The organism is Fructilactobacillus carniphilus (assembly GCF_024029675.1).
Lineage (GTDB): Bacteria > Bacillota > Bacilli > Lactobacillales > Lactobacillaceae > Fructilactobacillus > Fructilactobacillus carniphilus.
This window is the reverse complement of sequence record NZ_CP097121.1, coordinates 287,099-344,769: the sequence shown is the minus strand read 5'-3', so window position 1 is coordinate 344,769 and position 57,671 is coordinate 287,099. Positions and strand designations below refer to the sequence as shown.

Below are 57,671 nucleotides of genomic sequence, written 5' to 3'. Positions count from 1 at the left end.
GCTCCACTAGCGGCCACTTCCTTTAACAACTGAGATAATACGCCTGGTCGATCATTCAACATTAACGAAATGACCGCCTTGCGGTTCCAACTAGAATCGTCAGTCGAATACACCATGTCTTTATACTTATAGTAACTGCCCCGACTGATTCCGACTGCTTTAACCGCTTCACTAATGTTTGCAGCTTTACCCTCTTCTAGCAACTGACGGGCAGCGATTACCTTACCAAACATTTCTGGTAGTAACGACTGATCCACAATGTAATACTGTTTGATTGTTCTCAACTCCTCCGCGATTCCCTCGTATCTAATCAAACAAAAAGTTAAATTCGTCCTATGATTGTTTTCATCATATCAATTAACCACATAGAAGTGAAGCGCTTTCCATTCACACCCCATTTGATTATTAATCAATTTCTTACTAGTCAATTTTAGTAAATCCAAAATATGCTATAATTTTTAGTTGAAGCACTAAATTTCAATTGGAGGTTGGTACTGTGAAAAAATCACGAGTCGAAGCCCTAACGGATGCCATTGTCGCTATTATCATCACCATCATGGTGTTGGAATTCAAAATCCCGAATACCCCCAGATTTGAAGAAATCTTCGATGGGATTCCTGAATTGTTTGCCTACATCGTTAGTTTTGTCTTCATCGGAGTGGCCTGGTACAACCAGCATTACATGTTTTATCTGGTTCACCGGATTACAAAACGAATCTATTGGGCCAATAACCTGTGGCTCTTTACGATGTCCCTAATTCCCGTCGTGTCGGCCTGGGTGGGAAAGTTCATGGATAACGTTGCTCCACAACTGTTCTACCTGCTTTTCTTCACTGCTTGGAACATTGCCTATTTGATTCTCAGCAAGGTTATTTTAAACGAAATGGAACGAGAAAACGATCAAACGGGCATTAAAAAAATCAAAAATATGTGTAGCTATCAATTTTTAATTAGTTGGAAGTTTCCGGCTTTAATTATTGTAACTGCCATTGCCATTTGGATTTTCCCACCTAGTGGTTTAGTCTTTAGTTTAATTGAAATTATCATCAACGGAATTTACACCTCTCCGGACAGTGACAAACTCGAGGGTCCCACACCCAAATAAAAAACAGCGCTGCTCGCGCTGTTTTTTTTGTTATCAATTTTAACTAATGTGCAAGATGGTTCGCAGTCGTGCCACCCGAGCTCCTAAGACTTCGTCGGCAATCCGACTCTTCAAAGTACAGTACAGGTAAACACTTGCTCCGATTAGAGCGGCTAAAGCCGTCACGACTAAACTCATCAATGAACTAAACGGATTAGCGAACAATCCAACTAAGAAGTTAAGCGCATAAACGGCGATTAAAGTAATGACATACATAGCCAACGAATATGCAATTAATCGGGCCGAATCATTAAGCATCTTTTTACCCTCAAAACCAAAGTCGCGGTTTAAAGAATAAATAATTAACCCATTGGCAACTGTAAATCCGACTACAGTTGACATCAGTGTTCCAAAAGCTCCAAACCAGTAGACCAACGGAAATTGCGTCAAGACCTTTGCAATTGTTCCGATTACAAAGTACTTCACGGCCCGCCGGTTTTGGGAGACCCCCTGCATGACGGCAGAAGTTACCACGAACAATCCGATTGGAATAGCCGCGATGGCCGCAAAGGTCAACACGTTACTTCCAAAGTCCATGTTTGCTGTTCCATAAAAGGTCCGATTCAAAGGACCCGCCACGGCTGCCATCCCCAAGGAAGCCGGTAACATCACAAATTCAAAGAGAATCATGGTATTAGACAGTTGATCTCGCATCATTTGCATGTTGCGCTTGGTAAAGGCCGTTGATAGTAACGGTACGACCGTGATTGCTAACGATGAAGCCAGAGAAATCACGATCATCGTCAATTTATTGGCATTCCCCGCAAAGACCGCGTAATCAACTTGCAAAGTCCGTTCAGAAAAGTTGGTTGCCAGCCGCATAATGTCAAAGAAGGTAAATTGATCAATCAGCGAGAAGATGGTCACTCCGGCTCCCAAGATGACGAAAGGAACTGCCTGACTGATGATTTCACGATACAACTGGTTCGTGGGTACCTGCAACTGATGGTTACTATGAGCCACCAACGATCGGTAGTAATTACGCCCGCGCCAGTAGTACCAGCCCAGGATCAAAAATCCAAAGATGGCGCCGATAAAGGCTGCAAACGTTGATTGCGACACCGCTGTCACCCAGTTACCGTGTAAAACCCGTAAGATAATGAAGGCGGAAACCAGCATATAAATAACCCGGGCCAATTGTTCAATAAACTGGGAAATCGCGGACGGGGCCATGTCACCATAACCCTGGAAATATCCCCGGGTTAAACTCATCGTAGGAATGATCAAAACCGCCCACGATAACGAGTGAATGACCGGAATTACGTTGGAATCCCCGTTCGTTAAGAACGGCGCTGCAAACCAGAGAATTAGGGCGCTAATCACTCCCATTAAAATGGAAAGAATAACCCCTTTTTTATACAACTCAACACCTACCCCATACTCGTTTAACGCGTTATAGTGCGCTACCTGCTTCGCAATCGCAGATGGAATCCCAGCAATTGCCACAATCAGCACAAAGCTGTAGATGTTGTACCCCTGAGTATAAAGCGAGTTAGCAATCGGGAATAGGGTGGCTCCAAAAATTAGCCGCCACGGAATGATATACAAAGCCCCGAGAATCCGTGAAAGAATACTTCCAATTGTCATCCAGGCGGATCCCTTTAACATTTGACCCTTGGCCTGTTCTGATTCTGCGAACTGTTGTTGTTCTTCTAATTGATTGTTTTCAACATCGTTATCCACTAAAATAACCCACTTTCAAACCAAATCTCAAAGCACCAATTTAGCACAAAATAGATTAATTGGCTACAATATTGACAATCTTTTTCGGAACCACAATCACCTTCCGGACCGTTTTATCAGTCAGGTTGGCTTGCACATCTGGCTGTTCCAAAGCCATTTTTTCAATCGTGTCCTGATCGGCGTCAGCAGGAATGGCAAGCCGCGCCCGGACCTTACCGTTAATTTGGATGGCGATTTGGACTTCATCCGCCTGCAATTGGCTTTCATCATAAGTCGGCCAAGCAGCGTAGGCAATCGTTTCGTCATGACCCAACCGGTGCCAAATTTCTTCTGCAATGTGTGGTGTAATTGGGGACAGCAACTTAATTAGCCCTTCGGCGTATTCCTTGGGCAGTTGTTGGCGTTTATAAACGTCGTTCACAAAGACCATCATTTGGGAAATAGCCGTGTTAAAGCGCATTTTTTCGATGTCGTCGGTAACCTTTTTCACGGTCTGGTTATAACTCTTGGCCAATCCTCCGTCGTTTTCGTTAACCACCATGCCCGTTGCTTGTTCCGCGTCACCTTCATACATCCGCCAAACCCGTTTGATCCACCGGTTAGCTCCGGTAATTCCATCCGTACTCCATGGTTTCGATTCCGTCAACGGGCCCATGAACATTTCGTAGAGACGGAGGGTATCTGCCCCGTATTCGTTCACGATGTCATCCGGGTTCACCACGTTCCCCTTTGATTTCGACATCTTTTCGTGATTGGTTCCGAGAATCATTCCCTGGTTCACCAACCGTTGGAATGGTTCATTGGTTGGAACAACACCTAAGTCATACAAGAACTTGTGCCAGAACCGAGCGTACAACAAGTGCAAGACGGCGTGTTCGGCTCCACCGACGTACAGGTCAACCGATAACCAGTACTTCAACTTTTCGGGATCAGCAATCATCTGATCATTGTTCGGATCCACGTAACGGAGGTAGTACCACGAACTCCCAGCCCACTGCGGCATTGTGTTTGTTTCCCGCCGACCGTGCCGACCGTTTTTATCCGTTACATTAACCCAATCACTAAGGTTAGCCAATGGACTTTCCCCGGTTCCAGACGGTTTAATGTTATCGGTCTTTGGCAACCGCAACGGGAGTTCGTCTTCTGGCACCAGTGAAGTCGTGCCATCGTCCCAATGAATCACCGGAATGGGTTCACCCCAGTACCGTTGCCGGGAGAAAATCCAGTCCCGGAGCTTGTAGTTAACCTTCTTTGCTCCCGCATCGTGATCTTCCAGCCAGGTAATGATGGTGTGAAGCGCTTCATCTTTGTCCATGCCGTCCAAAAAGCCTGAATTAATGTGAACGCCATCGCCAGTGTAAGCTTCCTTTTCAATGTCACCACCCGCAATTACGGGAATGATTGGTAAATCAAATTTCTTGGCAAACTCGTAATCTCGTTGGTCATGAGCGGGAACCGCCATGATGGCTCCCGTTCCGTACGATGGTAGCACGTAATCCCCAATCCAGACGGGCAGTAATTTCCCGTTTACGGGGTTTTTCGCGTAAGCTCCGGTAAAGACTCCGGATTTATCCTTGTTAAGGTCGGTCCGTTCCAAATCGGATTTAGAAGCAACGTATTTTTGATATTCAGCCACCGTATCAGCTTGTTCAGCAGTCGTAATGTCTTCTACCAGTGGGTTTTCCGGAGACAAGACTAGGTACGTTGCCCCAAAGAGCGTGTCCGCCCGCGTGGAGAAGACTTCAATTTGGTCGTCTGGATGTTGGTCCACGTCAAACTTAATGCTGGCCCCGACTGATTTTCCAATCCAGTTCCGTTGCATCTGTTTAATGCTTTCCGGCCAGTCCAAATCATCCAAGTCATCTAACAACCGTTCGGCGTACGCCGTAATCCGCAAAACCCATTGCTTCATTGGCTTCCGGTACACGGGGTAACCACCCCGTTCGGTCTTACCGTTAACCACCTCTTCGTTGGCAACTACCGTACCGCCCATCAAATCAGGGGCCCAGTTGACCTCGATTTCATCTTCATAGGCGAGGCCCTTTTTGTATAGTTGTTCAAAAATCCACTGGGTCCACTTGTAGTACTTCGGATCGGTCGTGTTAACTTCCCGACTCCAATCGTACGAAAAGCCGAGTGATTTAATCTGGCGTTTGAAGTTTTGAATGTTTTGGTTCGTAAATTCGGCTGGATTATTCCCAGTCTTAATGGCATACTGTTCAGCTGGTAGCCCAAAGGCATCCCATCCCATCGGGTGCAAAACGTTCTTGTTCTGCATCCGGTTAAAACGGGCCATAATGTCAGTTGCCGTGTACCCTTCGGGATGCCCCACGTGCAGTCCCTGACCAGATGGATACGGGAACATGTCTAAAACATAGTACTTCTCTTTGTTTGGATCCTCGCCCGTTTTAAACGTCTGGTGCTCATCCCAATAGTTTTGCCATTTGGTTTCAATCTCTTTGTGATCATAAACAGCCATGTCCAACACTCCTTTGTAATTTTTGCCATAAAAAAAGCCTATAGAAAACTAATTCTATAGGACGAAATTCCGCGGTACCACCTAACTTCTCTTCAATTATTGAAGAACGCTCGTGTCCATAACGCGGAAAACGGTTAATCATTTGATTAACAAAACCTCCACAACAAGTTCGAACCACTGAAATCTAAGCTCACACCTACCGCTTAGTCGCTGCTAAATCGTCTGGTTCTACTACTCTGCTTCATTGGTTACTCTGTAGTTACTCCTCACAATAGCAAAGTCCCGGCAAAAAAACAAGGATTTTATTGCTATAATGAGGGAGAAAGCGAGGTTTACCATGAAATTACAATCTGCATTACACTTTAGCCACACCCTCTTAGACCAGGTGGTAAAACCGGGTGATACCGTTATCGATGCTACGGCGGGAATGGGAAATGATACCCTCAAATTGGCCCAATTAGTGGGTTCGACCGGCCACGTCTACAGTTTTGATATCCAAAAAGCGGCCGTAACGGCCACGAAAGCAAAACTAGCTGCTACTGGCTACCAGAACGCAACGGTCGTGCAACTGGGACACGAACAACTGGACCAGGTCGTCAGGGTTCCAGTTAAAAGTGCCATCTTTAACCTTGGTTATCTTCCGAATGGTGACCACCACGTGATTACCCATCCGGAGACCACCATTACGGCATTAGAAAAATGTCTGGCGCTCCTGGAACCCCTTGGACTAGTAATTGTGGTTTGCTATTACGGTCATCCTGGTGGAGAAGCGGAAAAGGACCAGGTCCTCAACTGGGCTCCCCACCTTCCCCAATGGGAATTCAACGTTTTACAGTATCAATTCTTGAATCAGGTTCACCAACCACCGTTTCTGTTGGCAATTCAAAAACGCTAAGTACGAGCTTTTCGGTCAAACCAGTTTACCACGAGCGTTGCCACTACCAGCAAGCCGGCGACTAGAAAGACGTTGTGTAACGCTGCATACAAAATTTCGCGGAGCTGAGGAATTAAATGAGCTGGTAATAACTTAGCCGTCTGTGGATTAATTAATTCATTCATCAGTTTCATGTTGGTCTGGGGATGACTGTGCACCCCATGCAGCATCGTGGTATTCATCACAATCCCAAATATGGAAATCATCAAGGTCTGACCTAACGTTCGACTGAGGGTATTAAACGAGGAAGCCACTCCAATTTGATCTTGAGCGACCTCATTTTGCACCGTTACCGAGGCGTTTGTGATGCACAATCCGAATCCGACTCCCATGACGCCCGAAATGATGAAGAAGGCCCAAAATGGCGTACTAATCGGAATTAACACGGAGGCCAAGCTCCCACACCCAATGAAAATTAAACTCAGGTAGGTAATCAACTGGGGCCGAAACTTCGCCAGCAACTTCCCGGTCCAAAAGGAACCAATGATCCACATAATCGAACTCGGAGTAATCGCAAAACCAGCCATGGTTGCGGGTAAACCCAGAATCCCCTGGGTCCAATCTGGTAAATAAACCTCATAGGCAAAGATGAAGCCGCTAATCAGAGCTGCAATCAAGTTTTGCGTTACAAAAGTCCGTTGTTTAAACATGCTTAACGGGATAATGGGATCGACAGCTCGCCGTTCTTGATAGATAAAAAGCAGCATGCCAACGATGGCTACCACAACACAGATTGCCATCATTAGCCAGTGCAATGGGTTTTCTCCCAATAATTGAAAGAGGTACATGATGGCCAACAAGACCACCGCAATTAAAAAGACTCCGCCATAGTCAATGTGAGTGGAACGCTTCGCAGCCGGTTCCACCAAAAACCAGGCAATTAGGCCGATTGTTACCAAACCAATCGGCACGTTAACGAAGAAAATCCAGTGCCACGAGAGTTGATCAACAATGAAGCCCCCTAGTAATGGCGCTACGATAGAGGCGATTCCCCAGGCGGACCCTAGCAGCCCGACCACATCCGCCCGTTTTTGAAAGGGATACATATCGGCCACGATGGTAAACGAAACCGGCATGATTACTCCGGCTCCCACTCCCTGGAGAGCCCGCCATAAAATTAGCGTTTCCATTCTTCCAGACATTCCAGAGAAAAGCGAACCTAAGGTAAAAACCCCCAGGCCAAAGATGAAAACCCGTTTGCGCCCCAACTGGTCCGCCAATTTTCCGTAAATCGGTGTGGCAATCGCGTTGGTTAAGAGAAAAATGGAAAAGACCCAGTTCATGAGAGAAACCCCATGGAGATCTCCCACAATCGTAGGCATAGCCGTGGACACAATCGTTCCCTCAATTGCACTCATAAAGGTGGCAATAAACAGGGCAATGGTCACGACTTTCACGTTTGTCGTTCGTGCTGGCATGATGCAGCAAGTCTCCTTTCAGACTAAAAAAACGACCCTTACGGATCGGATTTCTAGCAGTTGTTTATTTTTTCGGGAGCTCCGCTTGTAACTGGGCTACCCGATCGGTGTGTTCCCAAGGTAAATCAATATCGTCGCGGCCAAAGTGACCGTAAGTGGCCGTTTGTTTGTAAATCGGTCGTTGTAAGTCCAACATTTGGATAATGCCGGCCGGCCGTAGGTCAAACGTTTGGCGGATGGCTTGAATTAGTTCTTCTTCTGAATAATCAGAAGTCCCAAAGGTATCCACTTGAATGGAAACCGGTTCAGCTACCCCAATCGCGTAGGCTAACTGAATTTCTACTCGGTGGGCTAAGCCAGCGGCTACAATGTTTTTGGCAATGTAGCGAGCGGCATAACTCGCTGAACGATCGACCTTTGTCGCATCTTTCCCGGAAAAGGCTCCACCACCGTGGTGAGCAGAACCCCCGTAGGTATCCACGATAATCTTTCGACCAGTTAACCCAGCGTCCCCATTGGGTCCCCCAATTACAAACTTACCGGTTGGGTTAATCAAATACTTAGTTTCGTCATCAAGGTACTCGGCGGGAATGACCTGTTTGACAATTTTACTAACCACATCTTGTTTAATCTGTGCTTGGGTCACATCCGGATCGTGTTGGGTACTAAGGACAACTGTATCGACCCGTAATGGTTGCCCTGCTTCATCAAATTCAACCGTTACCTCGGCCTTGGCATCCGGACGCAGGTACTCAATTGCACCACTCTTACGAACTGCGGCGGTTTTACGCATCAGTTTATGGGCCAACGAAATTGGTAGGGGCATCAGTTCCGGAGTTTCGTCAGTTGCGTACCCAAACATGATTCCCTGGTCTCCCGCTCCGATTTGATCAAGAGGATCCCCCTTGCCAGACCGGGTTTCTTCTGATTCATCGACTCCCTGTGCGATGTCTGGTGATTGTTCATCAATTGAAACCAACACAGCCACGTTATCGGCATCAAACCCATAAGCGGGATCATCATATCCGGCCTTGCGAATCGTCTCTCTAACAATCTCGCGAATGTTGACGTCCGCCGTGGTGGACACTTCTCCAAAAACTAACACTAATCCAGTGGTTACGGACGTTTCACACGCCACCCGTGCATCTGGATCCTGGCGCAAAATGGCATCTAAAATGGCATCACTAATGTGATCAGCAATTTTATCGGGATGTCCTTCCGACACCGATTCGGACGTAAATAAATGTTTCTCTTTCATGGTAACTTCCCCCTAATATTTTTGGTTACAAGGCATCTTCACTAAGCGTGAATCCTATCGGGAACATACTTATAACTATCTTATCCTATCACAAGTTTTTAGAAATAAGTAGTTGAACCCAGGAAAAAAGTCCATTAAGATGAAATTATCGAGGTTATCATTATGGAAAAATCTAATCAACAATTACGTACAAGCGTCACCGTAGGTAGCAATGTGCTCTACTTGTTGCTTACCATCATCATCTGGAATTTAGCGGCCAACTATCCATTCTCCATTTTTAGTGGGACCAAGTCCTTCTTTTTTCTCGCTAGTGAAATCTGTTGGGCATTAGGAACTTTAACCTTGCTTAAGCGGTGGGATGTGCGCCTAACGTTAATTTTTAACATCTTGCCGCTTGGGTTCATTGCTTTGGGACATTTTCCCCTGCTGATTTTTACTGCGACCCTTTTTTATGGCGTGGTTAACATCTTGCTCCGCGTGCCCCGGGTTGGAATTAATCATTACTATGGACTACTGTGTTTTTCCCTCACCAACGCAGTGATCCCGGTGGCCAGCCTTAATTTTTTAACCAGTCAGTATTTAGAACGGAGTACACTGCTCAACATCGGGATTTTGTTCACCCTGTACGTGCTTTTTTTTGCACTCCGCTTTACGAAGGAACTGGCTACCCTATTCAACGTGCTATTCATCTTCTTGTTTGCGGGATTACTACTAGCCAATTTCCCCATCACAAAGGACGCTGGATTAATCGCCATCGTCCTCGTTTCTTACGGAGCGCAAATTTTCACCCGCAACGAACGCTTTAGCTACTGTTTTCTCACCTTTGCCCTCGTAGCGCTCCTCGCTTTCTTCCACTAAAAAACAGCAATTCTACGCGAATTGCTGTTTTTGTTTATTTCAAAGAAATGCCCTGTAAAAAGTTGGTTACTCGAGGTGATGGATCGGTAAAGAAATCGGCACAGGAACCATCAAATTGTAATTGACCAGCTTCTAAGAACAGAATCTTATCGGCCGCATCCTTAGCGAACTGCATGTTATGCGTCACCATGATCATGGATTGACCGTTGTCAGATAATTTCTCTAACATTTTCAAAACCTGGGTTTCCATTTCTGGATCCAGCGCACTTGTCGGTTCGTCCAATAAAATGTACTGGGGCTTCACCGCCAGCGCCCGACAAATCGAGATTCGTTGCTGCTGCCCTCCTGATAATTCATTCGGATAAGCATCCGCGTAATCATCGAGTCCAACTTCTTGCAGTAAAGCATGAGCCTGTTGTTCTGCTTGTGCTTTATCCACCTTTTGCACGTAGATTGGCGCAGCAGTGATGTTTTTCAGAATGGTCAAATTAGGAAATAAGTTCCAATTTTGAAACACCATACTGGTCTGATCCCGAAGTTCGTTTTTAACCTTTTTTTCGATGGGATTGGCAAAATTAACCTGCAATGAACCTAACGTTAACGTTCCCTGATCAGGTTGTACCAAGAGATCTAACGACCGCAACAAAGTGGTTTTCCCGGATCCTGAGGGTCCGACAATCACCGTCGTCTGATGTTCAGGAAATTCGGTACTAATTCCCTGTAACACGTGCTTTTTTCCAAAGCTTTTTTGGACGTCTTCAATTTTTAACATCAGTCAGCGGCCCCCTTTAGATATTGTGATGACCGTTTTTCTAGGTAGTGCTGGAGTACATTTAGAATGGAACAAAGCACTGCGTACAACGCCGCCACTTCTACGTACATCAACAGCGGTTCAAAGTTTTGCGCCGCGATTTGTTGACTGACCTGAAACATTTCCGCAATCGTAATCGTGCTGGCCAACGACGTATCTTTAACCAGCCCAATGAATTCGTTTGACAGCGGTGGTAACGCCGTGCGTAAGGCTTGTGGAATGATAAAGTGCCATAACGTCTGTGGCGTAGAGAATCCCAGTGTGTAAGCGGCTTCCCATTGTTCCTGGTTAACGGACAGCAAGGCAGCTCTGATTGTTTCTGAACCGTAGGCCCCCATGTTCAATGAAAATCCAATTAAAGCTGCAACAAACGGCGCCAGTTTAATTCCAACGGACGGTAATCCAAAGAAAATAATAAATAATTGCACTAACAATGGCGTCGACCGAAAGGCCCACACGTAGAAACTAATGACGGCCCGTAAAATTAACCACAACGGTTTTCCCACGGGTCCGAAATTAGGATTTAAAGTTCTGATTAGCGCCACCAAGAACGCAATCACCATTCCAATTGCAAAGGAAATCAACGATAACGGAATGGTAAACTTTAGCATCGCACTTAGTAAGCTCGGTAATGACGAGGTAATAATTTCCAGCATAAATGTCTAACTCCTACTTATCTGTAATGTTAGTCCCAAAGTACTTCATAGAAAGGCGTTTCAAAGTTCCATCTTTACGTTCTGATTGAATGGCCTTATCCATTTTTGCTTGGAGTTTAGCGTTCTTCTTATTCATCATCGGAGCAATTTTACTTGCTTTAACTTCACTAGTTGGAATTTCAAAGTAAGTTAAATCAGTATCAGGATGACTCTTCTTCCAGTATTCAAAGGCTTCTCGCGAGTTCACAGCGGCGGCTACCCGACCTTGGTCAATCATATCCATCGACGTTTGAAAGGCAGGTGAAGTAATGGGGTTGGCCCCTAACTTCTTGGCGTTATTCCAGTTATCAGTTCCCGTTCCCTCAGCAACTTTTTTGCCCTTCAAGTCCTTCGCAGATTTAATGGCACCATCTTTTTTCGTAATCACAATCGACTTGGAGTATACGTAGGGAGTGGCAAACCGGAATTTCTTTTGCCGGTCTGTATTTTCAGCCATATTGTTAAAGACCACGTCATAGTCATTCGAGTTTAAGCCGGCAATTAGAGAATCCCAACCGGTCGTCACAAATTTGGGTTTTAAGCCCATTCGTTTGGCGGTTTCCTTGGCTAAATCAACTTCAAATCCGGTTAACTTACCGTTTTGCCGGTAAGAATATGGCGCATAGGTTCCTTCTAACCCCACCGTTAAAACATGTGGCGTCTTCGTTTCCGCTTGTTTTTGCCCACAAGCAGCCAGCACCAAGGCTGCTAAGCCGGCCATCAAAATTAAAGACCATTTTTTCTTCATCATTTCCACTCCATTCACTTATTTTTTGTACGTGTTCGATTATACAGAAGCTGCCCCCCTTTTACAATTCTTAAACATTAAAAAAAGTCGGTCTTTAATAGAGACCGACTTTACTTGTCATTATTCATTAGCTGGTTGTTGCGGCAGAATCAGATTTAATCCAATCCCGATCACCGTGGCTAGAGCCACTCCCGTAAATTGGAAACTTCCAATTTGGAGATACGCGTTTCCGACCCCAATCACTAACACGACTGAAGCAATCATTAAGTTACGTTTGTTATTTAAGTCTAAATGATCATCGACCATGACCTTAATCCCGCTGGAGGCAATGGTTCCAAACAGTAAGAAACTAATTCCCCCGATGACAGGCAGCGGCATTTGCATAATGAGAACGTTCAATTTGTTTACAAAGGCAAAAGCCATGGCAAACAAGGCGGCCCCCACGATTACGTAAACACTGTACACCTTCGTGATGGCCATCACCCCGATGTTTTCCCCGTAACTAGTGACGGCCGGTCCACCAAGTAATCCGGCGGCCAAAGAAGCCGCTCCATCCCCGGCTAACGTGCGGTTTAAACCGGGATCCTTAAAGAAGTTCCGGTGGGTTAATTCACCTAGAACCATCAAGTGCCCCATGTGTTCAGTCATTGTAACAAAGGCAATCGGCGCCATAACCAGAATCGCATTCCACTCCAAGTGGAAGCCTTTTTCCGTTCCTAATAATTCAAAATGCGGGATTTTAAACCACGGCGCACTAGCAATGGCATGTAAATCCACTAACCCACAGGCCATGGAAATCAAGTAACCACAAACAATGGCTAACAGAATGGGAATCATCCCCAAGAATCCTTTGAGCTTCATGTTGAAGAAGATGGCCAAAAAGAGAGTAGCCAATGCAATTAGGAAATAAGTGAGATCATAGTGATTATTTTTCATCATGGCATCTTGCGCAGCGGCACTAGCGAGGGACAAACCAATCACTACCACAATCGGTCCAACCACAATTGGTGGTAGCAAGTGGTCAATCCAATTAGTCCCAAGCATCCACACTAGGGCGGCCACGACTAGGTAAACCAGTCCTACTGCGATTACTCCTTGTTGCACTCCCCCAATCCCAGTTGTTTTCATTAACGCTAACATCGGGGTGATGAAAGCAAAGCTGGATCCCATGTAAGCAGGAATCTTGCCTTTCGTAATCAAAATGTGAAGTAACGTTCCAATTCCAGATGCAAACAACGCAATGCTGGGACTCAAACCCACTAACAGCGGCACAATCACCGTGCTTCCAAACATGGAAAACATGTGTTGTAGCGATAATCCAATCCATGACAAACCACTCGGCTTATCATGAATATCTAACTTAATCTCCTCGTTTTTCACGCCAATTCCTCCTAAAAAAAATCCTGTTGTCCAGCTGACAACAGGATGTAAAGTCCAAATCACTCACTTTGATAATTCACAACTTGCTGCCTCACGGGACAGGATTAAAGTTTTACGTCTTTAGATTAATTTAAGCTTTTTCCAGTCTGGTGTCAACTAACGCCGACGATACTGGCGCTTGTTATCAATCACACCGGTAAACACGAATTCTGCGTCATCAAGAGCAGGATCAATCGTCACGTTGGCAGTTTTGAAGGTCGGCCACTTAGTAAAGAACTCTTCATACTGATAAACGTCCAATCGCTGCCGATTCTCTAACGCTGCCTCAATCTGGTCCCGACGGTTGTAATTCTGGAAGTCTGCTTGCAGTGTGCCGGCAAAGAACTCCCCTTGGGCTCCAGAACCGTAACTAAATAGTCCAATTTGATCACCAGAAGTTAATTCCTGTGAATGGTCTAATAGTGACAGGAGGCTCAGGTACAAGGAACCTGTATACAGATTCCCGACCTGCCGATTGTATACCCGACTTGCTTCAAACTCCGTTAACCATTGTTGCTGTTGGGATTCGTCCACTTCCGGTAAAATGGTGCGCAATGCCTTCAAGCCCAACTTACTGTACGGAAGATGGAAGGTCAAAGCTCGAAAATCAGTTAAACTGACCCGTTGTTCAGCACAATAAGCCTGAATCGTCTTTTGGAAGAATTGTTGGTAAATATCATTGGAGTAGTGCCCATCGACTAGGGCCTCCGTATGGTTAATTGGACGCCAGAAGTCCATGATATCGTCTGAATAAACGCTACTGTTAGGACTGATGGCTAACGTCCGGGGCTGGGCGCTGACGGTCATCGCAATTGCTCCGCACCCCTGGGTCACCTCTCCCGGAGTATTCAACCCATACCGAGCCACATCAGATCCAACCACCAGGGCTACTCGATCCGGATGAGCAGCCACAAAGTCCTTGGCTAACTGCAAACCCGCTGTTGCCCCATAACAAGCTTGCTTAATTTCAAAGGCGCGCGCTTCTCTTTTCAAGCCTAACAGTTGTTGTAAATAAATGGCACCGGACTTAGAATTATCCACTCCGCTTTCGGTCCCAAAAATAATTAAGGAAATTTGGTTCCGGTTCTCAGCCGTAACTACTTGAGTCGCCGCATTAGCAGCCATCGTAACGGCATCTTGAGAAGCCGGTGGAACAGCTTGGCGTTCCTGCCCAATCCCAATTAGATATTTATTAGGATCTTCATGACGGGCGTACGCTAAATCCCGTAAATCCAGGTAATAGTTTGGCGTATAAAATCCAATTTGATCAATTCCCACGTTCATCTTTATCACTCCATCGTTTTTCAATTCAATACTATAATTCTACCGGTAATTAGCAACGATGGCAAAAAAGACCTATTGAAAAACATTAAATCAGGCCTACCTAAAAATAAATACTAAATCTGTTTATTTTTTATCAATAGCAAAAACCCCCCAAATTAGATTTTTACATCTAGTTTGAGGGGTTAATGTTAGCCTTTATTTAACTAAGTAAATCTTGTTATCGCTCAGTTAAATTTATTTGTCTTCTTTCTTCTTGTAACCAAAGATTCCAAGGATTGAAAGAAGCAATGCTCCAATTAAACTCATAATTCCAGTCGACTGACTTTCACCAGTTTGTGGTAATACTTGTTTATGTGGTGCTGGAGCAGGAGCAGCTTGTTTTGGTGCTGGAGCTGCTGGTTGTGCAGCAGGGGCAGCCGGTTGTGCAGGAGCTACTGGAGTTTCTGCTGGTGCAACTGGTTGTTTAGGTTCTGCTGGAGTACTTGGCTTAGTTGGTTCTGCTGGTTTAGCAGGAACTTCATTCTTAACGTAATGAATTGGGGTATCTTTACCAATGTTTTCAGGATCAATTGGGTAAGGAGTTCCCGGTACCAACTTGTTACCATTACCGTCAACAGGAGTGTAACCCGGAATGTCAGGAATCAATGGGTCATTAATCTTACTTGGATCATTTGGATCATTCGGGTAAGTTTCAGGAGTAGTTCCTGGAACATCTGGAACCAAGTGACCAAGTGGAAGGTAAACAACCGTGACTTCGGCATTTTGAGTTTCAGGCGTAACAGTTACGGCGTTAACTAGTGGAGTTCTAGTGTAGTAACCAGTAACAACTGGTGACTTAACAGCGTTCCAATTACCACCTTGTAAAGTCCATTGTCCAGTCTCAACAATCTTGCCTGTTACTAGGTCAAAGGTCATGTTCCGCGTGTACTTAACCGTTTCCGTAACGTCTTTGGCTGCTTCGCTGCCATCTGCGTAACGGTAATGGATCGTCCGCGTAATGTTCTTAACCAAGTTGGATTCGTCAGTACCATCTGGGTACTTCGGTCCGTCTGGGTTGTTTGGATCAACTGGTTGTCCTGGCTTACCAGGGTTATCTGGCGTTACCGTCGTCGTCTTGTGCTTCATAGTTACTGTGAACGTTGGTTCGTCAGTTGTGAACTTGTAACCTGGTTTGTAACCATCGTTTACTAATTCATAACCTTGTTTTTGAAGTTCAGCAATCCGATCCTTCGTCGTGTAATCTGAAGTGTCACCAAACTTACCGTTCAGCGTGTCACTCGTAATTACCTTGCCACCGTCGTCTTGGTCCACGTAGTTAACGTGTGCCTTTTCAGCGTTAGCATTGTAAGTTACCGTAACCGAGCTATCTGAATCAGTTGGTTTCGTAGTTGCAGCTCCAACCGTTGGTTGGTCAGGCGTGTAACCAGTAATTGCTGGTGAGTCAACAGCATCATAGCTGTCCTTAGCACTCTTCCAGTCATCAGTTTCAATGATCTTACCAGTTACTTGGTCAAAGGTCATGTTCCGCGTGTACTTAACCGTTTCCGTAACGTCTTTGGCTGCTTCGCTGCCATCTGCGTAACGGTAGTGGATCGTCCGCGTAATGTTCTTAACCAAGTTGGATTCGTCAGTACCATCTGGGTACTTCGGTCCATCTGGGTTGTTTGGATCAACTGGTTTTCCTGGTTTACCAGGGTTATCTGGCGTTACCGTCGTCGTCTTGTGCTTCAAGGTTACCGTAAACGTTGGTTCATCGGTTGTGAACTTGTAACCTGGTTTGTAACCATCGTTTACTAATTCATAACCTTGTTTTTGAAGTTCAGCAATCCGATCCTTCGTCGTGTAATCTGAAGTGTCACCAAACTTACCGTTCAGCGTGTCACTCGTAATTACCTTGCCACCGTCGTCTTGGTCCACGTAGTTAACGTGTGCCTTTTCAGCGTTAGCATTGTAAGTTACCGTAACCGAGCTATCTGAATCAGTTGGTTTCGTAGTTGCAGCTCCAACCGTTGGTTGGTCAGGCGTGTAACCAGTAATTGCTGGTGAGTCAACAGCATCATAGCTGTCCTTAGCACTCTTCCAGTCATCAGTTTCAATGATCTTACCAGTTACTTGGTCAAAGGTCATGTTCCGCGTGTACTTAACCGTTTCCGTAACGTCTTTGGCTGCTTCGCTGCCATCTGCGTAACGGTAGTGGATCGTCCGCGTAATGTTCTTAACCAAGTTGGATTCGTCAGTACCATCTGGGTACTTCGGTCCGTCTGGGTTGTTTGGATCAACTGGTTGTCCTGGCTTACCAGGGTTATCTGGCGTTACCGTCGTCGTCTTGTGCTTCAAGGTTACCGTAAACGTTGGTTCGTCGGTTGTGAACTTGTAACCTGGTTTGTAACCATCGGTTACCAATTCGTAACCACGTTTTTGAAGTTCAGCAATCCGATCCTTCGTCGTGTAATCTGAAGTGTCACCAAACTTACCGTTCAGCGTGTCACTCGTAATTACCTTGCCACCGTCGTCTTGGTCCACGTAGTTAACGTGTGCCTTTTCAGCGTTAGCATTGTAAGTTACCGTAACCGAGCTATCTGAATCAGTTGGTTTCGTAGTTGCAGCTCCAACCGTTGGTTGGTCAGGCGTGTAACCAGTAATTGCTGGTGAGTCAACAGCATCATAGCTGTCCTTAGCACTCTTCCAGTCATCAGTTTCAATGATCTTACCAGTTACTTGGTCAAAGGTCATGTTCCGCGTGTACTTAACCGTTTCCGTAACGTCTTTGGCTGCTTCGCTGCCATCTGCGTAACGGTAGTGGATCGTCCGCGTAATGTTCTTAACCAAGTTGGATTCGTCAGTACCATCTGGGTACTTCGGTCCGTCTGGGTTGTTTGGATCAACTGGTTGTCCTGGCTTACCAGGGTTATCTGGCGTTACCGTCGTCGTCTTGTGCTTCAAGGTTACCGTAAACGTTGGTTCGTCGGTTGTGAACTTGTAACCTGGTTTGTAACCATCGGTTACCAATTCGTAACCACGTTTTTGAAGTTCAGCAATCCGATCCTTCGTCGTGTAATCTGAAGTGTCACCAAACTTACCGTTCAGCGTGTCACTCGTAATTACCTTGCCACCGTTGTCTTGGTCCACGTAGTTAACGTGTGCCTTTTCAGCGTTAGCATTGTAAGTTACCGTAACCGAGCTATCTGAATCAGTTGGTTTCGTAGTTGCAGCTCCAACCGTTGGTTGGTCAGGCGTGTAACCAGTAATTGCTGGTGAGTCAACAGCATCATAGCTGTCCTTAGCACTCTTCCAGTCATCAGTTTCAATGATCTTACCAGTTACTTGGTCAAAGGTCATGTTCCGCGTGTACTTAACCGTTTCCGTAACGTCTTTGGCTGCTTCGCTGCCATCTGCGTAACGGTAATGGATCGTCCGCGTAATGTTCTTAACCAAGTTGGATTCGTCAGTACCATCTGGGTACTTCGGTCCGTCTGGGTTGTTTGGATCAACTGGTTGTCCTGGCTTACCAGGGTTATCTGGCGTTACCGTCGTCGTCTTGTGCTTCATAGTTACTGTGAACGTTGGTTCGTCAGTTGTGAACTTGTAACCTGGTTTGTAACCATCGTTTACTAATTCATAACCTTGTTTTTGAAGTTCAGCAATCCGATCCTTCGTCGTGTAATCTGAAGTGTCACCAAACTTACCGTTCAGCGTGTCACTCGTAATTACCTTGCCACCGTCGTCTTGGTCCACGTAGTTAACGTGTGCCTTTTCAGCGTTAGCATTGTAAGTTACCGTAACCGAGCTATCTGAATCAGTTGGTTTCGTAGTTGCAGCTCCAACCGTTGGTTGGTCAGGCGTGTAACCAGTAATTGCTGGTGAGTCAACAGCATCATAGCTGTCCTTAGCACTCTTCCAGTCATCAGTTTCAATGATCTTACCAGTTACTTGGTCAAAGGTCATGTTCCGCGTGTACTTAACCGTTTCCGTAACGTCTTTGGCTGCTTCGCTGCCATCTGCGTAACGGTAGTGGATCGTCCGCGTAATGTTCTTAACCAAGTTGGATTCGTCAGTACCATCTGGGTACTTCGGTCCGTCTGGGTTGTTTGGATCAACTGGTTGTCCTGGCTTACCAGGGTTATCTGGCGTTACCGTCGTCGTCTTGTGCTTCAAGGTTACCGTAAACGTTGGTTCGTCGGTTGTGAACTTGTAACCTGGTTTGTAACCATCGTTTACTAATTCATAACCTTGTTTTTGAAGTTCAGAAATCCGATCCTTCGTCGTGTAATCTGAAGTGTCACCAAACTTACCGTTCAGCGTGTCACTCTTAATTACCTTGCCACCGTTGTCTTGGTCCACGTAGTTAACGTGTGCCTTTTCAGCGTTAGCATTGTAAGTTACCGTAACCGAGCTATCTGAATCAGTTGGTTTCGTAGTTGCAGCTCCAACCGTTGGTTGGTCAGGCGTGTAACCAATAATTGCTGGTGAGTCAACAGCATCATAGCTGTCCTTAGCACTCTTCCAGTCATCAGTTTCAATGATCTTACCAGTTACTTGGTCAAAGGTCATGTTCCGCGTGTACTTAACCGTTTCCGTAACGTCTTTGGCTGCTTCGCTGCCATCTGCGTAACGGTAGTGGATCGTCCGCGTAATGTTCTTAACCAAGTTGGATTCGTCAGTACCATCTGGGTACTTCGGTCCATCTGGGTTGTTTGGATCAACTGGTTGTCCTGGTTTACCAGGGTTATCTGGCGTTACCGTCGTCGTCTTGTGCTTCAAGGTTACCGTAAACGTTGGTTCATCGGTTGTGAACTTGTAACCTGGTTTGTAACCATCGTTTACTAATTCATAACCTTGTTTTTGAAGTTCAGAAATCCGATCTTTCGTCGTGTAATCTGAAGTGTCACCAAACTTACCGTTCAGCGTGTCACTCTTAATTACCTTGCCACCGTTGTCTTGGTCCACGTAGTTAACGTGTGCCTTTTCAGCGTTAGCATTGTAAGTTACCGTAACCGAGCTATCTGAATCAGTTGGTTTCGTAGTTGCAGCTCCAACCGTTGGTTGGTCAGGCGTGTAACCAGTAATTGCTGGTGAGTCAACAGCATCATAGCTGTCCTTAGCACTCTTCCAGTCATCAGTTTCAATGATCTTACCAGTTACTTGGTCAAAGGTCATGTTCCGCGTGTACTTAACCGTTTCCGTAACGTCTTTGGCTGCTTCGCTGCCATCTGCGTAACGGTAGTGGATCGTCCGCGTAATGTTCTTAACCAAGTTGGATTCGTCAGTACCATCTGGGTACTTCGGTCCATCTGGGTTGTTTGGATCAACTGGTTGTCCTGGTTTACCAGGGTTATCTGGCGTTACCGTCGTCGTCTTGTGCTTCAAGGTTACCGTAAACGTTGGTTCATCGGTTGTGAACTTGTAACCTGGTTTGTAACCATCGTTTACTAATTCATAACCTTGTTTTTGAAGTTCAGAAATCCGATCCTTCGTCGTGTAATCTGAAGTGTCACCAAACTTACCGTTCAGCGTGTCACTCTTAATTACCTTGCCACCGTCGTCTTGGTCCACGTAGTTAACGTGTGCCTTTTCAGCGTTAGCATTGTAAGTTACCGTAACCGAGCTATCTGAATCAGTTGGTTTCGTAGTTGCAGCTCCAACCGTTGGTTGGTCAGGCGTGTAACCAGTAATTGCTGGTGAGTCAACAGCATCATAGCTGTCCTTAGCACTCTTCCAGTCATCAGTTTCAATGATCTTACCAGTTACTTGGTCAAAGGTCATGTTCCGCGTGTACTTAACCGTTTCCGTAACGTCTTTGGCTGCTTCGCTGCCATCTGCGTAACGGTAGTGGATCGTCCGCGTAATGTTCTTAACCAAGTTGGATTCGTCAGTACCATCTGGGTACTTCGGTCCGTCTGGGTTGTTTGGATCAACTGGTTGTCCTGGCTTACCAGGGTTATCTGGCGTTACCGTCGTCGTCTTGTGCTTCAAGGTTACCGTAAACGTTGGTTCGTCGGTTGTGAACTTGTAACCTGGTTTGTAACCATCGTTTACTAATTCATAACCTTGTTTTTGAAGTTCAGAAATCCGATCCTTCGTCGTGTAATCTGAAGTGTCACCAAACTTACCGTTCAGCGTGTCACTCTTAATTACCTTGCCACCGTTGTCTTGGTCCACGTAGTTAACGTGTGCCTTTTCAGCGTTAGCATTGTAAGTTACCGTGACCGTGCTATCAACACCTTCTGGCACGTTGCTATCAGAAACACTTTGCTTATCAGGTGTGTAACCAGTAATTTCTGGAGACTTAACGTTATAACTGTTTTCTTGGTCTGGAATCCATTCATTCCAAGTGATTTCATTAGTTTCGAGATTCTTAGTTCCCGTCCGATGGTAAGTAAACTTAATGTTGTTGTCAGGAGCAGCCTGAGAACCATTATCGTAAACATACTTAACCTTAATGTTTGAAACCCCAGAATTATCAGTTACTGCTTCAGTAACTTTCTTAAATTTAATGGTGTAAACCAATTGTTTCCCATTATTGTAAGAAAGCACAATTCCATCTTGTGGGAAGTCACTGTCAATTTGCTTGTAGCCTTGACTCACAAGCTTGTTAGTTTCGTCAGCTGGTGAGTAAGGAGACCGTTCGTTAATCTTACCGCTAACTTGGTCAGTGTGTAATTCATTCCCTTGATCATCAACATAATGAATAACAGCATCTTGGTGGTCAACAACGTAAGGAACTTTTGTCTCTTCACCAGGGTTGTTAATCGGAACTTCCGTTCCCGGAGTCGTCGTCTTGGTATGATCATTTGGATCTAACGGAACATAACCAGGAATGTTTGGTAATGGAGTAGGGTTAGCCTTCGTTGGATCGTTTGGATCAATGGTATAAGGCACATCGTGATCTCCATTATCAATTGGGTTCCCATTTGGATCAACTGGGACCAGTTTACTTAATTTGTTAAGTTCAAATTGAATGTTACGAGTCTGCGGAGTATAAATTGGGTAAATTGGGTAGTATCCAAGAGCAGGTGTGCTATCACCATTGGTCTTAGTAACATCCCAACCATATTCTCTAGTCTTATCGTTAAAACGGTATCCAGCATCAATATGGTAAGTCTGACCGAATTGCGTACCATTTGGACTGAAAAGTTTAACGTCCATACCACCGTGATCGTCAGTTTCAGTCATCTGTAAAGACGAACCGTTAGCGTAATGAGTGGTCCAAACCGTTCCAACCTTACCGAATGGAGAAATGGAACCACTAGAATTATCCGGTGTCCGGCTAATGTAGTAGTAACCTTCTTTGGCTTTATCAGGTAATCCAGTTACCTTGAAATCTTGACCAGTTAACCCACTGAAATGAGATTCAAAAACCGTTTGTTTTGTTTGTGCGTCAACATAACGAACGGTACTAGGTACCTCTCGTGGAAGAAAGAAGTTTTCTACCCCAAGTTGCAATGTACTTGGTTGGTGATCAGCTATCGTCCACTCCCGATTAAACCGAATTTCAGAAGAATTGGTTTGTAATCCACCAGTGAAATCTCCATTATTCCGGTAATAGAAGTTTTGTAAGTTTTGCGAATTTTCTCTAGTTTCCTGACCTGGATTACTTTTAATCGTGTATGATCCAATTACGTGATTATTTTCATCTAGTTCAAAGGCGTAGAGAGTTCCATCGCCGTTCCGATTGGTAGAGAAAACAATGGTTCTTACTCGACCAGCCTGATTAAATCCAGTCACGATCTTATCGTATTGGAAAGTATAATGACTCTCATCGGGATCAACCCAACGACCACCATAGTCGGGGTCACCAACTTCAATCTTTAGTCCATTATCATCTTTAACGTTGCTAGCAAGTACTACGTTAGCTGCTTTTGCTTGTTCAACAGCTTGTTTAACTTGATCACGAACCTGTTGCTCTGCTTGTTGAGAAACACTAGCCGACTGTGCTTCTGATGCTGCAGAGTTAGATTGCATATTCTCTGATGTAGAAGCAGAAGTTTGATCTGAAGCAGCAGTATTTTGGTTGCTAGTAGCTGTTTGATCTGCAATCGCAGCAGATGAAGCTGATTGATCAGATTGTGCTTGAGCATCGGCAATCTTAGCAGATTCATTACCAGTCAACTGGTTAGATTGTTGTTCCCTAGTAGCTTGACTGGTAGCAGATTGATTTTGTTGTTTTGTTTGATCAGTACTCTTCTGCTCAGTTGATTGTTGCTTACTGGTAGCAGTAGATTGCTGCTCAGCTTTTGCTTCGGTACTGGTAGACTTGGCTGCCTCGCTAGTCTGTTCAGTAGAAGCTTGCTTTTGATCATTAGCAGCTTGGGTCGAAGTTGTTTGGTTAGCAGTCGAAGCTGCTTGGCTAGAATTATCTACTTGATCAGTAGATTTTTGGTTAGCAGCATCCTCGGCTGTGACCGTTTGCTTCTGTTGTGATTGTTGATCTTGGTTCTCTGCTTTATCCGTAGCAGTGTTCGAAGCGCCAGGATCGGTGCTAGAACTAGCTGTCGTTTGGGTTGACAAAGAACTAGTATCAGCGTGGACGTCATTAACGTTAAATGCAAAGAAGCCGGCAGAAAGCGCGGTTACTGTAATGGCACTAAATAACCAGCGTTTTCCAGCTTTATACATTTTATAATGCGTCTTGCTGTCTTTAAACGGCATAAAAATACCCCCTTAAATTTATGTAGCATAGTATGAAAGTTGTTATATTGAATATAACACTCATAACTATAATATTATTTTATGATTTATGCAATCATTAAGTGTGAAATAAAAATCCATAAAATAAATTCACATCAAAAATAATTAGCAAAACAACCATTTATTTCATATATATATATCTAAAAATTAATCATCCTTAATAAAATAAAAAACCAAAGTAATGTTTTACAGCATGGTCCTAAATAAACAGACCATGAAGCAATTATTACTTCGGTTTTCTATATCTAAACTTTAATCTTATCTTTATAATTTAATAACTTAGTCCGTGCTCTCAATAAATGTCTTCATTTGATCTAACGCTAGCTTAATTTGATCAAGGTCTGCAGCATATGAAAGCCGAAGATACCCTTCGCCTGCTTCCCCAAAAGCACTACCTGGGGTTACTCCGACTTTAGCTTCTCGGGCTAACCGGAGCGCAAATTCCCGCGAATTTTCGCTAAATTGAGCCGGGATTTTGGCAAAGATGTAGAAAGCGCCTTCTGGCGTAACCACTTCAAAGCCTAACTTCCGTAATTCAGTCGTCATTAAATCCCGTCGTTCCTGGTAGGCCTTCCGCATGGAAATCGGATCTTCCATGCCGTTATTCAAGGCTTCAATGGCAGCATATTGAGCCGGATTCGATGGTGAAGTTACTAGGTAACCATGGACCTTATTAACATTCGTCACAATGGCAGCCGGTCCAGCAACATATCCTAACCGGTACCCCGTCATGGCGTGCGACTTGGAAAGTCCGTTAATTAAGATCGTGTTTTCCGGCAGGATTTTGGCAAAGGAGAAGTGTTCGATGTCATAGGTTAATTCTCCATAGATTTCATCATCAACCACGAGCAGACCGTGTCTTTCCACGACCTTCGCTAATTGTTCCAATTCTTCCTTAGTATACGAAACTCCGGTCGGATTAGTCGGGTAGTTTAAAACTAACTCCTTAGCATTCGGATGAGCTGCCAACGTGTCTTCTAGTTGTTCTGGGGTTAGTTTAAACTCCGTTGCGCTAGTGTCCATTCCAACTGGAACCCCGCCAGCTAACTCAACTAACGAAGTGTAGGCTGGGTAACCAGGCATCGGAATCAAGACCTCATCACCAGGATTAATCGTAGCTAGAAAGCTACTCGATAATGCTTCTGTGGCACCATCGGTCACCGTTACCTCCGCTTCTGGATCATAGTCCATTTGGTAACGTTTCTTTAGATAATTACTAATGGCCTCCCGTAACTCTAACCACCCATTTTGGGGCGAGTAGTGTGATTGGTTATTAGCAATGCTATCAATGGCCGCTTGTTTAACGTGTTCTGGGGTATTAAATCCGGGTTCCCCCACGTTTAAGCTGACTAATCCCGGGATGTCTTGAATCTCACGGGAAAAGGATCTAATTTGTGATGGTGTAATGGTGTCTAACCGATGATTATAAACATCGCCTAGGCGTTGATCTAATTCTGGCATGATGATGGTTCCCCCAACTTTTCCATTTTCATTCTGATGTAGTCCGTCCAAACCCCGAAGAATTTGGTTCAAACACCAGTTTACCGGAAAATAAAAAAACTTCAAGCGCTAAACTTGAAGTTTTTCAGGAAATAATCCTTATTTATCTAATTTTTGTTCGGCTTTTTGTGCAGCCACGTTCATAATGTTCCATGGACGGTCAAAGCCTGGTTGGAAGAAGAAATCAGCATATGCCAAGTCGTCAACCGTCATGTGTTGTTGAATTGCCAACGAGATGGCGTTGATGTTAGCAGTGGTGTCCATCTTCGACATGATTTGCGCTCCCATGACAACTCTCGTCTTTGGATCGTAAGTCAATTTGAAGAAGACTTCAGCATTGTGTTCAGCAGGGACAAACGGAGGAACCTTGGTATCAGTAACAAAAACTGATTCAACGTCAACTCCGAGGCCCTCAGCAGTAACATCTTTAACTCCGGTAGAAGCAAACTTGTAATTAAAGACGTGTAAAGCAGATGAACCAGAAACAGCAGTGGTTTTACGTTTGTGACCTTCTAAGTTAGCAGCAGCTGAACGACCTTGCCGCCGAGCGTTAGAAGCTAACGCAATCAATTGTTTCTTGCCAGTTGGGGCAAATTCGATTTCAGTGGCATCACCCACGGCGAAGATATCTGGATTACTAGTTTGTTGGTATTCGTCCGTTTTAATCATGCCATGATCGTCTAAATCAACGATTCCAGCTAACCACTTCGTAGCAGGACGAATTCCAGCCGTTTCGATGACCAAGTCCGCATCCCAAGTATCACCAGTCGTTGAAATTACTGAAGTAACCTTGTCATCAGAATTACCAACATATTCCTTCACGGATTGGCTTAACCGCAAGTCAACGTCGTTGGCCTTTAATTCTTCTTCTAGGATTTCAGTGAACTCTGTATCTAGGTAGGTTCCCAAAATGGTGGGATTCGTATCTACAATCGTAACGTGTTTACCAGCCTTAGCGAATGATTCAGCAGCTTCGATTCCAATGTAACCAGAACCAACCACCGTTACGTTCTTAATGTCTGGTTTAACTTCGGCCTCCCGCAACTTGATGGCCCAGTCCCGACCCCGCATTGCGTAAATGTTTTGCAATTCTTTTCCGGCCACTGGAAGTTTGAATGGGGTCGCACCCACGCTCAAGATCAACTTGTCGTAATCGGCACTTTCTTCTTGACCGTTTTGGACGTCAACCACCGTCAATTTGTGTCCGTCCGGATCAATGTTCGTTACTTCTGAATTGATGTGAACGTGAACACCCTTGTCTTCCATTTCTGGAATGGTAGCGTAACTAACTGAGTTAACGTCCTTTACCACTCCTTGGAGGTATAGTTCCATCCCACAAGATAAGAACGAAATAAAGTCACCCTTTTCGTACCAATCAATGTGAGCATCAGGAAATTGTTGTAAAACTCCGCGTACTGCTTCGTAACCACCATGAGATGATCCAACTACTGCTACTTTCATATGCTTAAATCCTCCTCAAAGAAATCTATTATTCGCTGCTTAATTGGTTAATATCAACAACCAGTTTGTACTGATTATAAATTAGAAAGCTTGATTTGTCCACTACTTTGTTCCATTTATTATTATCGTACATTATTGTACAATTAGAATAGCTTCACCATTCTTAATAAGGAGTCCTTATCGTGAAAAAACAAATCATTATCGGTCTTGCGACCGTTGCAACCCTTAGTTTAGCCGGCTGTTCTTCCAACAAGCAAAGTCAGTCAAAACCGAAGTCGGCAACGACCAGCAAAACCAATCAACAACCATCATTTCGGAACAACGTTGCTCAGTTGAATGACAAAACCATTCGGATTAAGGGAGTTAAGACCATCAAACAACCCAACGAATCCTCTCCTTCCATGGTTGCTTTCATTTATCAGGTTACCAATAAATCAAGCCATTCCATGACACCGATGGACGCTTGGAACGCCAATATGAAGGTTACCCAGGATAAACAGAAGTTAGATAAAACAGAATTTAGTGACGATTCGTTACCAACTAATCCGGATGAAAACATTGCCAAGGGACAAACGGTCAAGAGTTCGGTGGTCTATAAATTAAACAACACCAAGGACCCGATTTCGATTAATGCCAGCCAAGGAATTAACCAGAATGCCATTGATCAAAATTCCAACCAACAAATTGACGGAACTGACGTTGGAACGCAAACGTTCGCCATTAGTCAATAATTAATCAGTTTAATATATAGAAAAAAGCATTCCGTAATTAATCCGGGATGCTTTTTCAGTTTAGTTTAAATTAAAATTTCGAAGCGCTTGATGCTATCCAAAAATCGAAATGTAAATCCCGGCTGCGACCAGCATGATAGCTCCTCCGAGTCGGTTCCCCATTTGGGCAAATCCAATCAGATTCATCCGATCACAAGCGGCCAGTACAGAAATGTTACCAGTTCCACCCATGGAGTTGTTAACTAACCCCGCCGTAATGGCAGATTCCACTGGGTATAATCCAAATAATTTTCCGATTAAAGCAGCCGCGATGGCAATGACAATCACACTAGTTAAGACAAGGACCACAAATTGCCACGTTAGGGAGTGCCCTAACACTGGTAAGTCAAGCTTCGTCAGTCCCACTCCGGCCAATAATGCGTGAGTCAGGTTCTTGGTAATTGAGTTACTGAAAGTAACTGCTGATTCTTCGTAGTATTTTGGAATCCAGCCACTTGCTTTGAAGATGATAACCAGCAGAATGATAAAGGCATATTCGTTAACCATGGGAATAAAGTGGTTTAACGTTAATCCAATCATCAAGAAAGCAGCGGCAATCATCAAACCGACACCCATCTTTTGGTAAGTAATCTTGATGCTGTCTTTAGAAACATCATCAAAGTTACCAGGTAGCATTTTACCGTGTCCATTACCCTTACTGTTAGCAAAGACCTTGCTAATCAATCCAGCTCCGATAATGGCAAACACGTTTCCTAAGATGACGGCTGGTAATAGCATTGAAAGAAAATCAGTGCTACCACCAAAGGCCTCGTGGTAAATCTTGGAAAGTGGAATGGCACCAGCACCAATTCCTCCACCCATGATTGGAAAGGCCACGAACAAAGCTCCGTAACGGAAGCCTTTTCCAATCAGCATTGACATTAGGCCAACTGCAAAAAAGGCTACGGCCATTGATAGGAAAGCCACAGGAAGGAACCGAACGGAAGCCTTCAACAACATTTCCCGGTTCATTCCCAGAATTGCTCCCACAATCAAAGAAATGATGAAGAAATCAATGAATCCCGTGCTGGACATGAAGCTATCCACTGTCTTAATCACCGTCTTAGGGATGATTCCAGCAATTCCCAATAGTGCGGGCGCAAACAGAGCGAACACTGCTCCTCCACCTAGGTAGCTCTTAAAGATTGGCAAATGTGCCCCGAGCCAGTAGAAGATATTCCCCATGATGACCATGACAAACAAGGCCCCAAAGATCCCTTGTGGTAAAACATTCAGACTGACCACAATGATCAAAATGATGGCGAGCAAAGCGTAAACTGCTAACCCAATTCCATCAATTTTAAAGTCGTCCATCCGGCTAATTAAGGCCAACAGACCATTTTTTTCCTTTTTCATGAGCTCCAAAACTCCTTTTTTCTTAAAGATTTCACAGTACTAAGTATATGATACTTTTCACAAATTTCAATCTTTTTTTTACTAGTTTTCAGGAAAACTGCTAAATTTAAAATGAAAGTTTCCAGATTCAACACTATGCTGACTAATTTTTGGATTATTTATTCCTCAATGGCATAATTAGAGAATTGATGAACAAACTCTCACAAAAAAACAGCGCCCCTGCACTGTTTTGATTTTTCTAACTTATTCACGGTCTGTTTCATTTTTTCGACCATCAACGACAAAAAAAAGATCCCGAATATCCATATCTAACCCCTCAGCAATTTTTTTAGCTAGCGGCGGATACGGATCCCGTTTTCCATCTAATACTTTGCCAATGTAGCCCGGATTGGACTTAATTTTTCGGGCAAAACTGTTAATGGAGTAGCCACGCAAGGAAATCTCCTCGCGCACTGTCTCTGGGTCCTTCAAACGTAAACTCAGCATGTCACCATCCGCCTTTCACAATAAAATCATTATTATTTACTATATCATAGCGTTTCTGTTTTTCAATCAGTTTTAGGATTCGCCTTTTCATTTTTATAATAATTTCAATATATTGCTGTTATACTAAATTCACATAGAAGGTGATTTTATCATAATGAATGACAAAAACAAAAAATTTGGTCAAAAAATTAAAGCGCTGCGCAAACAAAAAGGATTTTCCGTTCGCCAAACGGCATTACAGGCGCAAATGTCAAATTCATACCTCTCCCAAATTGAAAACGGCCTAGTTAACATCCCAAAACCCGTTACGCTAGAAAAATTAGCGAAGGGTCTCCGGGTTCCAGTGGCTGACGTTCTCCAATTTGCTGGTCTGCGTCCGGCGCAATCTGAATTTGAACCCTACGATGCAATGAAGTTAGTTTCTGTTCCAGTTTTAGGGGAAATTGCCTGCGGGGTCCCCATTGTTGCCCAAGAAAACATTGAGGGATATTTACCCACCAATCAAGCAGAACTACCAGCAGGAAGTAATTTTTATCTCAAATGTCGGGGTGAATCAATGGCGCCAACTATTCCGAACGGAGCCTACGTTTTAATTCATCAGCAATATGAAGTCGAAAATGGTGACATTGCTGCCATTTTACTCAATGAAAACGAAACCACTCTAAAACGGGTTCAATATCAAGATGATCAAGTGATCTTAATGCCTGACAATCCCAGTCCTGCCTTTCAACCGATCATCATCAATCAAAATAATCCCGGTCAAATTTTAGGCAAAGCAATTCAGGTCCAATTTAAACTGTAACTCCCTTTATTCTTATTACAATAAAGACGAATTTAGTGGAACGGATAGCTGGCATGTTAGTGCTGTGGCTTCATTTTCTTAACTGGTTGGTCCTGTTTGTTGCAGCCATGATCGGATCTACTTAGTTCCACGCACCAACTACGCACTATTTTCATGATGGTCATTCGCGTTGGCTACATAATTGCAATCATCACCGGTTTCATCATGATGACTAACGACTGGCAATCTCACCCAGCTTTAACCCTCTTAAAGATAATTATAGGACTCTTGGTAAATTCTAGTTTAGAAGTTGCCTTTGCTCACAAACGACACCATCAGCTTTCAATCAAGTCGTTGCTTACCATCTTAGTCTTATTAGTTGGAGTGGTTGCGGTTGGACTCTATTTAACCCAAGGACGACCGCTATAACGATGAAATCCAGTTCTCATTTGGGGAACTGGATTTTTATTTATTTTTTAATAATAAGAAAGGAAAAGTTCAGTGCAATTAACCAAAATCAGCTTACTCAAAAGCTATGAACTCATTATCATTGGATTAGCTCTGATTTCAATCATATTAATGGGTCTTAATTATTTAGGCATGATTAATTTGAATGCTTATCCCTATAACGTCATCGATAATTTAATCTTATTTATTTTTACTTGTGACTATTTTGGTGGCTTATGGCTTAGTAACAATAAATGGCACTACTTTAAAACCCATCTTTTTGATTTAATTGCCATTATTCCCTTTGGATATCTTACAACTTTTAAAATATTTAGGGTTACTCGTTTGGGCAAACTTTTTCATGTATTTCGACTGGTAGGGATTTTAGGAAAATTAAACGGAAAAGTAACCCGCTTTCTGCGTACTAATAATTTTATTTTTTTACTAACAATTTGTGTGATAATTATTTTAATTAGTTCCGCAATTTTTTCAGTTGCAGAACATAAGACCACCGAGCAATCCATCTGGTGGGCAATTGCTACCACAACGACGGTTGGTTATGGTGACATTTTCCCTCATACTCGCATCGGTAAATTACTTGCCATCATTTTAATGCTTGTCGGAATTGGTTTTGTGGGAATGTTAACTAGTACCATCACGACCTTCTTTGCTCACGAGCATAGTTACTTATCCAAGGCAGATGAAATCAAAAAATTTTTCCGTTTGTATCAAATTGGCGCCATTTCATTCACGGAGTATCAACAGGAAAAACAGAAAATTTTAAAACGTTAAAAACCATCAAAAAAAGACGTCAACTAATGTTGACGTCTTTTTTAATTTAAGGAGAGTACAGGATTTGAACCTGCGCGCCAAGTATAAGCTTGGTTCGCCGGATTTCGAGTCCGGTGCATTACCACTCTGCCAACTCTCCAAAATAACACTATCCAATTATAAACAAAAACCGGTAACTTTGCAAACTGAATAGTGTCCCACTTTTAATACTGCATTAAACTTAAAATATCATAATCCTTAATTTTATCGCGACCCTTGAGATCCATCAGCTCCACAAAGAAAGCCGTCCCGGCCACGACGCCCCCAAGATCCTCCACCAGTTGAATCGTCGCTGCAATGGTTCCACCAGTGGCCAGTAAATCATCTGTTATTAATACTCGTTGGCCTGGCTTGATGGCATCATCGTGTAAATATAAAGAAGATTCACCGTATTCCAACCCGTAGGTAGCCTTAACCGTGTGCCCGGGGAGTTTCCCCTTCTTCCGGGCCGGTGCAAAACCAATGTTTAAATCGTAAGCAACAGGACAGCCGACAATGAACCCGCGGGCTTCTGGTCCGACCACCATGTCCACGTTTAATTTTTTAGCATAGTCAACGATTTGATTGGTTGCTTGCCGATAGGCATCCCCATTTTCTAATAAGGGCGAAATATCGCGAAATAAAATCCCCGGTTCGGGAAAATCCGGATAACTCGCTACATAATCTTTTAAATCTAATGTCATGAAGAACTCCTTCTTTTCTCTAGTCTTGTGTGCGTAAGGACTGTAACCACTGTAAAAACTTTTGCTGCGAGCTAGCTAACAATTGTTGTTCAAGCTGTAAATCTAGCTCTCGTTGCTGATAGCAAGTAGCCGTGTTTAAAGCACGATGCGGTGGATTATCAACCTTATGCAAGACTCCATCATTGACGGTTACAAATCCCAACTCCGTAAACACTTGAATCATGAAAACTAACGCTTGGGGATCAAGATGTAACTGTTGCCCTAATTTAGGAATATGATTGCGTAATGCAACCGTAGGCTGTTTTTCTAAAAATTTGAATAACTTGGTGTATTGTTCCCGGTCGGGCATCCCGACCATTCGCAAGCGCTGCTTTTTGTACAAGTACAGGGTAATGACGGGAGTTTTCGCCAGTCGTACTACCTGCTGTAAGTCAGCTAACCGCGCGGGAAAATCCACAATAAATAAATGGTCAAACTGTTGTTGTTGAAAGTCAACGTTTTTTACCAACAAGCCTTCTGATTGCTCGTTTAAATACGGCGCCAGTTGTTGCTGCCTTTTTTCGTTAAAAAAGAGATAGGTCCCTGGTTTCTGAAACATGGATTGGACCAACTGGTTCGTGCGACGGTCTTCTAACACAACTCCAGCCGGAGCAATGTCATCTACCATAATCTGAAAGTTAGTTCTACCCCGAAACTCATTTTTCCCAATCGTCCCAGCCACTTTCAAATTCGCGACTAGCTTCTGGAGTTGCGATAACTTGGTTCCCCAACCAAAAGCAATCGCACCTACCTTCTGCCGGTTACCAACTAATTCAAACTTCAGATGTGATTTATCGGCTCCAATGGCCAGCAAACCACTCAAAGAGTTAGGATGAATGGCAAACTCGGGCTTTTCGTTGTCGACCCCAAAGGGACTTAACAGCTGTAAATTATCATACAACGTCTGGTTGACGTCATCCGGTTGAATCGAATAGTCAATGGCCAACTCGGCCCGTTGATTTTTTTGTAAGCCCTGCTTTTGAGCGGTTTCTTCCAGTCGTCGTTGAAACTCAGGTAGTTGGTCGCTTGCTAACGTTAGGCCTACCGCCATTTCATGACCACCAAACGCCGTCATTAAATCACGTTCGGGATTAAGCGCCTGAAACAAATCAAAACCAGGGACGCTCCGACCGGATCCCTTCACTAACCCATTCTTCGTTTTTGTTAAAACAATCGTCGGTTTTTGGAACTTCTCTTTAATCCGACTCGCCACGATTCCAAGGACACCTTCGTGCCAATCAGCTCCCACCAACACTAACACGGGCTGGTCTGCTTGCTTGGCAACCAGCAGCTCGGCCTGTTCCGTGATTTCCGTTACCAATTGTTTACGCTGGTCATTGGTTTTCAACGTTTGCTGCGCTAATTTCAAGGCTAATGCTTCGTCATCGGTCGTTAGTAATTGAATCCCTGGGGTCGCTTCGCCCATTCTTCCAATCGAGTTCAAAGCCGGGGCGATTTGGAAACTGATGTTTTCCTCATCCACTTGGTCTAACTTGAGCTTTGCTTTTTTAATCAGGGCCTTCAAGCCTGGTCGTTCCGTTAGATGAATGACGTTTAACCCAAATTGCACCAAGGCTCGATTTTCTCCGGTGAGGGACACTAAATCAGCAATGGTTCCAATGGAAGCCAGGTCTAACTTTTCTTGAGGAATCTCATCCGTGAGCGCCGTTGCCACCTTAAAAGCAATCCCGGCTCCCGACAATTCCTTAAAGGGATAATCCGGACTCAAATCAGCATGGACGATGGCAGTTGCATTTGGCAACTGTTCCGGCAGTTCGTGATGATCCGTAACCACCACATCACATTTCAGTTCCTGAGCTCTGGCAATGGCCTCGTTTCCCGCGACTCCGTTATCAACGGTCACGATTAGTGACGTCCCATTTTCAATCAACTTTTCAAAGGCAGCCACATTCGGACCATAGCCGTCACTAAAGCGATTCGGGATATAGTAATTAACGTTGGCTCCGATTTCTAGCAACGTTTCATAAAGAATCGCTGTACTAGTCAAACCGTCCGCGTCATAATCACCATAAACTGTAATCTGTTCCTCGTTAGCAATCGCGGCTTGGATGCGCTCCACAGCCGTTTCCATGTCATGTAACAACATGGGATCCAACAAATCAGACTCGTCTGGAGCAAGAAAATGTTTAATCTGATCCGGGTCAGTATACCCGCGGTTAACCAAAATTTGAGTGGTTAACTGGGGTAAGCCCAGTTCGCTACTTAACGATTCTACTAGCTCCGTAGTTGCCGTTTGGGGCTTGTCTGTCCATTTGAATTTTGCGGAAAACACCAAATTACCTCGCTTGCTCTATTGTTGGTCTGGTTTTGAATCGGTCGGTTGGTCAGCTTTAGCGGCAGCGGCTGCTTTTTGGTTCGCCAACTGATCCTGATCTTGATCTAAAAGTTGTTGTTTTAAAGAAGCGATTTGTTGGTTTAAATCATTGATTTCTTTGGTGGCCGCTTTGGAAGCCCGATGATTTTTAAAGCTCGAGAATGAGGAAAAAAGAAACATTAAGATTGCTCCGACAAATAAACTCCCCAAAATGATTAAAATCAGCGGAAATTCAACTGTGGTAAAGCCAAAGTTAATTTCGGTACTGGTCATGTTCATTAATACAAAAAATGCCATAATAATTACTAAAATAATCGCCGTAATTACCCCAATTTGTTTTTTCATGTTTGTTACTCCTTTTTCTTAAATGGAATGTCCACCACATCAAAGTCTTTAACGACTTTGCTGCGCGGAAAAATTTGACGAGCTTGCTGTTGTAACTCCCGAGCCATCTTGGCGGTGTAACGAGCAGAGATATGGGTTAATAACAACTGACCCACGTTAGCTTGAACAGCCCCCTGTGCTGCTTGGATGTTAGTGGAATGAAAATAGTTGCGGGCAAGCTTCGCCTCGCCCTTTCCAAAAGTACTTTCATGAACCAGAACATCCGCATCTTGAGCTAACTTTTCAATGTTGGCGGTCTTTCTGGTATCACCCAGAATCGTGACGGTTCTTCCCGGTTGTGGTTGCCCGATAAAATCCTGTCCGTTAATCGTCCGTCCGTCGGCGAGAGTAACCAACTCACCCAGTTTAAGCTTACCATAAACTGGACCCGCTGGGATATGCTCTTCTTGCAATTTTTGGACCATTAATTCACCAGGATGATCATGTTCTTCCACCCGATAACCCCAGGATTCAATTTGATGGTCCAACCGTTCCGCCTTCACGGTAAATTGGTCATCTTCATAAATTACTCCAGGATCGGTTAATTCCACATAGTGAATTTGATACGACAACCGGGTTTGACTTACCTGTAGTGAAGTTTGCACGTAGCGTTTGATGCCAACCGGACCGTAGATGGTTAAATCATCCGTTCCCCCTTGAAACGACCGGCTCGATAACAATCCGGGTAGCCCAAAAATGTGATCACCATGCAAGTGCGTGATAAAAATTTTATTAATTTTGCGGGGTTTTAAGGTGGAACGTAAAATTTGTTGCTGCGTTCCTTCCCCACAGTCAAACATCCAAACCTCGTTTACTTCATCTAACAAGCGTAACACTACGCTTGAAACGTTTCTAAACTTACCGGGAACTCCTGCCCCCGTACCAAAAAACTCTAACTGCATATTTTTTCCCGTTCCTTTTCGGACTCATTAATGTATTTCAGCGCTAAAAATCATATAATAATTGTAGCTTATCTGGACTGAAAAATCATGGTCCCCTCAATTCGCACTTTCTAATTTGATTAGCAAAAGCAGGTGATTCTATCCAACTTCATCAGTTTAACGTTTCAGCCGTGGATCTTGATCCCCACCGCACCCTCTTTGTCGAACTTAATCACAACGTGCAACCTGTCTCCGAATTACAACTGCAGGGCAACCGGCTCTTTTTGCTACCAGCTGCTGCTCCGACAAAACCACTCACTTTAGAACAGTTTGACGCTCGCACGCAAGCCTTAGCTGGCCAGGTCGATCTTTTTCAAAGCATCGAGCAACCTCAGCGCCTCTATGGGTATCGACTGCACAACAATCAAATCATTTTCGGCTAAAAAAGTAGTTAACTTCCGTTAACTACTTTTTTAATTTACGTAATCAAAAGTAAAGTCTAAGATGCGCACTAAGTCACCGTCCTTTGCCCCAGCATTCCGCAAAGCTTCATCGATTCCCATCCCACGCATTTGCCGTGTAAACCGCATTAAACTCTGGGTGTGGTCAATATTCGTCATCTTAAACAACCGCTCAATCTTAGCTCCGCTAATGACCCAGACGCCATCTTCATCCCGTTGCAGGGTAAATGGTGATGTAGTTTCATTTTCCGCAGTGTAAACCACTTCATCAGCGCCGGCCGGCTCCAATTCACTAACCACTGGAAACTTCGGTGTTTCTGCCAGTAACGCTCCTGTATCCCGAATGAGAGTCGTTAATCCCTGATGGGTTACCGACGAAATTGGATCAATCTTTCGGGCTACCTGATCATCATGTTGAGCTAGTTCTGCCTTAAAGTGTTCTAAATTGGTCTCCGAGTCGGGCAGATCCATTTTACTAGCCACGATAATTTGGGGTCGTTCTAACAGTTGCGGATCAAAGTTTTCTAATTCCGCGTTAATTTTTTGGTAGTCATCATACGGATCACGCCCTTCGACGCCACTCATATCCACCACGTGTAAAATGACCCGAGTCCGTTGGATGTGGCGCAAGAAAGCAAATCCCAATCCGACTCCCTGTGAAGCCCCTTCAATTAATCCAGGCAGATCCGCAATGACAAAGTCATTACCATCATCGTTGCGCACAATTCCTAGGTTCGGAACTAGCGTTGTAAAGTGGTACTGAGCTATCTTTGGCTTCGAATTCGTAATGGTTTTTAAAAGCGTTGATTTCCCAGCCGACGGGAATCCAACCAGTCCCACATCAGCTAGCAACCGGAGTTGTAAACTAAGGTCCAGTTCTTCACCCGGTTCTCCGTTTTCTGCAATTTCTGGTGCCGAGTTTTTGGCTGTTGCAAAGTGCACGTTTCCTCGGCCCCCACGACCACCTTTGGCAATCACCACTTCTTCGCCTGGTTTGGTCAGGTCGGCAATCGGTTGATCGGTTGCTTGATTGTAAACGGTCGTGCCTTCGGGAACTTTGATTACCAGATCAGGGGCACTAGCACCCGTCATCTTTTTATTGGCCCCGTTGCCACCGTTTTCGGCTTTAAAAACCTTTTTGTACTTAAAATCCATCAGGGTGCTCATTCCAGAATCAACCTGAAAGATGACGTTACCACCGTGACCACCATCTCCACCAGATGGTCCTCCATTGGGAACGTACTTTTCGCGGCGGAAGCCGACCATCCCGTCGCCTCCCTTACCCGCTTTTACCTTAAATTGTACTTGATCTACAAACATATTTTCTCCGTTCTTTAGTCGTTACTTCTGTGTGTGTTCTCCTGCAGCCACTTGGTTGGCAAAGGAGTAGTGAATGGTCTGCGCCACCGTTTTAGAAATGCCTAACTGCTGCAATTCTTCGACCGAAGCAGCTTCAATCTTCTTCATGGACCCAAAGTTACGCAGTAATTTGTTTCGCGTCTTTGGTCCCACCCCTTTAATGCTATCTAACCGCGAGGTCATCGAATTCTTACTGTGTAGGTCATGGTGGAAGCTAATCGCAAAGCGGTGCACTTCGTCCTGAATCCGTTGCACCAGATAAAAAGCCTGACTGTGTGGATCCAAATCCACGTGCTGATCATTAACTCCATAGAGTAGATCAGCGGTTTTATGCTTCGGATTCTTCACCATCCCGGCCACCGGAATGTCCAAATCCAGCTCGTTTTCTAAGACATCCTTCACGGCATTGAGCTGAATTTCACCCCCATCCATCAAAATCAAATCCGGCAATTCAGCATGTTCCTTTAGTAACCGCGTGTAACGTCGCCGAATGACTTCTCTGGTACTAGCTGCTTCATCCGCATGGGTAACCGTTTTTAACTTGTACTTCCGGTACATGTTTTTGTTAGGTTTTCCATCTTCAAACACCACTAGAGCCGAAACTAAATCGGCTCCATCAATATGAGAGTGGTCAAAGGCTTCAATCCGATGTGCTGACGGTAAGCCTAAAACTTGACTCAGATCATGCGCGGCTCCGACCGTTTTGCGCTGGTTCATTTCTAGTAACCGGAATTTTTCATCTAACACATACTTGGCATTTTCCTGCGCCATCCGCAGCAAGGCCCGTTTTTGCCCCCGCACCGGCGTCCGCGCCGGAATCCCGGTTAACTGCGTAATCACATCCGTATCAATGCTCTTGGGCACCAAAATTTCACGGGGTTGCACCCGATCTTGTTGGTCATAAAACTGCACAATGAAGTTCGTGACCTCTTCTTCGGGAGTACTCAAAATCGGAAACAGGCGCTTCGTTCGCTTCATTAAGCGAGCCTGGCGAATGTAGAACACTTGAATCGAGAGCCACCCTTTGTCAGCGTAAAAGTTAAAGACGTCTCGCTGCGTATAATCATGCGAAATAATCTTTTGCTTTTCGACCGTGGCCTGGATGTAATTCAATTGATCCCGGACCTCTGCTGCCCGTTCAAACTCTAAATTCTGAGCGGCTTCGTTCATCCGTTGCGTCAAAATTTGTTTGGCTTCCGTCACGTTTCCATTTAAGAAGGACTTAATCTTCTTAATCTGTGCTTGGTATTCCGCTTCGGGAACCTCCCGAAAACAAGCACCGAGGCACTGATCCATGTGGTAGTACAGGCAAGCTCGACCTTGGTATCCATTGCATCGTCGTAACGGGTACATCTTCTGCAAAAATTTTAACGTTTCGTCGGCTGCATAAATGTTGGGATAAGGTCCGTAGTAGTAGGCCCCATCGTTTTTTACATAACTAGTTACTAACATCCGTGGATCCCGTTCGTTGGTAATTTTAATGTATGGATAGCCACCCGTCCCGTTTTTAAGCCGAACGTTATAGTAAGGACGATATTTTTGGATTAGGGTGATTTCTAATAAAAAGGATTCCTTATCCGTCGCCGTAATAATAGTTTCGTAATCCGCAATGTTCTCGACCAGTTTAGCTCGTCGTCCATACTGCCGACTTTTAAAGTAGGAACGAACCCGGTTTTTTAAATTTTTGGATTTCCCCACGTAGATTACTTTGCCGTTCTGATCCTTCATAATGTAGACGCCCGGTTTTTCGGGTAGCAATTTCAATTTATTTTCGATGTGTTCTGAAGCCACTGGGTTTCCTCCTTTCCTCCGAAAGTTACCTTCATAATTATAAATAACTTAATTTCATTTGTATAACTAATTGGTTACATTGCCTATCGAACTAAATGACAACTAGGGGACTTTTTGCTATCATAGGGCCAAAGGAGTGAACGCAATGGGATTACACATCAATAAGCAAGCGGATTTAGACGAAATGTTGAACAAATTTGCCAAAATTAACCCAAAAGATAACCAACGTAGTGATTATCTGAAAAAAGAAGATACAGAAGATCGTGACGCCGAAGCAAAACGCCACGACCGCTTCTTTAAGAAGGATAAAAAGTAAAGGACTGGTCCTCCGGGATGGTTCCTTTTTTTGTTTGGTGGACTCAAAATGAAGTAGCTGGTAGCTAATCAATTTAAATCCTTTGGTCCAAACTCATTTTGTCCCATTTTCAAATTTCAGTAAAATTTGGGTGATTTTTTGGGCTAACTCCGAAAGATTATCAAAGTCATTTTTTACCACGAGTGCTTCCATCAAACCGGCGATTCCATAATCAATGAATTCCAATTCAATTGGGTCTAACTGCAAATTCTTATCCAATAACGATTTCCGGGTAAATTCATAAAACTTTTGCCGAAATAAATAAGAAGAACGACTTTGAAACAGATTAGCAAAAAAACGTTGGTTGGTTTGAAAAAATTCTAACCAAATTAGCGTTTTGGCTTCTAACTGATGGGGCTCTAAATCCTGACAAGCAGCAAATAATTGCTCCAGATGAGCATTTAGAAATTGATCCATTAATTCATATTTATCAGAAAAATGTAAATAAAACGTTTTTCTACCGATGTTAGCCTCATCACAAATCATTTTAATGGTAATATCTTCTAAATCATTCCGTTCCAGTAATCGCTTAAAACTCGAAGCAATTGCCGCTCTAGTTTTAATTACTCGCCGATCCGTTGTCATCCAACCATCCTCTTCCTACCCACTTGGGATGTCAATGTGCATTAATTCAACTTTGACAAAAATTGGGCATTGCATTAGTTTGTTTTCCATTTTATTATACTCTTGTGTAATAATTCATTGCAATGTAAAAAGGAGCGAAATAATGATTAAAAAAGAAAACGTGACATTTCCAGTGCGGGAATTAAATGATTTAGAAATGAAAGGACAGCTATTTTTCCCGGCTGACTTCGATCCAACGAAAAAGCATCCGGCCATCGTGGTTAATCATCCCACTAGCAGTGATTTTAACCAGACATCCGGAAAAATTTATGCTACCAAACTGGCGCAACACGGATGGCTTGCCCTTGCATATGATTCCCCTTATCAAGGTCAAAGTGCTGGTGAACCACATAATTCAGAAATTCCATTTGCGCGTACAGTCGGTGTTATCGCTGCTATTGATTTTTTGGATACGTTAGACTACGTTGATCCTGATAAAATCGGCGCCATGGGAATCTGTGGTGGCGGTGGTTTCACGTTGAATGCTGCTAAAATTGATAAACGAATTAAAGCCGTAGCCGGAGTAGCTCCAGCTAACGTAGGGATGGTATATCGAGAAACCTTTGGACCTAATAATGATGCCCTGATTGCCACTCTAAATGATATGGCCCAACAACGAACTGCTGAAGCTCAAGGAGCAGCAGTTAAACATATTCCCGTTTTACCTGCTAGTCAAGAAGAGCGGATTAAATCCGGAATTACTGACATTGATATTGAACAAGCCATTGATTACTATTTAACCCCACGGGGCAATGATCAGTATGCACCCAACCAATTTGTTTACACTAGCTTAGCCTTTGACTTTGGCTATGATCCATTAGATCTAGCTGACAAATTGGCCACTCAACCGTTAGAATTAATCGTAGGAGATATTCCTGGGGGCTTTGCTTCCTATCGCTTTGCCTACGAATATTACGATCGAGCAGCCACTCAAGATAAGGAACTTACGGTCTTTCCTAACACAACTCACTACGATTTGTATGACCAACCTGAAGCAACCGACAAAGCAGTCACTAAATTAGATGAATTCTTCACGGCTAAACTTTAACCTCAGCCTTTAAATTGAAAAGGATCATTGGAAAAGCTCCAATGATCCTTTTTTATGCTTGAGTTTGTTGTTCAATCCAAGCCTCAATTTGGTCCTTGCCCAACTTGGTTTTGGCTGAAAACATTACCAACGGTTCATCGTCTTCTAATTCCAGTTCCCGCCGTAACATTTGCTGTTGCTGAGGAACCTTACTTTTAGCCAATTTATCGACCTTCGTAGCTACGTACAAAACGGGAATTTGGTAGTAATCCAACCAATCACGCATTTGTAAATCATAGTCACTGGGCTGATGTCGACCATCAATCAAATTAATCACCCCGCGGAGAGTTTCCCGTTGGGTCAGGTAAGTTTCAATCATCGTTGCCCACTTTTCCCGTTCCGTTTTAGAGACCTTAGCGTATCCATAACCGGGAACATCAACGAAGTAGAGCGCATGGTTAATTTCGTAAAAGTTCAACGTCTGGGTCTTTCCCGGTTGTCCCGAAGTATGAGCATAATCGCGCCGGTTGATCAGCACGTTGGTCAACGATGACTTCCCAACGTTTGAACGACCCAAAAATCCAATTTCTGGATAACCAGTGGTCGGATATTGTTTCGGGTCGACGGCACTCATGACTAAATCAACATCAGTTACTTTCATGTCAGTCCTCTTTCGCTGGCTATTTGACTTTTTTCTTTAAGACCAGTTTCGGTTCACTGTGGTTCACCACCGTGTCCTTGGTTACAATCACTTCTTCAATATCTTTCCGACTTGGAATGATAAACATGATGTCCCGCATTACACTTTCGATAATCGACCGTAACCCCCGAGCTCCCGTGTTTCGACTAATAGCTTCTTGCGCCATTTCCTGCAGGGCTGGCTTTTCAAAGGTCAATTTAACCCCTTGCAACGCTAGGAGCTTCTGGTACTGCTTGACTAAAGAATTCTTGGGTTCGGTTAAGATCCGCACCAGGTCTTCTTCATCTAGTTTATTAAGTTCCGTTAGGATAGGCAGTCGCCCAATAAATTCGGGGATTAAACCAAATTTCATTAAATCTTCTGGAATCACCTGTTGCATCAGGTCATCATCACTTTCAGCAATCACTTCTTGTCGGTTAGAACCAAATCCAATTGTTTGGTCGCCTAATCGATGCTTAACGATGTCTTCAATGCCAGGGAAAGCTCCTCCCACGATAAAGAGGATGTTTTTAGTATCCACTTTAATAAATTCTTGTTGCGGGTTCTTCCGGCCTCCCTTAGGCGGAACGTTCGCAATCGTACCTTCTAAAATCTTCAGTAACGATTGTTGCACTCCTTCTCCAGAAACATCTCGAGTAATCGAAACGTTCTCGCTCTTTTTCGCGATCTTATCAATTTCGTCGATGTAAATGATTCCCTTTTCGGCCCGTTCCACGTCGAAATCAGCATTTTGTAGCAGTTTCAACAGGATATTTTCAACGTCTTCACCCACGTATCCCGCTTCAGTTAACGTGGTTGCATCGGCAATCGCAAAGGGAACGTTAATAATGTTCGCCAATGTTTGCGCAATGTAAGTCTTCCCGGATCCGGTTGATCCAATCATGCAGATGTTACTCTTTTGAATTTCCGTGTCTGCTTCTAGGGCTTTAAAAGCTTGTTGGTCACCGTCAGTGTCCTCTTCTTCATCACGATCCAAATCTTTAATCCGCAAGTAATGATTGTAAACGGCGACGGCTAAGGTTTTCTTGGCCTCCGTTTGCCCAATTACATAATCATCCAACCGCTTCACAATTTCTTCCGGTGTCAACACCTTAATTTCGGCAGCACTACCACCTTGTTCGCGTAGTTCATCAGAAATAATCTGCTCGCATAAATCAATGCATTCATTACAAATGTAAACTCCGGGACCAGCTACAATTTTTTTCACTTGATCTTGAGTTTTACCACAGAATGAACAGCGCACTGCTTTACTATTGTCATCATCATCAAACATGTCTCTGTCCCCTTACTTTTTAATCTAAGCCAAAAGTGTCTTTCAAAACTATACCATAAAGCGCAGGGCTTGCAAAAAGGTTTGTTTATTCAAAAAAGACCATGTTAATCAACATGGTCTTTTAAAAGCAAAGTGCTTAATTAGTCTTTGTCTTTAGCGTCGTCTTTACTAGCAGAAGCTACTTGCTTAGCATCGTCAGTAATCAATTCAACGGCCTTTTCAATGGCAATGTCGTGTTTCAACATGTCATCAGAAAGAGCACCACGAACGGCTTCTTCCTTCATACCGTATTGTTCGGCTAAGTTCTTAACTTGTTGAGCGACTTCTTCGTCACTTGGTTCAATCTTTTCAGCCTTTACAATGGCTTCTAAGACCAAGCTCGTCTTAACCCGTTCAGGAGCGCCAGATTCAAATTGTTTCTTCAAGTCATCTTGACTGGTTCCGGTTAACTGGAAGTACATGTCAGCAGAAATTCCTTGTTGTTGAATTCCAGCCAGGTATTGATCCATTTGCCGTTGTACGTCTTCATCAAGCATTGCTTGTGGGATGTCTTTAACGGTGGCGTTATCAACTGCTGCTTTAACGGCATCGTTTTGTAATGCTTCGTGAGCGCTAGTTTCTTTTTGTTCCTTAAGTTCTTTTTTAATCTTTTCTTTTAATTCGTCTAAAGTGTCAACGTCCTCGTCAACATCTTTAGCAAATTCATCATCTAGCTTCGGTAATTGCTTTTCTTTAACTTCGTGAATCTTAGTGTCAAAGATTGCTTCCTTACCAGCTAAATCTTTTTGTTGATAATCTTTCGGGAAGGTTACCTTAACTTGAACTTCATCACCAGCCTTGTGACAAACTAATTGATCTTCAAAGCCCGGGATGAAGGAACCAGAACCAAGTTCTAGTGAGTAGTTGTTAGCTTTTCCACCTTCAAAGTGGTCGCCATCAATGGAACCATCAAAATCAATTGTAACCGTGTCGCCATCTTTAGCAGGACGGTCAACCAAAACTAATTCAGCTTGGTTTTCGCGCATTGATTCCAACTTAGCATCAACGTCTTTTTTGTAAACCCGAGTATTTTGTTTAGGAACAGAAACACCCTTGTATTCACCTAATTCAACGTCTGGTTTAACGCTCACTTCAGCCTTTAGGACCCATGGTTTACCTTTTTCCATGGATTCTACACTAATTTGTGGTTGACCAACTGCTTCAATCCCAGCGTCAGCCACTGCGCCTGCATATGCTGTAGGCAACAAAATGTTAAGTGCGTCTTGGTATAAAGCTTCCTCACCGTACATTTGGTCAAAGACCTGACGAGAAACCTTTCCTTTCCGGAAACCAGGGACGTTAAGATTCTTTTTGTTTTTTTGAAAGGCTTGGTCTAAACCAGACTTAATGTCATCTAAACCAATTTCAAACGTTAATTCGCCTTGATTTGCTTCTTTCTTTTCCCAATCTGCCATTTAAATTCCTCCAACATGAAAAAACAAACGTTTCTTCAAGTAATTAAAATACATTTCCATTTTAACGTATCCATCTGAAAATGTAAACATTTACAACAATAGAAAAAGGCCGAAGACCATGTCTTCGACCTCTCTCAAAAGAACTATTAGTCGTCGATTTCAGTAACAGTACCGGCACCAACAGTGTGTCCACCTTCACGAATAGTGAACTTAGTTCCCTTTTCAATGGCAACTGGTTTCGTTAATTCAACGTGGAACGTAACGTTATCACCAGGCATAACCATTTCTTTGTCCTTGTCCAATTCAATCACACCAGTAACATCAGTAGTGTGGAAGTAGAATTGAGGACGGTAGTTTGAGAAGAATGGAGTGTGACGTCCACCTTCTTCTTTGGTCATGATGTACACTTCGGCAGTGAACTTTTCGTGAGTCTTAACTGAGCCAGGAGCTGCAAGTACTTGACCACGAACAACTTGTTCACGGTTAACACCACGAAGTAAGACACCAACGTTGTCCCCAGCTTCACCAAGGTCAAGGGTCTTACGGAACATTTCAAGACCAGTAACAGTAGTCTTGATAATGTCAGGTACTAAACCGACGATTTCAACTTCGTCACCGACTTTAACAGTACCACGATCGATACGACCTGAAGCAACAGTACCACGACCAGTAATCGTAAATACATCTTCAATTGGCATCAAGAATGGCTTGTCTTCGTCACGGTCTGGAGTTGGGATGTATTCGTCAACCGTATCCATTAACTTCATGATTTGGTCTTCAGCTTCTTTGTCACCGTTTAAGGCTTTCAAAGCAGAACCACGAATAACCGGAACATTGTCACCATCGTAACCATATTCTGATAATAATTCACGAACTTCCATTTCAACTAAGTCAATCAGTTCGTCATCATCCACCATGTCAGTCTTGTTTAAGAAGACGATAATGTAGTCAACACCAACTTGCTTAGCCAAAAGGATGTGTTCACGAGTTTGTGGCATCGGACCATCAGTTGCGGCAACAACCAAGATGGCACCATCCATTTGAGCAGCACCAGTAATCATGTTTTTAACATAATCGGCGTGTCCAGGAGCATCGATATGAGCGTAGTGACGCTTTTCAGTTTCGTATTCGATGTGGGCAGTATTAATAGTAATACCACGTTCTTTTTCTTCTGGAGCAGCATCGATATCAGCAAAGTCTTCAGCCTTAGCTAAACCTTTTTCTGACAATACTTTTGAAATTGCTGCAGTTAAAGTAGTCTTCCCGTGGTCAATATGGCCAATCGTACCAATATTAACGTGGGGCTTTGTTCTTTCGTAATGTTCTTTTGCCATTATGAAACCCTCCTATGATTTTCGTAAGACGTTCTTTGGATAATCACCAAAGTATCTTTACACCCATTATACAACATAACGGGAAAAGATAAAGGGATTACCTCAAAGAATTCACTATCATATTATATCTACTGTCCCCCCATTTGTAAACACTTAAACCTTGTTTTTAATCAATTAAATTCGTCATTAGCCGCTCCACGGTCTTTAGCCATTTCTCGGCAGAGGTCCCATCAATTTCAAGCTTCTTCCCCTGCGCCTGTCGTTCAAACTGTACTAACCATTGTTCGGGATTATCGATGATTTCATCTGCAAAGGGATAAAGGTTCTGTAATTCCACCTGAATTAGTGCCTGTAGTTGTCCCTGCTTGATGGGATCTGTGTGACCGTATCGTTCTTCTAATAACGCTAGTAGCCGTTGAAAGGATTGACTTTCCGTACTATCGACTAATTGTTCCGGAACGACCGTGTATTTCTGCTCATCAATCCACAAAAAGGAGACTTCATCGCTCACACGCAGTCGCATTAAGTTATTCAATAGTTGTAGTCGCCATACGGGATGAACGTCTGCATCCATTAGATTTTTACGAGCGGCTGCCACATACTGGTCTTTGGGTAACCGTTCCGCCTGAGAACTAATTTGTTGTTGTTCTACCACAGAAAAAGCACCAAGGTGATTAAACTGCCGCACTAAACCCTCCTCACTTGAATTCGCTTGTTCCGCTCGTTGCAGTTGATCTCGCTCGGGATCACTCACAGCATTGGGAAGTTGTGCCAAAATAATGTGCGCTTCGATAAATCGGTGATCCGCTAACAAAATTTCAATTAATAACGGTAGTTTTTCCCTGACAAAGTACGGAAAATGCTCGTCCACCAACCGATTAGCCGCTGTAATCTGATGCTGACGCATCAGCCCCTGCGCTAGTGGAGCCAAAATCGCTTCATCATCGCTTTCATCATAAAGATCCAGCAAAGCGGTCGTGGCCTGAGCAATTTGGTCCGCCTCCAAATCTGACTGAGCTTGTTTTAAGCGGTCTTGTTGTTGTTGGTTCATCCTCACACCTCCCGAGAAAACAAGAAAAGACCTGGGTTTAACCCAAATCTTTTCGTCTTATTTTTTCTTTTTGTTTTTAGCATTCTTTGACCGACGGTGGTGTTGGTTAACTTCCATGATCACCGGTAAAATTACTGGGCGCCGATCCGTCTTCTTATAAAGGAAAGAACTTAACTTCTCCCGGACATCTTGTTTCAAAAAGCCCCAGTCAAATTCCTTGTTATCTAAGTTGCTGCGCACCGTTTTTTCAACGACGTCGGCTGCTTCGTTTAGAAGCGCTTGGTTAGATTGAGCGTAGATAAAGCCTCGTGATGTTACCTTGGGCTTTTCCACAATTAGCTTCTTCTTGCGGTCAATGGTTACTACGGCAATAAAAACTCCATCTTGGGACAAGACGCTCCGATCCCGTAAGACAATGTTACCAATGTCACCAACCCCAATTCCATCAATCATCGTATCAGAAGCAGAGACGGCTTGTGCTAATTGCATGCCCTTTTCGTCAAACTCAATGACGTCACCCTTAGCGGGCATTAAAACGCGATCCGCCGGAAAACCAGTGGCAAACACTGCATCCGCCGCTGCCTGTAATTGGTGGTATTCCCCTTGGACGGGAATAAAGTATTTCGGATGAATCAAACTAGTCATCATTTGAATGTCGCTACGCGTAGCATCACTAGCTAGGTTGAGATTCTCTCCAATGCTAGCAACCGTGGCATCATCTTGGTAAATTAAATCCCGGGTCTTTGCCCATTCATTATCCATCGAACGGAATGGATCGGTTGCCAGTAACACTAAATCGCCACTTTGAATCTGAACCCGAGGGTTCCGTTGGCTAGCCATGTCCTCTAACGAGCGCATTGCTTCCCCCGGTTGCCCGATGTGAAGAACAATCACTTGTTCTGGATCCAGCTGGTTTAATTCTTTTTCTGATTTAACGAACAAGTGTGGTTCTGGATTGCTTACTTTTCCTAGTTCTAGCGCCGTATCTAAGATTGCCTTGGACTTATCGTTAGCAAAGAAAATTCGCCGATCAGTAGCTGCCGCGGCATCAATGATTTCTTGGAGCCGGAGCAGATGATCTGCCAGACAAGTCACAATAATCCGGCTGGCTTGAAAGTCAAAAACGTCAACTAAGTAATCCCGAACCTTCTGCTCTTCAGCAACTGTCCCCTGATCCTCAGCGTTGCGAGAATCACACAAGAGCGCTAATACCTTATGCTTGCCCACCGCTGCAATGGCAGCATAGTCAGCTTGGTATTCCGCAGGCACGGTTTGATCAAACTTAAAGTCCCCAGTGTAGACAATACTTCCGAGGCTTGTTTGAATCGCGATTCCAACTGCGTCTGGAATGGAGTGGGTTACGCCAAAGAAACTGACCGTTCCGTCATCAAACACGATTTCACTACTATCACTAATAACGTGGAAATCATGAAATTTCTTCGCCTTTTTGTGCTTGGCAACCAGCTTTTCTGCCAATTTAATGGTCAGTTCGGTTCCAAATACGGGTACATCAAATTCACTTAAAAAGTATGGTAAGGATCCAATCGAATCTAATTGTCCCGAAGTTAGAAAAACGCCCACAATCTTATCGGCATTTTCCTGTAGATAGGTGAAATCAGGAATAACGTAATCTACACCTAGCATTTCGTCGAGTGGAAATTTAGAGCCACAGTCTAAAATAAAAATGCTACTTCCATTAATTTCAACCGCAAATAAGTCTTTCCCTTCTTCGCGGACCCCACCAAGGGGAATAACTTTAACGTTCTTTTTCATTAATTGTACACCTCAAATTACTAGTTCAAATTCTTTTCAGAAGCAAAAGCTTCAAGCCGTCCCTTATATACCTAGTAACTAGTGTAACATACCAACTAAAATTAGTCAGAAAAAAAGAGACCACACCAAGTGTCGGACTCTAAATGGTCAGCATCTTAACGACGAAGACCAAGACTCTTAATTAATTCACGATAGCTTTGTACATCATTTTTACGTAAGTAAGCTAATAAGTTACGACGGTGACCAATTTTTTTCATTAAGCCCCGTTGTGAATGAAAGTCCTTCTTGTGAACTTTCATGTGTTCGTTGATTTCATTAATGTCAGCAGTTAAAACAGCGATTTGAACTTCCGTCGAACCGGTATCCCCTTCGTGTTTAGCGTACTTGTTAATGATATCCGTCTTTTCTTCTTTAGTTAAAGCCATTTGCTTTTCCACCTTTCTTCTTCTAATCCCTTGTTCTGAGTATTACGTCAGTGACTCGTAAAACTAAGCACAAGTTACGTTATTAAACATACACTCTTTCGCTTCACTACGCAACCCTCTTTGTTTAATTCCCCCGAAGTATTGCATTTAAAGCTGCCATTTTGTATAATTAGGCTTGTTAAACCGTGAAATAGATGAGATTATTTCACTAAGTGGAGGTGAATAAAACATGCCAGTTATTAAATCAGCAATCGAACGGATGAAGACCAACGAAATTGCCCGCAAACGGAATGCTTCTGAAAAGAACTCCATGCGGAGTGCCATCAAGAAATTTGAAAAGGCTAGTGTAGATGGTACAGAAGATATCGACCGGATTTACCGGGACGCCATCTCTGCCATTGACCACACTAAATCAAAGGGTCTCATTAAAGCTAACAACGCCAACCGGAAAAAGGCTCACTTGGCTCGCGTTAAAAACTCTTTATAAAAATAAAAAACGCTTAGCAGTTTTGCTAAGTGTTTTTTTGACTAAATTGAATGGCAAACATTTCAAAAAGCAGTTCGGGATTCGCCGTGCTGCTTTTTAATTTGTGCTCAATTTCAACTAATGCAGCAAAGGCTTGTTCTAAATAAGGAATGGAAAAGCGGGTAATCATGCGACTCGCAATTTTAATCCGATACGGATGAACTTTTAACGTTTGCGCCATATGGGCTTGGGTTTGTCCATGTTGCTGTAAAATTTTAACCTGCAATAACAACCGAAATTGCGACTCTAAGAGCGCATTAATCTTAATCGGGTCTTCGCGTTGCGTCAACAGTTCATGATAAAACTCAATCGCCGCGTTCGTTTTGCCGGCAAGTAATTTATCGGATAAATCAAACACATTCTGAGTGGTGGACTTGGCTACCAACTGATCTACGGCATCTGCGGTAATCACGTGCTGCTCCCGGCAAAATAAAAATAGCTTTCGCAGCTCGTTCATAATTAACGCCAAGTCTCCCTGGGTGCGTGCAAACAGTTCAACCACTGCATCCGGTTCAATTTGATAATCTTGTTTTTGAATAAAATGGCGGACAAACTCCGTCGTTTCTCGCTCTGAAATCGCATTTAAATCAAGTATCGTCGCGCTCTTTTTTAGTTGTTTAGTCACCCTTTTCCGGTTATCTAACTTTTCATACGGAGCAAATACCACTAAGACGGTCGCAGGAGACGGATTTTGCAAATAAGTAATTAAATCTTCCAGTTCTTGTTTGTCACTTGCCTTTCCCTTCATCCCGGTCAAAAAAGTGGCATTTTGAATCACAACCACCCGCCGGTCCCCAAAAAACGGCACCGATTGAGCATCGTTTAAAGCATCCCCTAAGGACGTTTCCTCTAAATCGTAAGTAGCAAAATTCATCGTCCGTTCTTCTGCTGGGACTAGCTGCTGAAGCCGGGTTAAAATTTGACTTTCCCAGTAGTCACTCCGACCGGACACCAAATACAACGGTTGGGGATCCGTACTAATTTGTTCAATTATCTGACTGATTGCCATGCCTAGTTTCCTTCCACTTGGTTTTAAATTCGGGTTGTCGAAGTAAACCGCCGTAACGATAACGAATCATGCCCATTGTCTGGGTATTAAACAACCGAACGTGATGACGCTGCATGGTGAGCAACGTCTCTTGATTGGGATGACCATACCGATTGTGCCGCCCAGCAGAAACAATGCCAACCCGGGGCGCAATCGCTTGAATAAACGCATCCGCTGACGAAGTTTTACTTCCATGATGTCCTAATTTTAACACGTCCACTCGTAACTGCGGATAGTGCTTTAGGAGATCATGTTCCTCATTCTGAGGTAAATCGCCCGTAAAGAGGAATTTTTGTCCGGCAAATTGTCCATACAGAACCATCGAATCCTGATTTTCGCCTAAACCCGGTCGAAATGGATGTAACACCTGTAACCGAGTAGCTGGGATCGTTTGTCCGGCCTTCACGCTAAGTAGCTGGGTCTGGTTTAAATACGGCTTAATCTTCCGCATAAAGTGCTGGTTCCGGTTCATACCCCACGGGATGATAACCCGTTTCACCTTAAACTTAGCTAAGAAACTGGTCAAATCTCCCACGTGGTCAGCGTCTTGATGACTTAAACAAATGTTATCAATCCGACTAATTCCCCTGCTTTTTAAGTACGGAATCGTGGTGGTCGGGGCTAAGTGAACGGTCGGTTGCCCCTGCTTGGCAAAGAAATTGGGTTTGCCTCCGGTATCAATCAGGGTTACGGAACGGTTTAATGGTTCACGAAGCATAATGGAATCGCCCTGCCCCACATCAAAAAAACTGATCTCTCCAGTAAGGGGAAAATGAATTAGCAGTACCGTCAAACCAACTAATCCACCCAGGCAAAGGACCTGTTTCCAGCTCCACCATTCCATTAAAAGAAGTAGCAAAATAATACTCAACAGGACTATCCATCCAGGTGGTTGTCCCAGTGCAAGGCTACCCGGCGCCGTCGCCAACCAATTCGTAATCTGACTAAACCACTGCAACACGGTTTCTGTGCCCCAAATGGTACTTTTAAATACCAGTTGCCAAGCATAATTAAGTAAGATTAATGAAAATAAGATTCCGGTAAATAATGGTACAAAAATCAGGTTAGCTACTAACGACAACCAGTGCCACTCATAAAAATAATATAGCAGTAACGGCAGGCCTACGAGGTTTAAAATCATGGTCTTTTTCAAGTTCCCGGCATCCCGACAGTAATACATCGTAAAAGATAGTAGGAATGACAACTGAAAGCCCAGTTGACCGATATCCCACGGATTAAGCAACAAACAAATCATTAACGTTATCGCCCAGTAATCCAGACCGCTTCGCTTTAACTTTCCGAGTTTAAACCAATAGCGCTGTTCCACGGCGAGAGTGGCTCGCAATAAACCAATTGCACCACCGGCCACCCCACAGTAAAGCGGTAGTAACAGCATTGCGCCACATTCGGATGCTTCTTTGCGAAAGTGCAACAGCGTCGCTACCCACATCCAGAGGTTCAACAAAACATAGACGTGTAAGCCGGCCAAGCTAAATAAATGAATTAAGTTTAGCTTCTTAATCCCGGTACTACTCTCCCGAAATTCAGCGGTTCGATCCCCGAACAAAAGACTCTGCACGTAACTACGTAATTGTTTTGGCATTGGCGTTGCTTGTGCTAAACCCCACGCCCGCCACTGATGAATCATTCCGGTCAAACTGGCGGTTGGAACTGGTTGCACACGTGAAACATCACTAATTTGTAGATCACCACTGATTCCCTGGCTGCGCGCATAACCCAGGGAATCAAAGGCGCCCCAATTTGAAGCTGCTTGGGGCAAACTCAAGGTCCCAGTAACTTGCAACTGAACTCGTTTCGTAGTTTGCAATGAAGCCTGATTTTTTAAAGGTCGCCCATGAAAAAAGACCCGTTGGTGGTTAGCCAACTCCCCAATGCCGCGTAAGCTGGTCTTGGTATTAACCACCTGATCTGGAAAAGCATAAAGTTCAAAGGTTTGCGTCCGTTCAACTTGTTGCAGTATTTGTCGGGTTTGGTGTTGCACCGTCTGTTGGGCCTGCCAGCCAACTGCAAGTGGAATCACTAAACTCAGTACGTTCAACCAACAAAAGTGGTGTAAGTGAAGCCGCCAAATTCGCAGTAACCAAAGACTAGTTAACAACAGACCACTTGAGGCGTCCACCATCATGGTCCACATCGTTAGTGCCCATAAAAAAGCCGTAAAAACAAAAAAATTCGATTTAATCGTTAATCAATGGAAAAATAATCAGCCAGTGGTAAATCCTTTAGTTGTTGGCGGTCGAGCTCGATTTTTTCGACCACCACACCCTCTTTACGTAAGAGTCGTTCTGCGTATTCATTGTTGTGATATTCACGCAGATACTTAATTTTTTTAATTCCAGCCTGCAATAACATCTTGGTACATTGCAAACACGGAAAATCGGTCACATAAATTTCGGCTTGATCGGTTGATTCTCCAAACTTAGCACACTGTAACACCGCATTCATTTCGGCATGAATGGTTCGCTCACAATGACCGTTCACCAGATAACAACCCACATCAATACAGTGATCGTCCCCAGAGACAGAACCATTATACCCGCCGGCAATAATGCGTTTATTCCGCACTAAAACCGCTCCCACGGACAACCGTTCACAGGTACTGCGGCTCGAAATTAAGACTGCTTGTAACATGAAATATTGATCCCACGGAATTCTCTTGTTTGCCATCGCTGTTCCTCCATTTCAAGTTCGAATGGTTTCAGTATACCAAGAAAAACGCCGTGATTCATGATTAAACCGTTAGGGAATCTTGCAGCTGCGTGACCGTTTTGACCCCAAAGCCCGGCACATTTTTCAAATCATCCACCGCTTTAAACGATCCCGTCTGTTGCCGATACGCAATGATTTTTTCGGCCTTTTTAGCTCCTACTCCAGAAATCGACTGCAGTTGGGTAGCATCGGCCTGATTCAAATTAATCTTGCCAGTACTAGAACCCGATCCAGCCGGTGTAGCAGTGTTTCCCGCTGTTGCTGGACCAGCCGTTGCATTACTAGGACCAACTGGCGGCTTTTCTCCTTGATTAGGCACGTACAAAATCGTTTGATCAGTGGCTTTTTGGGCTAGATTAACTTGATTGACATCCGCACTTTCCAAAAATCCACCAGCTAATTGAATGATTTTATCAATTCGCGTATCCGGTTCCATTTGATAAACCCCTGGATGCTTAACGGCTCCCTTCACGTCAACCACCACATTTCCCGTCGGCTTCGCTTTCACCGGTTTGGCAGTTGCTTTTTCCTTAGGTGCAGTTGTGGCTGCTTGCGTTACCTTCATCGTAGGATCAGGCGTTGCCGTTTGGTTGCTCCACCAAAAAATCCCCAAGCAAAGCAATCCGATTAACACTCCAATCCCGACTAAACTTCCCTTCCATTTCCAAGCTAACTGCTCCCACCATTCGCTGATTCTTTCCATTGTTTCCACCCCTTTCTCTTAGTTAGATACGCAAAAAAGCTGATCTTCCGTTAGGAAAATCAGCTTTTTAATTTAGTGCGTTTCTAAATAATGTAGGGCTTGGTCAAACGAAGTTACGGGCACCACTTTCATCCCTGGTGCGTATTTCTTCGCCGTTTCTTTAGCTACTTGATAATTAGTCTTGTGTCCTTCTTCTAAAGCCAGGTTCATTTTCGTAGGTTTAACGTACGGGCAGAAGAAGACTTTGGCCCCACTCTTGTTAGCGGCAATAATTTTCTTATCTACCCCACCAATTTCACCCACTTGACCATTAGTGGCAATCGTTCCAGTTCCGGCAATCTTTTTAACGTTGTACTGCTTGTGCGTCAGTTGACTGTACACTTGCAAGGCAAACATTAATCCACCGGAAGGTCCCCCAATTTGACCGGGTTGAATCTGAGCAGCGGGATCAGTCTTAATTGACATGTCATCAATCATAGTGATTCCAATCCCATTAAAGCCCTTCACAATTTCTCGTTTTTGGCCCTTCACCGTCATCTGGTGACCGTCCCGCTTAAAGGTAATCGTCAACGGGGCGTTTTTCGGCAAACTTTTAATGTATTTCACGTATTCGGTACTCTTTGTCAATTGCTTCCCATTCACGGATTCTACCAAATCAGCGGGACGAAGTCGGTTTTCAAAGTCTGACTGCGGAAAGACGTTTAAAACGTAAACTCCATGGTAACTCTTAGTGACCGGTCGATTTGCGTGCTGATACCCCACAGTAATTGCGTTGTTAATTGCACTGTCCATATAAACCTTTTGGACGTTATTAAAATCGGCGTTATTTTGACCACCAGTTACCGCATCCTGACTCTGAATGTCAATGTGAGGATCAAAAATTTTCCAAACATAGGAATATGGATGGGCCTGGGAAATGGAAACCGCCGTGATCATAAATTCGTTGTGCTTCAGAGGCTTTTCACCTTGAATTTTTACCATCGGTTGAATGTTAATTGCTTCCCCCGGTGCCTCCACCACTTTATTCAACGGCCAGAAAAAGAACCATAACACGGCCACCAAAAGGGCCGCTGCGAGGAAAGCTGAAGTCGTTTTTTTATTTTTTTGCCAAAATTTACGCATGATTTCTCCTTTCTTGCAATGCCCGTGCGACGGGATCCGGCACAAATTTATGCACGTCTCCACCAAACGAATTAATCTCCTTCACCATAGAGGAAGAAATTAATTCGTAATCACGATTAGCAAACAATAGAATTGTTTCAATTTGTTCATCTAGTAACCCATTCAAGTTGGCAATCTCTTGTTCATACACAAAGTCTCGGGAATCACGCGTCCCACGCACCACGATGTTGGTGTGCTGCGATTTCACGAACTCAGCCGTTAATCCACTATAACTGGTAACGCTCACGTTGGCAATTCCTTGGGTACTTTCTTCAATCAGAGCAATCCGTTCGTCTACGGAAAATAAGCTCTGTTTACTGGGATTCATTCCAATTGCCACAATCACATGGTCAAAAATTTCACCGGCCCGCTTAATAATGTTTAAGTGTCCGTTAGTTAACGGATCAAAACTACCTGGATAAACCGCCGTTTTCATGCTGTTATTCCTTTCCTTGATAGATGGTGACTAACGTGAGACCGTAATCTTTCTGTCGTAGGAGTTCATAATGTTCTACTTCCTTCAACTCCGCTGTGTGGTCTGTTTCACAAATCACCAGTCCTCTGGGCCTGAGTAAGCGTAACTCCCAAATTTCTGCCAGTTGCCTGTTCATTTGTTGCGCCGCGTACGGCGGATCTAAAAAAATAACGTCAAACTGCTCATTTTGCTGAGTTAAAGTCTGTAAAGCCTTTTCCGCTGACATCTTCCACACGGTTACTGTTTGATCTGGGTCGGTAACAATCGTCGCATTTTGTTTAATCGTTTTGATGGCTGCAAACTGACGGTCGACCAGAACCGCCCGTTGCATTCCGCGAGATAAAGCTTCCAAAGCGACGGCACCTGAACCGGCAAAAAGATCTAAAAAATTGCCACCCTGAAAATACGGTCCAATCATGTTAAAAATAGATTCCCGGACCTTATCAGTGGTTGGACGGGTCTTATTTCCGGGAACTGGATGTAATTTGCGTCCTCCGTAAGTCCCTGCAATAATCCGCATGCTTATCCAGCTCCTTCCGCCGTCTGATTCAGATCTTCAAATTGAAATTCCAAGGTTTGCGTCGGCGCTACATCAACTCTTTTGACCATTCGAAGCTGATTGAGTTCTCGCATGATTTTATTTACATCTGCCTGCTTCACGTACAGAATTGCATAGCGCATCCGCCGTGAGACGTAGCGCACATCTCCAAAGCGTTGCAACGTTTTGGCCTGCTTGACAGAAAACAGCGAAACTAATAATTCCGTTCGTTTTTCCATGATTAGTCCCCTCCTAGTTTCTTAAACTACGTAAGCGTGGCACGCGTTGGTCCCGAATCTGCTGCTCGTTATGACTGATTTTCATCACCAATCCTAGGCACAAACTCAAGGTAATAATACTGGATCCCCCATAACTAATGAAAGGTAACGTAACTCCTGTTAATGGAACAAAACCGACTGCTCCTCCAGCATTAAAAAGGGTTTGAATCATTAGGTAGGCGGCAGTTCCGTAACAAATCGTACTGTAGTAAATGTTGGTAGTCCGAATCCCAATCTTAATTATCCGTGCCACCAAAATGAACAGCAACGCTAAAATCACGGTGACCCCTACTAACCCGAGTTCTTCGGAAATAATGGGTAAAATAAAGTCGGTATTCGGTTCGGCCAAATACCCCATTTTTTGAATCGAGTTCCCAAGTCCCCGGCCAAACAAACCACCATTACTGATGGCATAGTAAGAATTAATCAGTTGTTGACCAGAACTCTGAGCATGCAAAAATGGATCGGCAAACGACACAAACCGTTGAATTTTGTAATTACTACTATTATCAGCAAATTGAATAATCCAGCTTCCCGCTAAGTGCATTACCATTAACGGTAATACCAAACAAAAGCTCACGATTCCCACCACAAGCTTGGGGGCCGTACTGGCTGCTAAAAACATAATGACAATGATGAAGAGGTTAATTGCAAACCCACCGGTATCTGGTTGAGCTAATACTAAGAAAAGAATCAAAATTGGTAAAAACAATGGTTTTAGATTATAGGTAGTCGCCCGCCAAAGGCCTTCTTGGGCGATGATACCTGATCGCTTATTAAAGAAATTCGCGAAATAAATGATGAAGTAAAACTTACAGAGCTCAGCTGGCTGCAAGTTAATCGGTCCCAAGTTGATCCACCCGGCTGCTCCGTTAATCTTTTTACTAATAAAAAAAACTCCAATTAACAGGATCACTAGAATGACACTAAGCGCCATGATAAAATAAACATTTTGAAAAATCTTGAGTTTAATGCGATACATCAGAAACATCAAAACCATGGCAATCATGACAAATCCAATTTGTTTATAGAGATAAGCAGTCGCAAAACCCCCGTGGGTCAGTCCAATTCCGGCACTTGAAGAATAGACCATGACAATTCCAATGCCACAAAGTAATAAGTATGGGAAAAAGAGATACCAATCTAGTCCTTTAAAAAACTTCTTCATCGTTCATTCTCCGGCTTCCTTTTTAATTAAGTACTTTCATTGTA

Annotated in this window: 49 protein-coding genes, 1 tRNA gene, 1 riboswitch and 1 other annotated feature (1 of these 52 cut by a window edge); of the genes, 11 read left to right on the top strand and 39 right to left on the bottom strand. The window is 43.8% G+C overall.

Translation table 11 applies throughout. The features are described from left to right. Positions 1–275, bottom strand: partial view of an ACT domain-containing protein gene (locus M3M37_RS01820; protein ID WP_252795896.1) — the 5' portion only. 160 nt of this gene lie to the left of the window's left edge; 275 of the gene's 435 nt are visible here — the first part of the coding sequence; its start codon is at positions 273–275; its stop codon lies beyond the left edge, outside the window. A 221-nt stretch (positions 276–496) separates the two neighbouring features. On the opposite strand from M3M37_RS01820, the gene M3M37_RS01815 reads away from it, so the two are divergent. Next, the gene (locus tag M3M37_RS01815) at positions 497–1,105 is read left to right on the top strand and encodes a TMEM175 family protein (protein WP_252795462.1); all 609 of its coding nucleotides are present in this window, start codon (positions 497–499) and stop codon (positions 1,103–1,105) included. 39 nt (positions 1,106–1,144) lie between these two features. On the opposite strand, the gene M3M37_RS01810 is transcribed toward M3M37_RS01815, so the two are convergent. After that, a complete protein-coding gene (locus M3M37_RS01810) occupies positions 1,145–2,827 on the bottom strand; it encodes a putative polysaccharide biosynthesis protein (RefSeq protein WP_420842970.1) in 1,683 nt (560 codons plus the stop codon). A 55-nt stretch (positions 2,828–2,882) separates the two neighbouring features. Further along, positions 2,883–5,306 (bottom strand): leucine--tRNA ligase, encoded by a 2,424-nt coding sequence (gene leuS / locus M3M37_RS01805; RefSeq protein WP_252795461.1) that lies wholly within the window; start codon positions 5,304–5,306, stop codon positions 2,883–2,885. Positions 5,307–5,360: 54 nt separating this feature from the next. Beyond that, positions 5,361–5,560 (bottom strand) — a binding site (T-box leader). 83 nt (positions 5,561–5,643) lie between these two features. Between leuS and mnmM the strand changes: the two genes are divergently transcribed. Further along, positions 5,644–6,201, top strand: a complete 558-nt coding sequence (gene mnmM, locus M3M37_RS01800; RefSeq protein WP_252795460.1) for a tRNA 5-(aminomethyl)-2-thiouridylate-methyltransferase MnmM — start codon at positions 5,644–5,646, stop codon at positions 6,199–6,201. Here the strand turns inward: mnmM and M3M37_RS01795 are convergent. Then, on the bottom strand, positions 6,198–7,658 hold the full coding sequence (locus M3M37_RS01795; RefSeq protein WP_252795459.1) for an MDR family MFS transporter: 1,461 nt from the start codon (positions 7,656–7,658) through the stop codon (positions 6,198–6,200). The genes mnmM and M3M37_RS01795 overlap by 4 nt on opposite strands. 64 nt (positions 7,659–7,722) lie before the next feature. Continuing rightward, positions 7,723–8,916, bottom strand: coding sequence for a methionine adenosyltransferase (metK, locus tag M3M37_RS01790; protein WP_252795458.1), 1,194 nt, complete (start codon positions 8,914–8,916; stop codon positions 7,723–7,725). After that, positions 8,914–8,996, bottom strand: a riboswitch (SMK box riboswitch). (Overlaps the previous gene by 3 nt.) Positions 8,997–9,078: 82 nt before the next feature. On the opposite strand from metK, the gene M3M37_RS01785 reads away from it, so the two are divergent. Continuing rightward, positions 9,079–9,774 carry a hypothetical protein gene (locus tag M3M37_RS01785; protein WP_252795457.1) on the top strand — a complete coding sequence of 232 codons (696 nt, stop codon included), beginning with the start codon at positions 9,079–9,081 and terminating at the stop codon, positions 9,772–9,774. 34 nt (positions 9,775–9,808) lie between these two features. On the opposite strand, the gene M3M37_RS01780 is transcribed toward M3M37_RS01785, so the two are convergent. The 8 genes from M3M37_RS01780 to M3M37_RS01745 all read right to left on the bottom strand — a co-directional run bounded on the left by M3M37_RS01780 (position 9,809) and on the right by M3M37_RS01745 (position 26,380). After that, positions 9,809–10,546: an amino acid ABC transporter ATP-binding protein gene (locus M3M37_RS01780; protein WP_252795456.1), complete on the bottom strand. Its 738-nt coding sequence runs from the start codon at positions 10,544–10,546 to the stop codon at positions 9,809–9,811. Further along, entirely contained in the window at positions 10,546–11,241 is a 696-nt protein-coding gene (locus M3M37_RS01775; protein ID WP_252795455.1) for an amino acid ABC transporter permease, read from the bottom strand. Before M3M37_RS01775 ends, M3M37_RS01780 begins: the two co-directional genes overlap by 1 nt. Positions 11,242–11,254: 13 nt before the next feature. Further along, positions 11,255–12,028 (bottom strand): transporter substrate-binding domain-containing protein, encoded by a 774-nt coding sequence (locus M3M37_RS01770; RefSeq protein ID WP_252795454.1) that lies wholly within the window; start codon positions 12,026–12,028, stop codon positions 11,255–11,257. Positions 12,029–12,148: 120 nt separating this feature from the next. Further along, the gene (locus tag M3M37_RS01765; protein WP_252795453.1) at positions 12,149–13,408 is read right to left on the bottom strand and encodes a solute carrier family 23 protein; all 1,260 of its coding nucleotides are present in this window, start codon (positions 13,406–13,408) and stop codon (positions 12,149–12,151) included. A 156-nt stretch (positions 13,409–13,564) separates the two neighbouring features. Next, on the bottom strand, positions 13,565–14,731 hold the full coding sequence (locus M3M37_RS01760; protein ID WP_252795452.1) for a hydroxymethylglutaryl-CoA synthase: 1,167 nt from the start codon (positions 14,729–14,731) through the stop codon (positions 13,565–13,567). 234 nt (positions 14,732–14,965) lie between these two features. Then, a complete protein-coding gene (locus tag M3M37_RS01755) occupies positions 14,966–23,380 on the bottom strand; it encodes a mucin-binding protein (RefSeq protein ID WP_252795451.1) in 8,415 nt (2,804 codons plus the stop codon). Between the two features lie 318 nt (positions 23,381–23,698). Next, complete coding sequence (locus M3M37_RS01750) at positions 23,699–24,880, bottom strand: aminotransferase class I/II-fold pyridoxal phosphate-dependent enzyme (RefSeq protein WP_252795450.1); 1,182 nt, start codon at positions 24,878–24,880, stop codon at positions 23,699–23,701. 138 nt (positions 24,881–25,018) lie between these two features. Beyond that, positions 25,019–26,380: an FAD-dependent oxidoreductase gene (locus tag M3M37_RS01745; RefSeq protein WP_252795449.1), complete on the bottom strand. Its 1,362-nt coding sequence runs from the start codon at positions 26,378–26,380 to the stop codon at positions 25,019–25,021. Between the two features lie 182 nt (positions 26,381–26,562). Between M3M37_RS01745 and M3M37_RS01740 the strand changes: the two genes are divergently transcribed. Beyond that, positions 26,563–27,111, top strand: a complete 549-nt coding sequence (locus M3M37_RS01740) for a DUF5067 domain-containing protein (protein ID WP_252795448.1) — start codon at positions 26,563–26,565, stop codon at positions 27,109–27,111. Between the two features lie 93 nt (positions 27,112–27,204). On the opposite strand, the gene M3M37_RS01735 is transcribed toward M3M37_RS01740, so the two are convergent. Both M3M37_RS01735 and M3M37_RS01730 read right to left on the bottom strand, forming a co-directional pair. Further along, positions 27,205–28,506 (bottom strand): 2-hydroxycarboxylate transporter family protein, encoded by a 1,302-nt coding sequence (locus M3M37_RS01735; protein WP_252795447.1) that lies wholly within the window; start codon positions 28,504–28,506, stop codon positions 27,205–27,207. A gap of 243 nt (positions 28,507–28,749) precedes the next feature. Next, positions 28,750–28,992 carry a helix-turn-helix domain-containing protein gene (locus M3M37_RS01730; RefSeq protein WP_252795446.1) on the bottom strand — a complete coding sequence of 81 codons (243 nt, stop codon included), beginning with the start codon at positions 28,990–28,992 and terminating at the stop codon, positions 28,750–28,752. A gap of 154 nt (positions 28,993–29,146) precedes the next feature. On the opposite strand from M3M37_RS01730, the gene M3M37_RS01725 reads away from it, so the two are divergent. From M3M37_RS01725 to M3M37_RS01715, 3 genes are all read left to right on the top strand, one after another. Further along, positions 29,147–29,794: a LexA family protein gene (locus tag M3M37_RS01725; protein WP_252795445.1), complete on the top strand. Its 648-nt coding sequence runs from the start codon at positions 29,147–29,149 to the stop codon at positions 29,792–29,794. 153 nt (positions 29,795–29,947) lie between these two features. Further along, positions 29,948–30,202 (top strand): DUF1516 family protein, encoded by a 255-nt coding sequence (locus M3M37_RS01720; protein WP_252795444.1) that lies wholly within the window; start codon positions 29,948–29,950, stop codon positions 30,200–30,202. A gap of 72 nt (positions 30,203–30,274) precedes the next feature. Further along, complete coding sequence (locus M3M37_RS01715) at positions 30,275–31,012, top strand: potassium channel family protein (RefSeq protein WP_252795443.1); 738 nt, start codon at positions 30,275–30,277, stop codon at positions 31,010–31,012. A gap of 49 nt (positions 31,013–31,061) precedes the next feature. On the opposite strand, the gene M3M37_RS01710 is transcribed toward M3M37_RS01715, so the two are convergent. The 5 genes from M3M37_RS01710 to rnz form a co-directional block, all read right to left on the bottom strand. Beyond that, positions 31,062–31,151, bottom strand: a tRNA-Ser gene (locus M3M37_RS01710). A 64-nt stretch (positions 31,152–31,215) separates the two neighbouring features. Next, positions 31,216–31,734: an adenine phosphoribosyltransferase gene (locus M3M37_RS01705; protein WP_252795442.1), complete on the bottom strand. Its 519-nt coding sequence runs from the start codon at positions 31,732–31,734 to the stop codon at positions 31,216–31,218. Positions 31,735–31,753: 19 nt separating this feature from the next. Further along, on the bottom strand, positions 31,754–34,066 hold the full coding sequence (recJ, locus tag M3M37_RS01700; RefSeq protein WP_252795441.1) for a single-stranded-DNA-specific exonuclease RecJ: 2,313 nt from the start codon (positions 34,064–34,066) through the stop codon (positions 31,754–31,756). An 18-nt stretch (positions 34,067–34,084) separates the two neighbouring features. Next, positions 34,085–34,453: a LapA family protein gene (locus tag M3M37_RS01695; RefSeq protein WP_252795440.1), complete on the bottom strand. Its 369-nt coding sequence runs from the start codon at positions 34,451–34,453 to the stop codon at positions 34,085–34,087. A gap of 5 nt (positions 34,454–34,458) precedes the next feature. Continuing rightward, positions 34,459–35,394 carry a ribonuclease Z gene (gene rnz / locus M3M37_RS01690; RefSeq protein ID WP_252795439.1) on the bottom strand — a complete coding sequence of 312 codons (936 nt, stop codon included), beginning with the start codon at positions 35,392–35,394 and terminating at the stop codon, positions 34,459–34,461. Between the two features lie 170 nt (positions 35,395–35,564). Between rnz and M3M37_RS01685 the strand changes: the two genes are divergently transcribed. Continuing rightward, positions 35,565–35,816: a hypothetical protein gene (locus M3M37_RS01685; RefSeq protein ID WP_252795438.1), complete on the top strand. Its 252-nt coding sequence runs from the start codon at positions 35,565–35,567 to the stop codon at positions 35,814–35,816. Between the two features lie 30 nt (positions 35,817–35,846). Here the strand turns inward: M3M37_RS01685 and obgE are convergent, their stop codons facing one another. Both obgE and uvrC read right to left on the bottom strand, forming a co-directional pair. After that, on the bottom strand, positions 35,847–37,154 hold the full coding sequence (gene obgE / locus M3M37_RS01680; protein WP_252795437.1) for a GTPase ObgE: 1,308 nt from the start codon (positions 37,152–37,154) through the stop codon (positions 35,847–35,849). 21 nt (positions 37,155–37,175) lie between these two features. After that, positions 37,176–38,984, bottom strand: a complete 1,809-nt coding sequence (gene uvrC / locus M3M37_RS01675; RefSeq protein ID WP_252795436.1) for an excinuclease ABC subunit UvrC — start codon at positions 38,982–38,984, stop codon at positions 37,176–37,178. A gap of 145 nt (positions 38,985–39,129) precedes the next feature. Between uvrC and M3M37_RS01670 the strand changes: the two genes are divergently transcribed. Next, positions 39,130–39,300 (top strand): SPJ_0845 family protein, encoded by a 171-nt coding sequence (locus M3M37_RS01670; protein ID WP_252795435.1) that lies wholly within the window; start codon positions 39,130–39,132, stop codon positions 39,298–39,300. Positions 39,301–39,393: 93 nt separating this feature from the next. Here the strand turns inward: M3M37_RS01670 and M3M37_RS01665 are convergent, their stop codons facing one another. Then, on the bottom strand, positions 39,394–39,924 hold the full coding sequence (locus tag M3M37_RS01665; protein ID WP_252795434.1) for a TetR family transcriptional regulator: 531 nt from the start codon (positions 39,922–39,924) through the stop codon (positions 39,394–39,396). Between the two features lie 142 nt (positions 39,925–40,066). Between M3M37_RS01665 and M3M37_RS01660 the strand changes: the two genes are divergently transcribed. Continuing rightward, positions 40,067–41,011, top strand: a complete 945-nt coding sequence (locus tag M3M37_RS01660; protein ID WP_252795433.1) for an alpha/beta hydrolase — start codon at positions 40,067–40,069, stop codon at positions 41,009–41,011. A gap of 52 nt (positions 41,012–41,063) precedes the next feature. Here M3M37_RS01660 and yihA read toward each other — a convergent pair whose 3' ends face one another. From yihA to rpsO, 7 genes are all read right to left on the bottom strand, one after another. Next, complete coding sequence (gene yihA, locus M3M37_RS01655; RefSeq protein ID WP_252795432.1) at positions 41,064–41,651, bottom strand: ribosome biogenesis GTP-binding protein YihA/YsxC; 588 nt, start codon at positions 41,649–41,651, stop codon at positions 41,064–41,066. A 19-nt stretch (positions 41,652–41,670) separates the two neighbouring features. Continuing rightward, the gene (gene clpX, locus M3M37_RS01650) at positions 41,671–42,963 is read right to left on the bottom strand and encodes an ATP-dependent Clp protease ATP-binding subunit ClpX (protein ID WP_252795431.1); all 1,293 of its coding nucleotides are present in this window, start codon (positions 42,961–42,963) and stop codon (positions 41,671–41,673) included. A 140-nt stretch (positions 42,964–43,103) separates the two neighbouring features. Then, the gene (tig, locus tag M3M37_RS01645) at positions 43,104–44,417 is read right to left on the bottom strand and encodes a trigger factor (RefSeq protein ID WP_252795430.1); all 1,314 of its coding nucleotides are present in this window, start codon (positions 44,415–44,417) and stop codon (positions 43,104–43,106) included. A gap of 146 nt (positions 44,418–44,563) precedes the next feature. Then, a complete protein-coding gene (gene tuf, locus M3M37_RS01640) occupies positions 44,564–45,751 on the bottom strand; it encodes an elongation factor Tu (RefSeq protein ID WP_252795429.1) in 1,188 nt (395 codons plus the stop codon). A gap of 166 nt (positions 45,752–45,917) precedes the next feature. After that, the gene (locus M3M37_RS01635; RefSeq protein WP_252795428.1) at positions 45,918–46,802 is read right to left on the bottom strand and encodes a hypothetical protein; all 885 of its coding nucleotides are present in this window, start codon (positions 46,800–46,802) and stop codon (positions 45,918–45,920) included. A gap of 57 nt (positions 46,803–46,859) precedes the next feature. Beyond that, on the bottom strand, positions 46,860–48,575 hold the full coding sequence (locus tag M3M37_RS01630; protein WP_252795427.1) for a ribonuclease J: 1,716 nt from the start codon (positions 48,573–48,575) through the stop codon (positions 46,860–46,862). 155 nt (positions 48,576–48,730) lie between these two features. After that, the gene (rpsO, locus tag M3M37_RS01625; protein ID WP_252767046.1) at positions 48,731–49,000 is read right to left on the bottom strand and encodes a 30S ribosomal protein S15; all 270 of its coding nucleotides are present in this window, start codon (positions 48,998–49,000) and stop codon (positions 48,731–48,733) included. Between the two features lie 229 nt (positions 49,001–49,229). Here rpsO and rpsT point away from each other — a divergent pair, with 229 nt between their 5' ends. Continuing rightward, complete coding sequence (gene rpsT, locus M3M37_RS01620) at positions 49,230–49,487, top strand: 30S ribosomal protein S20 (RefSeq protein ID WP_252795426.1); 258 nt, start codon at positions 49,230–49,232, stop codon at positions 49,485–49,487. Positions 49,488–49,512: 25 nt separating this feature from the next. Here rpsT and holA read toward each other — a convergent pair whose 3' ends face one another. The 9 genes from holA to M3M37_RS01575 all read right to left on the bottom strand — a co-directional run bounded on the left by holA (position 49,513) and on the right by M3M37_RS01575 (position 57,627). Continuing rightward, entirely contained in the window at positions 49,513–50,535 is a 1,023-nt protein-coding gene (gene holA, locus M3M37_RS01615) for a DNA polymerase III subunit delta (RefSeq protein WP_252795425.1), read from the bottom strand. After that, the gene (locus M3M37_RS01610) at positions 50,513–52,729 is read right to left on the bottom strand and encodes a DNA internalization-related competence protein ComEC/Rec2 (protein WP_252795424.1); all 2,217 of its coding nucleotides are present in this window, start codon (positions 52,727–52,729) and stop codon (positions 50,513–50,515) included. Before M3M37_RS01610 ends, holA begins: the two co-directional genes overlap by 23 nt. A 50-nt stretch (positions 52,730–52,779) precedes the next feature. Continuing rightward, positions 52,780–53,262 carry a ComE operon protein 2 gene (locus tag M3M37_RS01605; RefSeq protein ID WP_252795423.1) on the bottom strand — a complete coding sequence of 161 codons (483 nt, stop codon included), beginning with the start codon at positions 53,260–53,262 and terminating at the stop codon, positions 52,780–52,782. A 64-nt stretch (positions 53,263–53,326) separates the two neighbouring features. After that, entirely contained in the window at positions 53,327–54,007 is a 681-nt protein-coding gene (locus tag M3M37_RS01600) for a ComEA family DNA-binding protein (RefSeq protein WP_252795422.1), read from the bottom strand. A gap of 72 nt (positions 54,008–54,079) precedes the next feature. Next, complete coding sequence (locus M3M37_RS01595) at positions 54,080–55,129, bottom strand: SepM family pheromone-processing serine protease (protein WP_252795421.1); 1,050 nt, start codon at positions 55,127–55,129, stop codon at positions 54,080–54,082. Beyond that, positions 55,122–55,604 carry a pantetheine-phosphate adenylyltransferase gene (coaD, locus tag M3M37_RS01590; RefSeq protein WP_252795420.1) on the bottom strand — a complete coding sequence of 161 codons (483 nt, stop codon included), beginning with the start codon at positions 55,602–55,604 and terminating at the stop codon, positions 55,122–55,124. The genes M3M37_RS01595 and coaD overlap by 8 nt, the downstream gene beginning before the upstream one ends. A gap of 4 nt (positions 55,605–55,608) precedes the next feature. After that, positions 55,609–56,163 carry a 16S rRNA (guanine(966)-N(2))-methyltransferase RsmD gene (rsmD, locus tag M3M37_RS01585; protein WP_252795419.1) on the bottom strand — a complete coding sequence of 185 codons (555 nt, stop codon included), beginning with the start codon at positions 56,161–56,163 and terminating at the stop codon, positions 55,609–55,611. Between the two features lie 2 nt (positions 56,164–56,165). Next, positions 56,166–56,420, bottom strand: coding sequence for a YlbG family protein (locus M3M37_RS01580; RefSeq protein ID WP_252795418.1), 255 nt, complete (start codon positions 56,418–56,420; stop codon positions 56,166–56,168). 13 nt (positions 56,421–56,433) lie between these two features. Beyond that, positions 56,434–57,627, bottom strand: coding sequence for an FtsW/RodA/SpoVE family cell cycle protein (locus M3M37_RS01575; RefSeq protein ID WP_252795417.1), 1,194 nt, complete (start codon positions 57,625–57,627; stop codon positions 56,434–56,436). Positions 57,628–57,671: the final 44 nt, after the last annotated feature.

What these genes read in the sequence shown, in the direction of transcription:
- leuS (WP_252795461.1), bottom strand. Translation starts at nt 5,306, where the DNA reads ATGGCTGTTTATGATCACAAAGAGATTGAAACCAAATGGCAAAACTAT.
- mnmM (WP_252795460.1), top strand. Translation starts at nt 5,644, where the DNA reads ATGAAATTACAATCTGCATTACACTTTAGCCACACCCTCTTAGACCAG.
- M3M37_RS01795 (WP_252795459.1), bottom strand. Translation starts at nt 7,658, where the DNA reads ATGCCAGCACGAACGACAAACGTGAAAGTCGTGACCATTGCCCTGTTT.
- metK (WP_252795458.1), bottom strand. Translation starts at nt 8,916, where the DNA reads ATGAAAGAGAAACATTTATTTACGTCCGAATCGGTGTCGGAAGGACAT.
- M3M37_RS01785 (WP_252795457.1), top strand. Translation starts at nt 9,079, where the DNA reads ATGGAAAAATCTAATCAACAATTACGTACAAGCGTCACCGTAGGTAGC.
- M3M37_RS01780 (WP_252795456.1), bottom strand. Translation starts at nt 10,546, where the DNA reads ATGTTAAAAATTGAAGACGTCCAAAAAAGCTTTGGAAAAAAGCACGTG.
- M3M37_RS01775 (WP_252795455.1), bottom strand. Translation starts at nt 11,241, where the DNA reads ATGCTGGAAATTATTACCTCGTCATTACCGAGCTTACTAAGTGCGATG.
- M3M37_RS01770 (WP_252795454.1), bottom strand. Translation starts at nt 12,028, where the DNA reads ATGAAGAAAAAATGGTCTTTAATTTTGATGGCCGGCTTAGCAGCCTTG.
- M3M37_RS01760 (WP_252795452.1), bottom strand. Translation starts at nt 14,731, where the DNA reads ATGAACGTGGGAATTGATCAAATTGGATTTTATACGCCAAACTATTAC.
- M3M37_RS01755 (WP_252795451.1), bottom strand. Translation starts at nt 23,380, where the DNA reads ATGCCGTTTAAAGACAGCAAGACGCATTATAAAATGTATAAAGCTGGA.
- M3M37_RS01750 (WP_252795450.1), bottom strand. Translation starts at nt 24,880, where the DNA reads ATGCCAGAATTAGATCAACGCCTAGGCGATGTTTATAATCATCGGTTA.
- M3M37_RS01745 (WP_252795449.1), bottom strand. Translation starts at nt 26,380, where the DNA reads ATGAAAGTAGCAGTAGTTGGATCATCTCATGGTGGTTACGAAGCAGTA.
- M3M37_RS01735 (WP_252795447.1), bottom strand. Translation starts at nt 28,506, where the DNA reads ATGAAAAAGGAAAAAAATGGTCTGTTGGCCTTAATTAGCCGGATGGAC.
- M3M37_RS01730 (WP_252795446.1), bottom strand. Translation starts at nt 28,992, where the DNA reads ATGCTGAGTTTACGTTTGAAGGACCCAGAGACAGTGCGCGAGGAGATT.
- M3M37_RS01725 (WP_252795445.1), top strand. Translation starts at nt 29,147, where the DNA reads ATGAATGACAAAAACAAAAAATTTGGTCAAAAAATTAAAGCGCTGCGC.
- M3M37_RS01720 (WP_252795444.1), top strand. Translation starts at nt 29,948, where the DNA reads ATGATGGTCATTCGCGTTGGCTACATAATTGCAATCATCACCGGTTTC.
- M3M37_RS01705 (WP_252795442.1), bottom strand. Translation starts at nt 31,734, where the DNA reads ATGACATTAGATTTAAAAGATTATGTAGCGAGTTATCCGGATTTTCCC.
- M3M37_RS01695 (WP_252795440.1), bottom strand. Translation starts at nt 34,453, where the DNA reads ATGAAAAAACAAATTGGGGTAATTACGGCGATTATTTTAGTAATTATT.
- rnz (WP_252795439.1), bottom strand. Translation starts at nt 35,394, where the DNA reads ATGCAGTTAGAGTTTTTTGGTACGGGGGCAGGAGTTCCCGGTAAGTTT.
- obgE (WP_252795437.1), bottom strand. Translation starts at nt 37,154, where the DNA reads ATGTTTGTAGATCAAGTACAATTTAAGGTAAAAGCGGGTAAGGGAGGC.
- M3M37_RS01670 (WP_252795435.1), top strand. Translation starts at nt 39,130, where the DNA reads ATGGGATTACACATCAATAAGCAAGCGGATTTAGACGAAATGTTGAAC.
- M3M37_RS01665 (WP_252795434.1), bottom strand. Translation starts at nt 39,924, where the DNA reads ATGACAACGGATCGGCGAGTAATTAAAACTAGAGCGGCAATTGCTTCG.
- M3M37_RS01660 (WP_252795433.1), top strand. Translation starts at nt 40,067, where the DNA reads ATGATTAAAAAAGAAAACGTGACATTTCCAGTGCGGGAATTAAATGAT.
- yihA (WP_252795432.1), bottom strand. Translation starts at nt 41,651, where the DNA reads ATGAAAGTAACTGATGTTGATTTAGTCATGAGTGCCGTCGACCCGAAA.
- clpX (WP_252795431.1), bottom strand. Translation starts at nt 42,963, where the DNA reads ATGTTTGATGATGATGACAATAGTAAAGCAGTGCGCTGTTCATTCTGT.
- tig (WP_252795430.1), bottom strand. Translation starts at nt 44,417, where the DNA reads ATGGCAGATTGGGAAAAGAAAGAAGCAAATCAAGGCGAATTAACGTTT.
- tuf (WP_252795429.1), bottom strand. Translation starts at nt 45,751, where the DNA reads ATGGCAAAAGAACATTACGAAAGAACAAAGCCCCACGTTAATATTGGT.
- M3M37_RS01635 (WP_252795428.1), bottom strand. Translation starts at nt 46,802, where the DNA reads ATGAACCAACAACAACAAGACCGCTTAAAACAAGCTCAGTCAGATTTG.
- M3M37_RS01630 (WP_252795427.1), bottom strand. Translation starts at nt 48,575, where the DNA reads ATGAAAAAGAACGTTAAAGTTATTCCCCTTGGTGGGGTCCGCGAAGAA.
- rpsO (WP_252767046.1), bottom strand. Translation starts at nt 49,000, where the DNA reads ATGGCTTTAACTAAAGAAGAAAAGACGGATATCATTAACAAGTACGCT.
- rpsT (WP_252795426.1), top strand. Translation starts at nt 49,230, where the DNA reads ATGCCAGTTATTAAATCAGCAATCGAACGGATGAAGACCAACGAAATT.
- holA (WP_252795425.1), bottom strand. Translation starts at nt 50,535, where the DNA reads ATGGCAATCAGTCAGATAATTGAACAAATTAGTACGGATCCCCAACCG.
- M3M37_RS01610 (WP_252795424.1), bottom strand. Translation starts at nt 52,729, where the DNA reads ATGTGGACCATGATGGTGGACGCCTCAAGTGGTCTGTTGTTAACTAGT.
- M3M37_RS01605 (WP_252795423.1), bottom strand. Translation starts at nt 53,262, where the DNA reads ATGGCAAACAAGAGAATTCCGTGGGATCAATATTTCATGTTACAAGCA.
- M3M37_RS01600 (WP_252795422.1), bottom strand. Translation starts at nt 54,007, where the DNA reads ATGGAAAGAATCAGCGAATGGTGGGAGCAGTTAGCTTGGAAATGGAAG.
- M3M37_RS01595 (WP_252795421.1), bottom strand. Translation starts at nt 55,129, where the DNA reads ATGCGTAAATTTTGGCAAAAAAATAAAAAAACGACTTCAGCTTTCCTC.
- coaD (WP_252795420.1), bottom strand. Translation starts at nt 55,604, where the DNA reads ATGAAAACGGCGGTTTATCCAGGTAGTTTTGATCCGTTAACTAACGGA.
- rsmD (WP_252795419.1), bottom strand. Translation starts at nt 56,163, where the DNA reads ATGCGGATTATTGCAGGGACTTACGGAGGACGCAAATTACATCCAGTT.
- M3M37_RS01580 (WP_252795418.1), bottom strand. Translation starts at nt 56,420, where the DNA reads ATGGAAAAACGAACGGAATTATTAGTTTCGCTGTTTTCTGTCAAGCAG.
- M3M37_RS01575 (WP_252795417.1), bottom strand. Translation starts at nt 57,627, where the DNA reads ATGAAGAAGTTTTTTAAAGGACTAGATTGGTATCTCTTTTTCCCATAC.